Source organism: Brevibacterium litoralis, from assembly GCF_040212315.1.
GTDB lineage: Bacteria > Actinomycetota > Actinomycetes > Actinomycetales > Brevibacteriaceae > Brevibacterium > Brevibacterium litoralis.
Genome location: NZ_JBDIUY010000012.1, coordinates 57672 through 113280 on the forward strand (window position 1 = coordinate 57672; position 55609 = coordinate 113280).

Sequence of the window (55609 nt, forward strand, 5' to 3'; positions counted from 1 at the left end):
GGCATTCGAAGACAAGGTCGCACTCGTCACCGGCGGCGGTTCTGGACTGGGCGAGGCCATCGCCAAGGATCTCGCGTCGAAGGGCGTGAAGGTCGTCGTCTCCGACATCAACACCGAAGGAGCCCAGCGGGTGGTCGACGAGATCGTCGCCGCCGGGGGCGAAGCCGCACCCTTCACCGCGAACACCGCCGTCGCCGAGGACAGCAAGAAGGCCGTCGACTTCGCCGTCGAGACCTACGGCAAGCTCAACTACGCCGTGAACAACGCCGGCATCGGTGGCGCCCAGGCCCCCGCGGGTGAGATCGACCTGGAGGACTGGGACCGCGTCATCGACATCAACCTCAACGGTGTGCTCTACGGGATGCGCTACCAGATCCCGGCCATGCTCGAGGCCGGGGCGGGGGAGTCGTCCATCGTCAACATGGCCTCGATCCACGGCACCGTCGCCGCTCCTCTCAACGCCGCCTACACCGCCGCCAAGCACGGCGTCGTCGGCGTCACCAAGAACGCCGCGGCGGAGTACGGGGCCGCGGGCCTGCGGATCAACGCGGTGGGTCCGGCCTACATCGAGACCCCGCTCCTGGCGAACCTGCCCCAGGAGGCCTACGACGCCCTGGCCGCCAAGCACCCGCTCGGTCGCCTGGGCCGCCCGGAGGAGGTCGCCGCTCTCGTGCGGTTCCTGCTCTCGGAGGAGGCCAGCTTCATCACCGGCTCCTACCACCTGGTCGACGGCGGCTACACCGCGGTCTGACCGGCGGCCCCACAGACGAAATCACGGCCGTATGTTGTCATCCCGGTGATCGAACACCGTGACGACGACATACGGCCGTGATCTCGTGTGCGGGGCACCCGGGCACCCGGGCACCCGGGCACCCGGGCACCCGGGCACGTTCCGCATCAGCCGAGGGCACGCTCGGTCAGCACGGCGATCGGGACCTGGTTGCTGCTGTCCAGGCCGTACTTGATGCCGATCGAGCGGAGATGCGTCTTCACGGTGGATTGTGAGATGTGCATTCCCCGCGCGATGTCCGGGCCCGACTCCCCGTCCCGGACTCGGCGGGCCACCTGCGCCTCCGTCTCCGTGAGGAGCGCGAACTTCTCCCTCGCCACACGGCGGTGGTCCTCACCGGACGACTGCCCCACGAGGGCGATCATCCCGCGGGCCGCCTCCGGGGAGAAGAAGGAGTGGTCCTGCGCGGCCTCCCGCACGGCCCGGGCGTAGTCGCCCATCTCGCCACCCTTGAGCAGGAATCCCACCACGCCCGCCTCGATGGCGCGGGACAGGAGTTCGGGGTCGTGATCGAGGGACGTCATGAGCACGACCTTGGGCGGCCGGAGTCCGCTCGTCATCCGGGCGGCCGCCTCGATCCCGGTCATCCTCGGCATGCGGATGTCCATGAGGGCGACATCGGGGTAGTGCCGAGCCGCGGAATCCACCGCAGCGGCACCGTCGGTGGCCGTCGCGACGATCTCGATCCCCTCCTCGGAACCGACCGTCCCGGCGAGTGCACCGACGACGATGGGATCGTCGTCGACGAGGAGGACGCGGATCGCGGAATGCGATATGACGTCGGACGGCGATGGTGCGCCGGCTGGCAATGGTGCGCCGGCCGCGGAGCGGGAGACGGGGGAGCGCGAGGTTCTCATCGCTCCTCACCCTAGGCAGGGGCACGGACACACATCCTGTGCGCAAGTCTCACCAGCGGATCCGTTGTCGGACCGAGACCCGACGGGCCACCCGGAGGGCCACCCTGCCTGCAGGTCGGGCCACCCTCCCAGCAGGTCGTGCCGCCCTCCCCGGTGACCGGAGGCGACGACACCTCAGACCAGCGGACGGTCTGCGGGCGCCTCCGCGGGCAGCCGGACGTCGACGATGAACGTCCCCTCGTGCGCACCCACCCAGGCGGTCCCGCCCAGGAAGTCGGCACGTTGCCGGATCCCGATGAGACCGGACCCCGACCCGAGCGCCGACTCGGGACTCGCCTCAATCGACACGGGGCCGACGGGGTTCGACACCCGCAGCGCGACACCGGTGAGCGGGCCGCCCTCGACGTAGACGCTCACCGGCAGTCCCGGTGCGTGCTTGAGCGCGTTCGTGAGCGACTCCTGGAGGATCCGGTAAACACACTGTCCGAAGGACGTCGACCCGTGCTGCGCGTCCTGTACCAGGAGAACGGCTTCGACCGGCGTTCCCGCACTCCGGGCGTGGGCCACCAGGTCACCGAGTGTGTGCAGGCCCGGGGTCCCGACCTGGGCCGGGTCATGCCGCGCCGTCGAGGCGCCCTCCACACCCCTTCCCGGGTGCCCGCTCGCGTCCGGCCACGGACCACCCGTCTCCCGCCGTGGGTCACCCGACTCCGTCCGTAGGCGACGGACGAGGACCCGGAGATCGGCCATGGCGCGTTGGGCCTGGCCCCGCATCACCGCGACCTCGTCCCGCAACGGCGTGCCGGCACCACCCTCGACACCCCCGGCGTCCCCGGCCGAATCCAAGCGCGCCACCAGGTGACCGGCCTGGACGGACAGTGAGGACAGCCGGTTCCCGAGGGAATCGTGGAGATCGGTGGCGAGCAACACCCGCTCCCGCTCGTGGGCCAGCCGTTCGTCGAGTTCCTGCCGGCGGGCGTGTTCCCGGGCCAGTGCGTCCTGGGCCCGGCGCCCCGACCTGCGCACCAGCAGCCACGACCCGACCCCGTAGACGACGGCCAGGGCGATGAGGGAGACGAACAGCGGTACTAGCCGGAACCCGAAGGAATTCTCCGCTCCGGGTGGGACCTCGAACGCCCAGCCGACCACCGTCGTGTGCACCGGCTGGACCATGACCCGCACGGTCTGCTGGACGACGAGCAGCACACCGCAGACGGTCCAGACGATCCGCGCCGCGCCACCCCGGCGGAGGAACAGGTGGAACATCGCCACGAGCACCAGTGTCGTGTCCGAGCCCAGGAGAGCGAGCACGGCGCCGGCACCGAAGGTGATCTCCGGCAACCGGCGCCGGAAGTACACCGCCACCCACAACAGCGTCGCGAACATGAAGTGGAGGATCACGAGGTCGGAAGGCCCGGCTCCGGCCGACATCGACCGCAGGCCGGGGATGTTCTCCTCCCACACCACCGTCATGCACACCCCGACGAACCAGAGCACCGTGTCCCACACGAGGAGACCGGCACGGGTAGCGAGGGTCCGGACCCGGCGCCAGGAGGGGTCGAGTGGCTGCTGCAAGGAGGTATCGCGCATGACTCGGAGCCTAGGGGGCGCCTCGGACACACTTCATCGTCCGATCGGACGGGCAGGTCGGTCCGATCGGACGATGTGCCCGTCCCCGCCCCACCGGGAGTCTGGTTCCCGTCGTCCGGCAGCAGCCGGACAGCGATCACGGATCCGGCGGCAGCCGGACGCGAACCCACGGAAGGACTCGACGATGTCGAACCCCCAGCCGCCGCAGGGCGGACAGATGCCGGGCGGACCGATGCCCGTCCCCGGCCAGGACCCCGCCGGCCACGGCACTCCGCCGCCGGCCCCGCACGGTTACCAGCAGATGCCGCAGGGCCAGCCCCTGCCGCCGGCCAAGCCCAAGAAGCCCTTCTTCAAGCGGGTCTGGTTCTGGATCCTCGTGGTCCTCGTCGTCGTCATCGGCGGCTGCTCCGCCGCTCTGGCCGGTGGCGGTGACACCGACACCGGATCCGCCGCCGAGGCGCCCGCCGAGGACGGCACGGACGCGCAGGCCGCTGCCGCCGAGGACGGGGACGCGGCCCCCGCGGAGGGCGCGGCTGCAGACGACGGGGCCGCAGCGGAGGAGGACGCGGACTCCGCGGAGGCGGCCGAGGACGAAAGCGCCTCGTCGGCGGTGGTCGGCGATCCGGTCGAGGTCGGTGACTGGACCATCACGGTGACCGGGATCGAGGACGGGATCTCCTCGGTCGGGAACGAGTACTTCGGTGAGGAGGCCCAGGGTCAGTACGTGAAGGTCGGCCTGGAGGTGACGAACAACGGGTCGAGCGCGGAGTACTTCTCCGACAGTGCCGTGACCCTGCTCGACGCCGACGGGAACGAGTACAGCTCTAGCACCGACTCCATGTACCTGGAGGAGGGCGCGGTGATCTTCGACGAGATCAACCCGGGCAACACGCTCGATGGCACCGCTCTCTACGACGTCCCCGAGGGCGTGGAGATCACGACGATCAGCATCTCCGACGGGTTCTTCGGCAGCCCGGTCGAGGTCGCGGTGGGCTGATCGACGCCCGGTCGGGCCGCCTGCACGAACGAAATCACGGGGTCTGTCGCGGATACCGGGGAACATCCCTCGGCATCTGCGACAGACCCCGTGATTTCACGTGGGACTGAAGTGATCAGCCCGGCTCAGCCGGACTCAGGCAGGCTCAGCGCTTGAGGTCGAAGCGATCGGCCTCGACGACCTTGGTCCAGGCGGCGACGAAGTCGTTCACGAACTTCTCCTTCGCGTCGTCCGAACCGTAGACCTCCGCGAGAGCGCGGAGCTCGGAGTTGGCACCGAAGACCAGGTCCACGCGGGAGCCGGTCCACGTGACCTCACCGGTGGCGTCGTCGGCGTACTCGTACTCCGTCGCCGCGTAGCCCTCACCGTCGAGCGGCTTCCAGGTGCCGTCGAGGTCGAGCAGGTTGACGAAGAAATCGTTGGTGAGCGCACCCGGGGTCTCGGTGAAGACACCCTTCGCGGAGTCCTCGAAGTTCGCACCGAGGACACGCAGGCCACCGACGAGCACGGTCATCTCCGGGGCGGAGAGTCCGAGCAGGTTCGCCTTGTCGACGAGCAGGTACTCGGCGGGGATGCCGAAGTCCTTCTGCACGTAGTTCCGGAAGCCGTCGAAGCGGGGCTCCAGCCAGGCGACGGACTCGACGTCCGTCTGCTCCTGGGTGGCGTCGCCGCGGCCGGTGGAGACCGGGACGGTCACCTCGACGCCGGCGGCCTTCGCACCCTGCTCGACACCGACGGCGCCGGCGATGGCGACGACGTCCGCGAACGAGGCGCCCGTCGACTCCGCAATCTCCTCGAGCTTCGCGATGACCGGGGCGAGCTTGGCCGGCTCGTTGACCTCCCAGGACTTCTGAGGCTCCAGGCGCAGGCGACCCCCGTTGACACCACCGCGCTTGTCGGAGGTGCGGTGCGAGGACGCTGCGGCCCAGGTGGTGGAGACCAGCTGGGAGACGGTGAGACCCGACTCCGCGACGGCCTTCTTCACCGCGGCGACACCGGCCTCGTCGAGCGGGGTGCCCGCCGGGATCGGATCCTGCCAGAGCAGGTCCTCCTCTGGCGCCTCGGCGCCGGCGTAGAGCACCTTCGGGCCGAGATCACGGTGGGTGAGCTTGAACCACCCACGGGCGAAGGCGTCCGTGAAGGCGGCCTGGTCGTCCTTGAACTTCCGCGAGATCTTCTCGTACTCGGGGTCGAAGCGCAGGGCCAGGTCGGTGGTGAGCATGCGGGGCTCACGGCGGGTGGCCGAGTGGGCACCGGGGACCATGTCGGAGCCGGCACCGTCCTTCGGCTTCCACTGCCAGGCGCCGCCGTCGGACTTCATGAGCTCCCACTCGTACGCGAAGAGGATGTGGAAGAACTCGTTGTCCCAGCGGGTCGGGTGGTAGGTCCAGGTGACCTCCAGACCCGAGGTGATGGCGTCGTCGCCGGCGCCGGTGCCGTGGTTGTTCTTCCAGCCCAGGCCCATGCGCTCCAGGCCGGCGGTCTCCGGGTCGCCCTCGAGGTTCGAGTCCGGGGCGGCACCGTGGGTCTTGCCGAAGGTGTGACCACCGGCGATGAGGGCGACGGTCTCCTCGTCGTTCATCGCCATGCGGCCGAAGGTGGTGCGGATGTCGTGGGCGGCGGCGACCGGGTCGGGCTCGCCACCCGGGCCCTCCGGGTTCACGTAGATGAGGCCCATGTGGGTGGCACCCAGGCGCTCGTCGAGCTGACGGTCGCCGTGGAAGCGCTTGTCGTCACCGAGCCACTCGGTCTCCGCCCCCCAGTAGACGTCGTCGTCGGCCTCCCACACGTCGGCACGACCACCGGCGAAGCCGAAGGTCGGGAAGCCCATCTCCTCGAGGGCCACGTTGCCGGTGAGGATTATGAGGTCGGCCCAGGACAGCGACTTGCCGTATTTCTTCTTCACCGGCCACAGCAGACGGCGTGCCTTGTCGAGCGAGACGTTGTCCGGCCAGGAGTTCAGCGGGGCGAACCGCTGCTGACCCTCGTGGGCGCCACCACGGCCGTCGGACACGCGGTAGGTACCGGCGGAGTGCCAGGCCATGCGGATCATGAGCGGGCCGTAGTTGTCGAAGTCGGCCGGCCACCACGGCTTGGAGTCGGTGAGGACGTGAGCGATGTCCTTCTTCACCTCGGCGAGGTCGAGGGCCTCGAACTCCTTGACGTAGTCGAAGTCGGGGTCCATCGGATCCGCGACCTCGGGGTTCTTGGCGAGGATCTTGAGGTTGAGCTTGTGCGGCCACCACTCACCGTTGGGCGAACCCTGGGTGGGGTGCACGCGCACGCCCGCGGTGTCGCCGTCCGTGACAGCGCGACCGGGGGTGACGGTGTCCGGTCCGTCGTGCATGACCGGGCACTTGCCGGCCGGGGTGTTCTCCGACATGGGATTCCTTCCGTTGTCGTCGGGCCCCGCGGGTGCGGGACCCCTCCTTCTCGCGGTTCGCTGGGAGGTTCTCGGGTTGCGGGGACGCCTTACGGCGTTCCCGGTCCGCTCACGAGGCGCCCTGGAGCCCCTGCGTGTCCGTGCCCTTCCCGGCGGGGGAGGGGGTGGCCGGTTCCGTGGGGTCCGGGGACCCTCCGGTGGACCGGGCGGCGCAGTCGGGGCACAGGCCCCAGTAGATGACCTCGGCCTCGTCGACGACGAAGTCGTGCGAGTGCGACGGGGTCAGGCATGCGGCCTCGCCCACGGCACAGTCGACGTCGACGATGACGTTGCAGACGCGGCAGACGAGGTGATGGTGGTTGTCCCCGACCCGTGTCTCGTAGCGAGCGACGGTGCCGGAGGGTTGGATGCAGCGCAACAGGCCGGACTCCGTGAGGACGCGCAGGGAGTCGTAGACGGCCTGGTGGGAGACGTCGGGCAGGTGGTGTCGGACGTGTTCGATGACGCCGGAGGTCTCCGTGTGCGGGTGCTCGCGCACCGCGGCGAGGACCTCGACGCGGGGGCGCGTGACGCGCAGGGACACACGGCGCAGGGAATCCTCCTGCGCCTTCCGGTCCGGGGTGCTCGCCCCCTGCGTCGGTGCCGTGTTCGAAGCCATGCCCCCATCCAAACGTCTATTTTTGAGTGAGTCAAGAAAAGATTGGGAATCCGTCCGGTGAATCCCGGATGACGGGCAATCATGACCGCATCGTGGGCCTCGTCGGGGGATGCTGACGGGTGCGCGGAACCGGGGACGTGACCTACGTCGCGGAGTTTTGACCACGCCCCCGGCCGGGTCTACGCTTGAGCCTGTCTGATCTAGTATCAGCATGTCCGCGTGCGCGCAGACGGGCCATGGTTCTCCGGCCGTACGGAGTCCCTGATCCGGTCCCCTGCTGGCACGACGGCAACGGGCAGCTCATGCAACTCACGGGGTCGAACGTGTCCGTGGTGCCGGTTCGTCGGCATTGCGACACACCCGACATCGGGATGTGTGCAGCCGCGCGAACACTGGGAACGGGCAGGTCGCTTCACCCGTTCGCAGGAGGACATGTCCGGGGGGTACGGACCACGCCGATCGGTTCTGCCGAGCGTCGTGCGCCTTCGGGATTAGGAACAGCGAGAAGCATATGGAGAACATCTAAGTGCCTACCATCCAGCAGCTCGTCCGTAAGGGACGGCACGACAAGGTCTCGAAGAACAAGACCCCTGCCCTCAAGGGCAGTCCTCAGCGTCGTGGCGTGTGCACCCGCGTGTACACGACCACCCCGAAGAAGCCGAACTCGGCGCTCCGCAAGGTCGCCCGTGTGAAGCTGTCCTCGCAGATCGAGGTCTCCGCCTACATCCCGGGCGAGGGCCACAACCTGCAGGAGCACTCCATCGTGCTGGTGCGCGGTGGTCGTGTGAAGGACCTCCCCGGTGTCCGCTACAAGATCGTGCGCGGCACGCTCGACACCCAGGGAGTCAAGGGCCGTGGCCAGGGCCGCAGCCACTACGGCGCGAAGAAGGAGAAGAAGTAATGCCGCGTAAGGGACCCGCACCCAAGCGTCCGGTCGTCATCGACCCGGTCTACAACTCCCCGGTGGTCACCCAGCTCATCAACAAGGTGCTGCTGGACGGTAAGCGTTCGACTGCCGAGCGGATCGTCTACGGCGCCCTCGAGGCCGCCGGACAGAAGACCAGCGAGGACCCCGTCGCCCTTCTCAAGAAGGCTCTCGACAACATCCGTCCCTCGCTCGAGGTCCGTTCCCGTCGTGTCGGTGGCGCCACCTACCAGGTGCCCGTCGACGTCAAGCCGCACCGTGCGAACACCCTCGCCCTGCGCTGGCTTGTGGACTTCGCCCGTCAGCGTCGCGAGAAGACGATGACCGAGCGTCTCCTCAACGAGATCCTCGACGCCGGCAACGGCCTCGGCGCCGCGGTCAAGCGCCGTGAGGACACCCACAAGATGGCCGAGTCCAACAAGGCCTTCGCCCACTACCGTTGGTAATCGGGTGATCGGAGCGGGTGCCGGACGTCCCGGCGTCCGGCACCCGCTCCGCCCGATCAGTCATCGACACGAGAGAGAGACGACACCGTGGCACTCGACGTGCTTACCGACCTCAAGAAGGTCCGGAACATCGGCATCATGGCCCACATCGACGCCGGTAAGACCACCACGACCGAACGCATCCTGTTCTACACCGGTGTGAACTACAAGATCGGCGAGACGCACGACGGTGCCTCGACGATGGACTGGATGGAGCAGGAGCAGGAACGCGGCATCACGATCACCTCGGCTGCCACGACCTGCTACTGGGAGGGCAACCAGATCAACATCATCGACACCCCGGGGCACGTCGACTTCACCGTCGAGGTGGAGCGGTCTCTGCGTGTGCTCGACGGTGCTGTCGCCGTGTTCGACGGCAAGGAGGGTGTCGAGCCCCAGTCGGAGACGGTGTGGCGTCAGGCGGACAAGTACAACGTCCCCCGCATCTGCTTCGTCAACAAGATGGACAAGCTGGGCGCGGACTTCTACTACACCGTCCAGACCATCAAGGACCGTCTCGGTGCCAAGCCGCTCGTCATGCAGCTGCCCATCGGTGCCGAGAACGACTTCGAGGGTGTCGTCGACCTCCTCCAGATGAAGGCTTACGTCTGGCCCGACGTGAACATGAAGGGCCAGGACATGACCGAGGTGGAGATCCCCGCGGATCTCCAGGACAAGGCCGAGGAGTACCGGTCCCAGCTCATGGAGGACGTCGCCGAGGCGTCCGAGGAGCTCATGGACAAGTACCTCGAGGAAGGCGAGCTCACTCTCGACGAGCTCAAGGCCGGCATCCGCCAGCTCACCATCTCCTCGGAGGCCTACCCGGTCTACTGCGGTTCGGCGTTCAAGAACAAGGGCGTCCAGCCCATGCTCAATGCCGTCATCGACTACCTGCCGACCCCGCTCGACGTGGAGTCCGTGCAGGGCCACAAGCTCGGTGACGAGGACACGGAGATGGTCCGTCACGCCGACATGAAGGAGCCCTTCTCGGCTCTCGCCTTCAAGGTCGCGACGCACCCCTTCTTCGGTTCGCTCACCTACGTGCGTGTCTACTCCGGCAAGGTGAACCAGGGCGATCAGGTCCTCAACACCACGACCGGCAAGAAGGAGCGCATCGGCAAGCTCTTCCAGATGCACTCCAACAAGGAGAACCCGGTGGAGGAGGCTGTCGCCGGCCACATCTACGCCTTCATCGGCCTCAAGGACACCACCACCGGTGACACCCTGTGCGACCCGAACGAGCCCATCGTCCTCGAGTCGATGTCCTTCCCGGCACCCGTGATCTTCGTGGCCATCGAGCCCAAGACCAAGGGTGACCAGGAGAAGCTCTCCACGGCCATCCAGAAGCTGGCCAAGGAGGACCCGACCTTCACCGTCAACCTCAACGAGGAGACGGGCCAGACCGAGATCGGCGGCATGGGCGAGCTCCACCTGGACATCCTGGTGGACCGCATGAAGCGCGAGTTCAAGGTCGAGGCGAACGTCGGCAAGCCCCAGGTCGCTTACCGTGAGACCATCCGCCGCAAGGTGGAGAAGGTCGACTACACGCACAAGAAGCAGACCGGTGGCTCCGGCCAGTTCGCGAAGGTCCAGGTCACGTTCGAGCCCCTCGAGGTCACGGACGAGACCAGCTACGAGTTCGAGAACGCCATCACCGGCGGTCGCGTGCCCCGTGAGTACATCCCGTCGGTCGACGCCGGTATCCAGGACGCCATGAACATGGGTGTCCTCGCCGGTTACCCGGTCGTGGGCGTCAAGGCCACCCTCGTGGACGGCCAGTACCACGACGTCGACTCCTCGGAGATGGCGTTCAAGATCGCCGGCTCGATGGTCTTCAAGGAAGGCATCAAGAAGGCGAACCCGGTTCTGCTCGAACCCCTCATGGCCGTCGAGGTCCGTACGCCCGAGGAGTACATGGGCGACGTCATCGGCGACCTCAACTCCCGCCGCGGCATGGTGCAGTCCATGGAGGACGCACAGGGCGTGAAGATCGTCCGTGCCTCCGTCCCGCTGTCGGAGATGTTCGGGTACATCGGTGACCTGCGTTCCAAGACGCAGGGTCGCGCCGTGTACTCGATGGAGTTCGAGAGCTACTCGGAGGTCCCGAAGGCAGTCGCCGACGAGATCATCCAGAAGACCCGCGGCGGAGAGTAATCTCCTAGCCCGTCGTCCGGGTCGGCGCCTCACCGGTGCCGGCCCGGACACCCCCAAGAAAGAAGGCGCGGGACGCACTCGCGTACCCGCACCGACAACCCAGGAGGAACCCAGTGGCAAAGGCTAGTTTCGATCGGACTAAGCCGCACGTCAACATCGGTACCATTGGTCACGTTGACCACGGTAAGACGACTCTGACCGCGGCCATCACCAAGGTGCTTGCTGACCAGTACCCCGACCTCAACGAGGCTCGCGCCTTCGACCAGGTCGACAACGCTCCGGAGGAGAAGGAGCGTGGCATCACCATCAACGTGTCCCACGTCGAGTACCAGACGGAGACGCGTCACTACGCGCACGTCGATGCTCCGGGTCACGCCGACTACATCAAGAACATGATCACCGGTGCCGCTCAGATGGACGGTGCGATCCTCGTGGTCGCAGCGACCGACGGCCCGATGCCGCAGACGCGTGAGCACGTGCTGCTCGCCCGCCAGGTGGGTGTCCCCTACATCGTCGTCGCCCTCAACAAGGCCGACATGGTGGACGACGAGGATCTCCTCGACCTCGTCGAGATGGAGGTCCGTGAGCTCCTCTCGGACCAGGACTTCCCCGGCGACGACGCTCCCGTCGTCCGCGTGTCCGCTCTCAAGGCTCTCGAGGGCGACGCCGAGTGGGTCAAGTCGGTCCAGGACCTCATGGCCGCCGTCGACGAGTCGGTGCCGGAGCCGGAGCGCGACTCCGACAAGCCGTTCCTCATGCCCGTCGAGGACGTCTTCACGATCACCGGCCGCGGTACCGTGGTCACCGGTCGTGTCGAGGCCGGTGTTCTCCTCCCCAACGAGGAGATCGAGATCGTCGGTATCAAGGACTCCCAGAAGACCACTGTCACCGCCATCGAGATGTTCCGGAAGACCCTTCCGGACGCTCGCGCCGGTGAGAACGTCGGCCTCCTGCTCCGCGGCACCAAGCGCGAGGAGGTGGAGCGCGGCCAGGTCATCGCCAAGCCGGGTTCGATCACCCCGCACACCAAGTTCGAGGGCCAGGTCTACATCCTCTCCAAGGACGAGGGTGGCCGCCACAACCCGTTCTACTCGAACTACCGTCCGCAGTTCTACTTCCGGACCACGGACGTCACCGGCGTCATCACGCTGCCCGAGGGCACCGAGATGGTCATGCCCGGCGACAACACCGACATGTCGGTCGAGCTCATCCAGCCGATCGCCATGGACGAGGGCCTGCGCTTCGCCATCCGTGAGGGTGGCCGCACTGTCGGCGCCGGCCGCGTCACCAAGATCGTCGCCTGATCAGTTCTTCCATGAACTGAGCAGCACGCTCTGAGCAGGAGCCCCGGACACCTCGGTGTCCGGGGCTCCTGTGCGTCCGCAGGTGTGACAGAGGTCGCGCCCGGACCATTTGCGGCCCCTTGCCCGCCTGTGACAAGATGGTCAAGTTGCATTTTGAGCCAGGACCCCTGCACAGGTGGAGGTCGCGGCCGTCGCAGATGCACAGGTGCGCTTCATATAGCGGGGGTGCACGGGTGTGGACACGACGGTCCGGTCGGAAGATGTGGATCGATCAGATTGCGGTTCGATCCCGCCATCACACGACCGGCCTGCGCCGAACGGCTCGGAATATCCGGCGGAGAATCTGGTCATCGGGTTCGATCACGCCGGGCGACCGAATGAAGGAATGCGTGAGACCTTCGTGCGTCAGCACAGGGCGACACGCCCGACCCCGGGGGTCGGTCACCACTCAGCCGGCACAGACCGTGCGATCCGCGAGGACCACGGTTGATGGCCGGGAAGAACGACAGAAAGAGTCACGACGCCATGGCGGGACAGAAGATCCGCATCCGGCTCAAGTCGTACGACCACGCGGTCATTGACAGTGCTGCACGAAAGATCGTGGACACTGTGACGCGCGCGGGCGCTACGGTCGTGGGCCCGGTGCCGCTGCCGACGGAGAAGAACGTGTACTGCGTCATCCGTTCGCCGCACAAGTACAAGGACAGCCGCGAGCACTTCGAGATGCGCACGCACAAGCGCCTCATCGACATCGTGGACCCGACGCCGAAGGCCGTCGATTCGCTCATGCGCCTCGACCTCGCCGACGACGTCAACATCGAGATCAAGCTCTGAGGGGAGAGGTAGCAATGGCCAACACCCGTTCCAAGCCTCGCCCCACCGACCGCGTCGTCAAGGGTCTGATGGGCACCAAGCTCGGCATGACCCAGGTGTGGGACGAGAACAACAACCTCGTGCCCGTCACCGTCGTCGCCACCGGTAACAACGTGGTCACGCAGATCCGCAACGAGGAGACCGACGGCTACTCGGCCGTCCAGATCGCCTTCGGCGAGATCGACCCGCGCAAGGTCAACAAGCCGACCGCCGGTCACTTCGAAAAGGCCGGGGTCGCCCCGCGCCGTCACCTCGTCGAGCTGCGCACCGCCGACGCCTCCGAGTACGAGCTGGGCCAGGAGCTCGGCATCGACACCTTCGAGGCCGGCGTCAAGGTCGACGTGACCGCCAAGACCAAGGGCAAGGGCACCGCCGGTGTGATGAAGCGTCACAACTTCGCCGGTGTCGGTGCCTCGCACGGTCAGCACCGCAACCACCGCAAGCCGGGCTCCATCGGCGGCGCCTCGACCCCCTCGCGTGTCTTCAAGGGCATGCGCATGGCCGGTCGTATGGGCAACGTCAAGCACACCACCCAGAACCTCACGGTCGCCGGTGTGGACCAGGAGAACGGTTTCCTGCTCATCAAGGGTGCCGTTCCCGGCCCCAAGGGTGCCGTCGTGCTCGTCCGCTCCGCAGTGAAGGAGGCCTGAGCATCATGACCGAGACCACCAAGCTCGACGTCCTCGACGCCGCGGGTGCGAAGACCGGTTCCTCCGTGGAGCTCCCGGCCGACGTGTTCGCAGTGCCGACCAACGTCCCGCTCATCCACCAGGTCGTCGTGGCCCAGCTGGCAGCAGCCCGCCAGGGTACGCACAAGACCAAGACCCGTTCCGAGGTCCGCGGTGGCGGCAAGAAGCCGTACAAGCAGAAGGGCACCGGTAATGCCCGTCAGGGCTCCATCCGCGCCCCGCAGTACGCCGGCGGTGGCATCGTCCACGGCCCGACGCCCCGCGACTACTCGCAGCGGACCAACAAGAAGATGAAGGCCGCCGCCCTCCGCGGTGCGCTGTCCGACCGCGCCCGTCTCGGCCAGGTCTTCGTCGTCTCCCACCTCGTCGAGGGGGAGAAGCCGAACACCAAGCAGGCGAAGGCCGCCATCGCCGCTCTATCCGACCGGAAGAACACGCTGGTCGTCATCGAGCGCGGCGACGAGCTGACCGCGCTGAGCGCCCGCAACCTGGAGAACGTGCACGTGCTCGAGCAGGGCATGCTCAACACGTACGACGTCCTCATGGCCGACGACATCGTCTTCACCGAGGCCGCCTTCGCGTCCTTCGTGAACCGTGCTTCCGTCGCCGGGCGTGCAGATTCCCAGGAGGCTGCAGCATGAGCACCGTCACCGTCAAGGACCCGCGCGACATCATCGTCGCGCCGGTCGTCTCGGAGAAGTCCTACAACCTGATGGACGAAGGCAAGTACACCTTCGAAGTCACGACGGACGCCACGAAGCCCGAGATCAAGTACGCCATCGAGCAGATCTTCGGTGTCGAGGTCGCGAAGGTGAACACCCTGAACCGTCAGGGCAAGCGCCGTCGGACCCGGACCGGTTGGGGCAAGCGCAAGGACACCAAGCGCGCCATCGTCGCCCTGAAGGACGGCTCCATCGACATCTTCGGCGGATCGCTCTAAGCGATCCCTTCGAAAGAAGGAACAGGACTCATGGGAATCCGAAAGCACAAGCCGACGACCCCGGGCCGTCGTGGCTCCTCGGGCGCCGACTTCGTCGAAGTGACCCGGTCGACGCCGGAGAAGTCGCTTCTGCGCCCGCTGCCCAAGAAGGGCGGTCGTAACAACCAGGGCCGCGTGACCACCCGCCACCAGGGCGGCGGTCACAAGCGCCAGTACCGTGTCATCGACTTCCGTCGCCATGACAAGGACGGCGTGCCGGCACAGGTCGCACACATCGAGTACGACCCGAACCGCACCGCACGCATCGCACTGCTGCACTACATCGACGGCGAGAAGCGCTACATCATCGCCCCGAACAAGCTCAAGCAGGGTGACGCGATCGAGGCCGGTCCGGACGCGGACATCAAGCCGGGCAACAACCTCGCCCTGCGCAACATCCCCGTCGGTACCGTCGTGCACGCGGTCGAGCTCCGCCCCGGTGGCGGCGCCAAGATCGCCCGCTCCGCAGGCGCCTCGGTGCAGCTCGTCGCCAAGGACGGCCCCTACGCCCAGCTGCGTATGCCGTCCGGCGAGATCCGCAACGTCGACGCCCGCTGCCGCGCCACCATCGGTGAGGTCGGCAACGCCGAGCAGTCGAACATCAACTGGGGCAAGGCGGGCCGCAACCGCTGGAAGGGCATCCGCCCGACCGTCCGCGGTGTCGTCATGAACCCGATCGACCACCCGCACGGTGGTGGCGAGGGACGTACCTCGGGTGGTCGCCACCCGGTGTCGCCGTGGGGCCAGGCCGAGGGCCGGACCCGCAAGCCCAAGAAGGAAAGCGACAAGTACATCGTCCGCCGTCGCCGCACCGGCAAGAAGCGCTGATAGGGAGCCTGACACATGCCTCGTAGCCTCAAGAAGGGCCCCTTCGTCGACGAGCACCTCTACAAGAAGGTCGTCGCTCAGAACGAAAAGGGCACCAAGAACGTCATCAAGACCTGGTCCCGCCGCTCGATGATCGTGCCCGACTTCCTCGGTCACACGATCGCCGTGCACGACGGACGCAAGCACGTTCCCGTGTTCATCACGGAAGCGATGGTCGGGCACAAGCTCGGCGAGTTCGCACTGACGCGTACGTTCCGCGGCCACGAAAAGGACGACCGGAAGGGTCGCCGCCGCTGAGGCGGTCGGCACCCGACGGTCCGATAAGGAAAGAAGGAAACGATGGAAGCCACGGCGAAGGCGCGCTACCTGCGCGTGACGCCTCGTAAGGCTCGGCGCGTCGTTGACCTCATTCGTGGTCAGCAGGCAACCGAAGCCCTTGCGGTGCTGAAGTTCGCGGAGCAGTCCGCATCCGAACCCCTCTTCAAGCTCGTCGCCTCCGGCATCGCCAATGCGCGTGTCAAGGCCGACAAGCTCGGTGAGGCGTTCAACGAAGACGATCTGGTCATCTCGGAAGCGTTCGTCGACGAGGGACCGACCATGAAGCGGTTCCGGCCTCGTGCCCAGGGACGCGCCTACCGCATCAACAAGCGCACCAGCCACATCACCGTGAAGCTCGCGAACGGTGACGACGTGCCGGCACGCTACGCACGGAAGGACTCCTGATGGGCCAGAAGATCAACCCCAACGGGTTCCGCCTCGGCATCACGACCGACCACCGGTCGAAGTGGTACGCGGACTCCCACAAGGAAGGCCAGCGCTACTCGGACTACGTCCTCGAGGACGTCAAGATCCGGCAGATGCTCGCCACCGGCCTCGAGCGGGCCGGCATCTCGCGGGTCAACATCGAGCGCACGCGTGACCGCGTGCGGGTCGACATCCGCACCGCCCGTCCGGGCATCGTCATCGGTCGCCGCGGCGCGGAGGCCGACCGGATCCGCGGTGAGCTCGAGAAGCTCACCGGCAAGCAGATCCAGCTGAACATCCTCGAGGTGAAGAACCCGGAGACCGACGCCCAGCTCGTCGCTCAGGGTGTGGGCGAGCAGCTCGCTTCCCGCGTGGCCTTCCGCCGGGCGATGCGCAAAGCCATCCAGTCCGCCATGCGGGCCGGCGCCAAGGGCATCCGTGTCCAGTGCTCCGGTCGTCTCGGCGGCGCCGAGATGAGCCGCAAGGAGTTCTACCGTGAGGGCCGCGTGCCGCTGCACACCCTCCGCGCGAACATCGACTACGGCTTCTACGAGGCGCACACGACCTTCGGCCGCATCGGCGTGAAGGTGTGGGTCTACAAGGGTGACCTCACCGACCAGGAGCTCGCAGCCCAGGAGGCCGCACAGCCGAACAACCGTGGCGGTGGCCGTGGCGGTGCCGGCGGTCGTGGCCGTGGACGTGGCGGCCGTGGCGGTCGTGGCAACGACCGTCGTGACGCCCAGAAGAACACTGCCGCAGCGGCTCCGGCCGCGGCGGCCGGATCGGAGGCCTGACGCATGCTGATCCCGCGTCGTGTCAAGTACCGCAAGCAGCACCACCCCAAGCGTGGCGGTATGTCCAAGGGCGGCAACTACGTGTCGTTCGGTGAGTGGGGTATCCAGGCTCTCGAGCCCGCATACGTCACCAACCGGCAGATCGAGGCCGCTCGTATCGCGATGACCCGTCACATCAAGCGTGGCGGCAAGGTCTGGATCAACATCTTCCCGGACCGCCCGCTCACCAAGCGCCCCGCCGAGACCCGTATGGGTTCCGGTAAGGGTTCGCCCGAGTGGTGGGTCGCGAACGTCAAGCCGGGTCGAGTGATGTTCGAGCTCGCCGGTGTGTCCGAGGAGGTCGCCAAGGAAGCTCTGCGCCTGGCGATCCACAAGCTCCCTCTCAAGGCCCGCATCGTGCGGCGTGAAGGTGGTGAATGATCATGGCTATCGGTTCCAAGGATCTCTCCATGGACGCCCTCGACGGGTTCGACAACGCTCGTCTGAACGAGGAGCTCAAGAAGGCCAAGGCCGAGCTGTTCAACCTGCGGTTCCAGTCGGCCACCGGTCAGCTGGAGTCCCACGGTCGCCTCAAGGCCGTTCGTCGGGACATCGCCCGGATCTACACCGTGCTCCGTGAGCGCGAGCTGTCCATCCGGACGAACCCGGCCGATGCCAAGGAAGAGGACAAGTGATGGCTGAAGAGACCACGACGGTGGAACGCCCCAACCGTCGCAAGACCGCTCGCGGCTACGTCGTCTCCGACAAGATGGAGAAGACGATCGTCGTCGAGATCGAGGACCGCAAGAAGCACCGCCTCTACGGCAAGGTGATGCGGAAGACCTCGAAGATCAAGGTGCACGACGAGCAGAACACCGCCGGTATCGGCGATCTGGTCCTCGTGGCCGAGACCCGCCCGCTGTCCGCTTCGAAGCGCTGGCGTCTGGTCGACGTCATCGAGCGCGCCAAGTGACGGAGGTCTCGGGCCCGGTGTGACCCGGGCCCGAGACACGCGCACGCGCACTTCGATACCGTTCACCCCCGGGGATCCCACCCGGTCCCGTCTCTCCGACGACGGCCACCGGGTCCCCGGGGGAGGGCATGTCCATATCCGTTCCGTAAGGCTCGCACCCGGTGCGAGAACCGACGTGACGACAGGAGAAAATCTGTGATTCAGAACGAGTCGCGACTCAAGGTCGCTGACAACTCGGGTGCGAAGGAGATCCTGACCATCCGTGTTCTCGGCGGTTCCAGCCGGCGCTACGCCGGCATCGGTGACACCATCGTGGCTACCGTCAAGGACGCCATTCCCGGTGGCAACGTCAAGAAGGGCGATGTGGTCAAGGCCGTCATCGTCCGTACCAAGAAGGAGCGCCGCCGCGCGGACGGCTCCTACATCCGTTTCGACGAGAACGCCGCGGTGATCCTCAAGAACGACGGTGAGCCCCGCGGTACCCGTATCTTCGGACCGGTCGGTCGCGAACTTCGCGACAAGAAGTTCATGAAGATCATCTCGCTCGCACCGGAGGTGTTGTGATCATGCCGAAGATGAAGATCAAGAAGGGTGACCTGGTCCAGGTCATCCGCGGCGCCAAGCAGGATCGCGGCGGCGATCGCGGCAAGCAGGGCAAGGTCCTGGAGGTGTTCCCGGAGGAGAACCGCGTTCTCGTCGAGGGCATCAACCGCGTCACCAAGCACAAGAAGCCCATGCAGACCGCATCGGGCGCCACCGCCGGCGGCATCGAGATCGTCGAGGCCCCCATCCACGCGTCCAAGGTCGCGCTGGTGGATCCGGAAGACGGCAAGCCGACCCGCGTGGGCTACCGCCTCGAGGAGGTCGAGCGCGACGGCAAGACCAAGACCGTCCGCGTCCGCATCTCCCGTCGCTCCGGGAAGGACATCTGATGACCGAAGCAAACGTGCAGGCACGTCCGGTGCCCCGCCTCAAGGGCAAGTACCAGGACGAGATCGTCGCCAAGCTGAAGGATGAGTTCGGTTACTCCAACCCGATGCTCGTGCCGACCGTCACCAAGGTCGTCGTGAACATGGGTGTGGGTGACGCCGCTCGTGACTCGAAGCTGATCGAGGGCGCCATCAACGACCTGACCCTCATCACCGGCCAGAAGCCGGTCGTGACGAAGGCCAAGAAGTCGATCGCCCAGTTCAAGCTCCGTGAGGGCCAGCCCATCGGCGCCCACGTCACGCTCCGCAACGCCCGCATGTGGGAGTTCCTGGACCGTGTCGTGTCGCTCGCTCTGCCCCGTATCCGCGACTTCCGCGGACTCTCGGACCAGCAGTTCGACGGGAACGGCAACTACACCTTCGGTCTGACCGAGCAGTCGATGTTCCACGAGATCGATCAGGACAAGATCGATCGCGTCCGTGGTATGGACATCACCGTGGTCACCACGGCGAAGACCGACGACGAGGGCCGGGCGCTCCTGCGGCACCTGGGCTTCCCGTTCAAGACCAACTGATCCACTACGTCTCAGGTCCGCGCGTACCACGCGAGGAAACCGTGACGAGGAAGGGCATGAGCCCACAATGACAATGACTGATCCCGTCGCAGACATGCTCACGCGTCTGCGCAACGCGAACTCGGCGTATCACGAGGACGTCAGCATGCCGCACAGCAAGCTGAAGGCCAACATCGCCGAGATCCTCAAGACCGAGGGTTACATCTCCGACTACACCGTCGAGGATGCCGAGGTCGGTAAGAAGCTCTCGATCGACCTGAAGTTCGGGCCGAACCGTGAGCGCTCGATCGCCGGCATCAAGCGCGTCTCCAAGCCGGGTCTGCGCGTCTACGCGAAGAGCAACAACCTGCCCAAGGTGCTCGGTGGCCTGGGCATCGCCATCCTGTCGACCTCGTCCGGTCTGCTGACCGACAAGACGGCAGCCAAGAAGGGCGTGGGCGGCGAAGTCCTCGCATACGTCTGGTAAAGGAAAGGGGACAAGCACAATGTCACGTATTGGCAAGAGGCCGATCTCCGTTCCTGCCGGCGTCGACGTCACCGTCGACGGCCAGGACGTCACCGTCAAGGGCCCCAAGGGCGAGCTGTCGCTCACCGTTGCCGAGCCCATCACCGTCGCCCTGGAGGACGGGACCATCACGGTCTCGCGTCCGGACGACGAGCGCGAGTCCCGTGCACTGCACGGTCTCACCCGCACTCTGATCAACAACAAGATCATCGGTGTGACCGAGGGCTTCGAGAAGAAGCTCGAGATCGTGGGCACCGGTTTCCGTGTGCAGGCCAAGGGCAATAACCTCGAGTTCGCCCTCGGTTACAGCCACTCCATCACCGTCGAGCCGCCGGAGGGCATCACCTTCGCCGTCGACGGCCAGACCAAGCTGTCGGTCAGCGGTATCGACAAGCAGCTGGTCGGTGAGGTGGCAGCCAACATCCGGAAGCTCCGGAAGCCCGAGCCCTACAAGGGCAAGGGTGTCCGTTACGCCGGCGAGAACGTCCGTCGCAAGGTCGGAAAGGCTGGTAAGTGATCATGGCCTTCGGTAAGAAGATCACCCGCGGGAAGACTCGTGCGGACGCTCGTGCGCGCCGTCATGCCCGTCTGCGTAAGCACATCTCCGGGACCACCGAGCGGCCGCGTCTCAACGTGACGCGTTCCGCCCGGCACATGTTCCTCCAGGTCATCGACGACACCGAGGGCAAGACCCTCGTCTCGGCCTCCACCATGGAAGCCGACATGCGTGGACTCGATGGCGACAAGACCGCCAAGGCACGCAAGGCAGGCGAGCTCGTCGCCGAGCGCGCCAAGGCAGCCGGCATCGAGAAGGTCGTCTTCGACCGCGGGGGCAACGCCTACCACGGTCGTGTGAAGGCCGTCGCCGAGGGTGCCCGTGAAGGAGGACTGGACCTGTGAGCAACGAAGAGATCAAGGACCAGAACGTGTCCGACGACAACAAGGGCAACGGCGCGCAGGACAACCAGTCCGGCGACCGCCGCGGCCGGGGTCGCGGTAACCGCGACGACCGCCGTGGCAACCGCGGCGACCGTGACCAGAAGAACGAGTTCATCGAGCACGTCGTCACGATCAACCGCGTGTCCAAGGTGGTCAAGGGTGGACGTCGGTTCTCCTTCACCGCCCTGGTCGTCGTGGGTGACGGCAACGGCATGGTGGGCGTCGGCTACGGCAAGGCCAAGGAAGTTCCCTCGGCCATCGCCAAGGGTGTCGAGGAGGCGAAGAAGAACTTCTTCCGCGTCCCGCGCATCGGCAAGACCATCCCGCACACCGTGCAGGGTGAGGACGCTGCCGGCGTCGTCCTGCTCCGTCCGGCCGCTCCGGGTACCGGTGTGATCGCCGGTGGTCCGGTCCGCGCCGTCCTCGACTGTGCAGGCATCCACGACATCCTGTCGAAGTCGCTCGGTTCCTCGAACGCGATCAACATCGTGCACGCCACGATCGCCGCGCTCAAGGGTCTCGAGCGTCCGGAGCAGGTCGCGGCTCGCCGTGGCCTCCCCGTGGACGAGGTGGCACCGCACGCCCTGCTGCGTGCCGCGGAGGGAGCGAAGGCCTGATGGCGAAGCTGAAGATCACGCAGATCAAGTCCAAGATCGGCGGCAAGCAGAACCAGCGCGAGACCCTGCGTACGCTCGGCCTCAAGCGGATCAACGACGTCGTCATCAAGGAAGACCGTCCGGAAATCCGTGGCATGGTGAACACCGTTCGCCATCTCGTCACGTGCGAAGAGGTGGACTGACATGGCAGAAGAGAGCGCACTGAAGCTCCACGACCTGCGTCCGGCCCCCGGCTCCAACACCAAGAAGACCCGTGTGGGTCGTGGTGAGGCGTCGAAGGGCAAGACGGCCGGTCGCGGTACCAAGGGCACCAAGGCCCGTTACCAGGTGCCGCACGGCTTCGAGGGTGGTCAGACCCCGCTGCACATGCGCCTTCCCAAGCTGCGCGGCTTCAAGAACCCGAACAAGGTGACCTTCCAGGTCGTCAACCTCGACAAGCTGTCGACCCTCTTCCCCGAGGGTGGCACCGTCACGGTCGAGGACCTGGTCGCCAAGGGCGCGGTTCGTGCGAAGCAGCCGGTCAAGGTGCTGGGCACCGGTGAGATCACCGTGAAGCTCGACATCACCGCGGACAAGTTCTCCGCATCCGCGATCGAGAAGATCGAGGCTGCGGGCGGCACGGCCACCGCGGCCTGATGTCCCGCTCCTGCGGGGACCGACAGGCTGCGGCCGGCCGGTCCGTGCAGGACGACCTCGGAGGGCGATCACCCGTCATGGGTGGTCGCCCTCCGGCGTGTCCGGACGTCCCTGCGCGTCCGGAAGGGTCGGGTCCGTACCCGTCCCGCTCTCCCTGGACGTCCCCTGTGTCCTGGGACCGTTCGAACCCCTGATAAAGTGCATCAGGTATTTCCACTCCCGCTGTGCACCGTCGTGTCCACATCCCGGCATGACCCGCACCACACCGACTCCAGGAGGACGCTTGCTCGGCGCTATTGGGCGGGCCTTCAAGACGCCTGACCTGAGGAACAAACTCCTCTTCACCCTGGCGATGATCGTGCTGTACCGCATGGGGTCCTACATCCCGGCGCCGGGCGTCGACTACGTCGCTGTCCAGGAATGCGTGGCATCGCCGCAGCTGCAGCAGGGCGCCTTCGGGCTCATCAACCTGTTCTCCGGCGGGGCGCTGCTCCAGCTGTCGATCTTCGCGCTGGGCATCATGCCCTACATCACCGCGAGCATCATCGTGCAGCTCCTGCGCGTCGTCATCCCGCGCTTCGAGGCGCTCCACAAGGAGGGCGCCTCCGGCCAGGCGAAGCTCACGCAGTACACCCGGTACCTCACCATCGGTCTGGGCCTGCTCAACGCGACGACGCTCGTCTCCACGGTCCGCACCGGCGCCCTGTTCGGCAACGTCGCGGGCTGCAACGACCTGCTCGTCAACGACACCTGGTGGGGTGTGGGCATCATCGTCCTCACGCTCACCGCGGGCACCGGCCTCATCATGTGGATGGGTGAGCAGGTCACCGAGCGCGGCGTCGGCAACGGCATGTCGATCCTCATCTTCACCGCCGTCGTCTCCGCCTTCCCGGCGGCCTTCGCCTCGATCTTCCAGACGCAGGGCGTCGACATCTTCGCGATCGTCCTCATCGTGGGCCTGGCCCTCGTCGTGCTCGTCGTCTTCGTCGAGCAGTCGCAGCGCCGGATCCCCGTCCAGTACGCCAAGCGCATGGTGGGCCGTCGCATGTTCGGCGGCACCTCGACCTACATCCCGATCAAGGTGAACCAGGCGGGCATCATCCCCGTCATCTTCGCTTCCTCGGTGCTGTACCTGCCGGCCCTCATCGCCCAGTTCGGCGATCCCGAGGCGGCCTGGGTCCTGTGGATCAACGAGAACCTGGCCACCGGCGACAGCTGGATCTACATGGTCGTGTACTTCCTCATGACCATCTTCTTCGCGTACTTCTACGTGGCGATCACCTTCAACCCGGAGGAGGTCGCGGACAACATGAAGAAGTACGGCGGCTTCATCCCGGGCATCCGGGCCGGTCGTCCCACGGAGCAGTACCTGTCGTTCGTGCTCACGCGCATCACGTTCCCCGGCTCGCTGTACCTGGCCTTCATCGCCATGCTGCCGCTCGTGGCGCTCGTGCTCATCAACGCCAACCAGAACTTCCCGTTCGGCGGGACCTCGCTGCTCATCGTCGTGGGTGTCGGTCTGGAGACTGTCAAGCAGATCGACTCCCAGCTGCAGCAGCGCCACTACGAGGGCCTGCTCCGCTGACCCCACCGCCTGCTCCGGTGTGGTCGGGTCCGCCCGGGCCACACCGGAGCAGGCACATCCCCGGCGGTCCCACTGCGCGGGCGGTGACGACGACGTGACCCACCGCACGGCTAGACTGGCCGCCACCGTCCCAACCAGGAAGGACACGCATGTCCGCACGCATCATCCTCATCGGCCCTCCCGGCGCCGGCAAGGGAACGCAGGCCACCCGCCTCACGGAGCGCCTCGGCGTCCCGGCGATCTCCACCGGCGACATCTTCCGCGCCAACGTCGCGGAGATGACGGAACTGGGGAAGACCGCCAAGTCGTACATGGACAAGGGCGAGTACGTGCCGGACTCCGTCACGAACGCGATGGTGCGTGACCGCCTGGCCCAGGAGGACGCCGCCGAGGGCTTCATGCTCGACGGCTACCCCCGCACGCAGGCCCAGGTCGAGGAGCTCGACTCCATGCTCTCGGGCCTCGGCACCGAGCTCGACGCCGTCGTCGAGATCACCGCCGACACCGACGAGGTCGTCTCCCGCCTCCTCGAGCGCGCCAAGATCCAGGGCCGCGCCGACGACACGGAGGACGTCATCCGTCACCGCCTCGAGGTCTACGCCGAGCAGACCCAGCCACTCACCTCGGTCTACGCCGAGCGCGGCCTGCTCAAGCAGGTCGACGGCCTGGGCGAGGTCGAGGACGTCACCGCCCGGATCCTCGCCGCCCTCGGCAAGTGATCCCCGCGGGCGGTCGGCTTCCCACCGACCACTGACCCGCACAGCGTCCTTCCGACGACCCCGGCCCACCCACCGTGGACCGGGGTCGTCGCTCGTTTCCCACCGATCTCACCATTGGAGTCACCGCCATGTTCGGCACCCGCGTCCAGCTCAAGACCGACAACCAGATCCGCACCATGCGCAAGGCCGGTCTCGTGACCCGGGCCGTTCTGGACGCCGCACGTGCCGCCTGTGTGCCGGGTGCCACGACCCTCGACGTCGACGCCGCCGGTGCCGAGGCGATCCGGGCCGCAGGCGCCCGCTCGAACTTCAAGGGCTACCACGGCTTCCCGGGCACCCTGTGCGTCTCCCCGAACGAGGTGATCGTCCACGGCATCCCGGACGACACCGTCCTGGAGGCCGGTGACCTCGTCTCCATCGACGGCGGTGCGATCGTCGGCGGGTACCACGGGGACTCCGCCTTCACGATGGTGTGCGGTGGCCCGGAGGTCGCTCGCCCCGAGGACCAGCGCCTCTCCGACGTCACCGAGGAGGCCATGTGGGCGGGCATCGCGGCCTTCGCACGGGCCACCAAGGTCGGCGAGATCGGCATGGCGATCGAGGACCACGTCATGGAGACGGCACCGGACCTGGGGCTCGTCGAGGACTTCACCGGTCACGGGATCGGCACCGAGATGCACATGGAGCCCGAGGTCCTCAACTACGCCGCCCGCAACCTCGGTCCCAAGGTGAAGCCGGGCATGGTGCTGTGCATCGAACCGATGCTCACCCTCGGCGAGCCCGCCTCGGAGACCCTGCCCGACGACTGGACAGTCGTGACGAAGGACGGTTCCCGCGCCAGCCACTGGGAGCTCACCGTCGCCCGCCACTCGAAGGGGATCTGGGTGCTCACCGAACCCGACGGTGGCGAGGAACGCCTGGCGAAGTACGGCGTCACCCCCGTCGCGCTGGACTGAACGCCGCCCGTACCCCGGCACCCCGTCGTCGGCCACGTCTGCCACGGACCGAGACGCCGGTGATCTGCAGAGAGTTACCTCTGTCGGAGCACGTCGTCCCTGCCTAGCCTGGACGGGTACACATCCACGCCTCTCCACGGAAGCCGGTGCACGTCGTGGCCCTCGCGTCGACCCCCTCGTCCTCTCCCAACTCCCACTCCACCGCTCCCGGGGCGCCCCGGCCCGCGGTCGAGGCGCCTTGGAGCCTCCCTCCCACCGACGTCCTCGCGCACCTCGGGGTGGGGGAGTCCGGCCTCGACGAGTCGGAAGCGGCCACGCGCCTGGCCGCGCACGGTCCCAACCGGTTGGAGACCGCCACGCGGACGCCGTGGTGGCGTCGCGTCCTCGCACAGTTCCAGGACGTCCTGGTCTACATCCTTCTCGCGAGCGCCCTGGCCAAGCTCGTACTCCGTGACTGGGTGGACCTCGCCGTGATCGTGGCGGTCGTGCTCGTCAACGCGGCCGTCGGGCTCGTCCAGGAGGGCCGGGCACAGAAGGCGCTCGACGCGATCTCCCGCATGCTCACGTCCCACGCCGACACGCGCCGCGACGGGCAGTGGCGGGACCTCCCCGCCGAGGTGCTCGTCCCCGGTGACATCGTCCGGGTGTCGGCCGGACACCGGGTGCCCGCCGACATCCGGCTGCTGGAGGCCCACGACCTGCAGGTCGAGGAGTCGGCGCTCACCGGGGAATCGACCGCCGCGCAGAAGGACGTCGCACCGGTCGCGGCCGAGGCGGGGACGGGCGACCGGTCCTCCATGCTGTTCTCCGGCACTCTCGTGTTCGTCGGCTCCGGTCTCGGTGTGGTCACCGCGACGGGCACGGCCACGGAGATCGGACGGATCCAGTCGATGATCGCCGAGGTCGAGTCGCTGCAGACACCGCTGTCGAAGGCACTCGGACGGTTCGGCACCCGGTTGGCGCTGGCGATCGTCGGCCTGGCCGTCGGCATCCTGCTCGTCGGCACCTTCGTCCACGACTGGCCGGCCGGTGAGCTGGTGTCCGCGGCGATCGGGTTCGCCGTGGCCGCCGTGCCGGAGGGGCTGCCCGCGCTCGTCACCATCACGCTCGCACTCGGGGTCCAGCAGATGGCCCGGCGGCGGGCGATCACCCGGAAGCTGCCGGCGGTCGAGACCCTCGGGTCGGTGACGACGATCTGTTCGGACAAGACGGGCACCCTCACGAAGAACGAGATGACCGCCCGGACCATCCGGACCACGGCGGCCGAGTTCGTGGTCCGCGGCCTGGGGTACGCACCCGAGGGCGAGGTCGAACTCGCCGGTGACCACGTCGACGCCTCCGACCGGCCCGACCTCGCGGCACTCGCCCAGGTGATGGTGCTGTGCAACGACGCCCAGGTGACCCGGGACGGCGCGGACTGGCAACTCGTCGGGTCGCCGACCGACGGGGCACTGGCGGTGCTCGGGCCCAAGTTGTGGTTCGACCCGGCAGGCCAGCGCCGGTCCTCCGTCCTGCCCTTCTCCTCCGCGACCAAGTACCAGGCGGTGCTCGTCGAACCGGGACCCCGCGTGGATCCGGGCGACCCGCAGGGCTCCCGGGAGGTCCGACCGAACTCCGGTGCCGACCGGTGGGTGCTGCTCAAGGGAGCCCCCGACCGGGTGCTCGCCCGGTGCACGTGGCAGGTGGACGGGCAGGGCGCCTCGGCGGCGGTGGACCGCGACATGTGGACGGCGTGGATCGACGAGCTGGGCGGCCGGGGCCTGCGGGTGCTCGCCGCCGCGCGCAGGCGGGCGCGGCACGACGAGGAGGTGCTCACGGACACCGGACTCGGCGACGACCTGGAGATGGTGGGGCTCGTGGGGATCGTCGATCCGCCGCGGCCCGAGGCGATCCGCGCGATCGACGACTGCCGGCGGGCCGGGATCGCGGTGAAGATGATCACCGGGGACCACGCCGGGACCGCGCTGGCGATCGGGCGGGAGATGGGACTCGTGCGGGGCGCGGGCACGCCGGTGCTCACGGGCGCGGACCTGGAGGAGATGGACGACGTGGAGCTGCAGGGCGTCGTCCGGGAGGTCGACGTGTACGCGCGCACGAGCCCCGAGCACAAGGTGCGGATCGTCCGGGCGCTGCAGCACCACGGCGAGGTCGTCGCGATGACCGGCGACGGTGTCAACGACGCACCGGCGCTCACGCAGGCCGACGTCGGCGTGGCGATGGGCGTCAAGGGGACGGAGGTGACGAAGGAGGCGGCCGACGTGGTGCTCGGCGACGACAACTTCGCGACGATCCGGGCGGCCGTCGAGGAGGGGCGGCGGATCTACGACAACGTGCGGAAGTCGGTCCTGTTCCTGTTGCCGACGAACGGGGCGCAGTCGCTCGTCGTGCTGTTCGCCGTCGTCTGCGGGCTGACCCTGCCCCTGGAGCCGGTACAGGTGCTGTGGATCAACATGGTGACCGCGGTGACGCTGTCCCTGGCGCTGGCGAACGAACGGGCGGAGCGTGGGATCATGGACCGGGCGCCTCGCGATCCCGAGGCGCCCCTCCTGTCGGCGGCCTTCCTGGGGCGGGTGCTCGCGGTGTCGGCGCTCATCGGCGGGGTGACGGTGGCGCTGTTCTACTGGGAGCTCGGCCGCGGGGTGGAACTCGCCGAGGCACGCACGACCGCCGTGAACATGCTGGGGATCGGGCAGATGGCGTACCTATTCAACTGCCGGTTCATGGACGCCAGTTCCTTCACTCGGCGGGTGTTCACCGGCAACCGGGTGCTGTGGGTCTCGTGCGCGGCGATGCTCGTGCTGCAGCTGGTGTTCGTCCACGCGCCCTTCATGCACGCGCTGTTCGGCACCACGGTGCTGCCGTTGCGGTCCTGGCTGCTCACGGGCGTGCTGGCGCTGGGCGTCTTCGTCGTGGCCGAGGGGATCAAGTGGGTCGGGGGATCGAGAGTACGGTCGATGGCGGATTCGGGGGAGGAATTGCACCGCTGAGCGTACGCTCGACGGGAGTGGCTTCAGCGGCGGGTGCCGAAGCCCGCGTGGACACCGGCCGCGATGAGGAGGACGAGCACCGCGGCTGCCATGAGGTTGATCCAGAGGAATCCGCCGGCTGCGAGCAGCGGCCCGCCGGCGGCCGTGACGATCGCGGCGCCGTAGTTCATGCTCGCGTCGGTGACGCCCTGGACGGTGGTGCGGTGGGAGTCGGGCACGCCCTGTGACGTGAGAGTCGAACCCGCCAACAGCGTGCACGACCAGGCGAGGCCGAGCAGGAACAAGGACGCGGAGATCCGGGGCAGCGACGAGGCGTGCGCGAGGGAGTCCCACAGTCCCAGACCGATCGCGGCGACGAAGACCAGGCACCCGAGTCCCACGACCCTGCCGGGACCCCACCGGTCGGCCAGCCAGCCGACGAGGGGTGAGAACGCGTACATGCCGAGGGTGTGGACGCTGATGACGATCCCGACGAGGCCGATGGTGTGACCGGAGTGGTGCATGTGGAGCGGCGTCATCACCATGACCGACGCCATGATCATGTGCCCCGTGACGACCGCGGTGAACCCGAGCAGCGCGGTCGGTGAGGCGAAAACGGTCCGGATTGCCTCGCCGATGCCCACGCCCCGACCGGCGGTGGGCGTCGGCTGTGCGGCGGGGGAGGGGAGCGCGCGGCGACCGGGGAGAACAGCGGTGCACAGGACGGCGAGGCCGAAGGCCGCGGTCGTGACGACGAATGGGCCGACGAGGGGATGGACGCCGAGCAGGTGACCGAGTGCGGCGCCGGGTTCGGAGAGCATGGGGCCCAGGACGGAGCCGACGGTCTGTGCCCACACCACGAAGGACATGAGCCGACCCTGGGTGACGGTCGGGGCACCGTCGGTGGCGGCGAAGCGGGCCTGGAGGCCGGTGGCGGTGCCGACCCCGACGAGCGCCATGCCGAGGAAGTATCCCGGCCAGAGGTGTGCGGTCGAGGAGCCGACGACGACAGCGGCGCCGAGCGCGGCGAGTGCGAACCCGAGGGTGAGGGATGCCCGCCTGCCGCGACGGGCGGCCAACCGGGCGAGGGGGACCGCCGCGAGCCCGGCGCCGAGCACGGAGGCGGTCTGGGCGAATCCGGCGAACCGGGTGCTGCCGGTGAGGTCCTCGGCGAGGAGGGCACCGACCGCGAAGCCGACGGCCGTCCCGATCCCGGCGAACATCTGGGCGGCGGCGAGCAGCCAGTGACGGCGTTCGAGACGCAGCGGTGGCCGGGAGGTCGTCATGAGGGGACTGTATACGACGGTCAGATCACGGAGGAGACGGTCAGATCACGGAGGAGGAGGAGGCGGCGGTCGTATGTGCTGGGGATGTCACGCGTCCCGAGGGGTACTGCTCATGCGGGGAATCCGGGACTCGAGGGGGTGTATACAACCGCCGCCTGAGATAGAGTTCACCATGTTTTCACCGGGAACGCCAGGGCTGCACCCACAAACGTCCGCATCGTGGACGATTCTTACGAGGTGGGAACGATCCGGGGCCGCCGTGGTGCCGTGAGGCGGTAGCCTCCGTGGCGAACGCACCCCGGACCCCCTCGTTCCCCATACCGAAAGGTCCCGTATGTCCTCTCCGACAGGTTCCTCCCATCCCTTCGACGCCCTCACCGCCGACGAACTCCGGGCCAAGGGGTCGAACAAGTGGTCGACGTACCCGGACACCATCGGCGCGCACATCGCGGAGATGGACTTCGGCGTCGCCGATCCCGTGCGGAAGTCCTTCGACATCCTCGACGCCCGCGACCTCTACGGGTACGCGCCCGAATCTCTCTACGCCGACATGCGTGCGGCCACGCGTGATTTTTACGCCGACTACTCCGGCTTCCGGGTGCCGACCACGCACATCGACTCCCTGCCCGACGTCCTCACCGCCTTCGAGATGGCGATCCGGTTCTACAGCGCCCCGGGCTCGAAGATCGTCCTCATGACGCCGGCCTACATGCCCTTCTTCATCACACCGGGCCTCCACGACCGGGAGATCGTCGAGGTGCCGATGCTTCGGGACGAGCCGGGTGAGGGTGCGGCGCAGGACGGAACACAGGGCGCCTCGGCGGTCTGGCGGGTCGACTACGAGGGCCTCGATCGTGCCTTCGCCGACGGTGGGGGACTCCTCGTCCTCGTGAACCCGCACAACCCGATCGGCAAGGTCTACACGGCCGAGGAACTCGAGCGGATCGGCCGGATCGTCCAGGCGCACGGCGCCCGGGTGTTCTCCGACGAGATCCACGGACCGCTCGTGTACGCCGGCGGGCGGCACGTCCCCTACGCCTCTGTGAATGAGGTGAACGCCGGGCACACCGTCACCGCGACCGCCGCGAGCAAGGCCTTCAACCTCCCGGGGCTCAAGTGCGCGCAGATCCTCTTCCACACGGACGACGACCTGGCCGTGTGGAAGCAGAAGGGCACCTTCTACGCGCACATGGCGGCGAACCCCGGACTGCTCGCGACGATCGCCGCCTACCGCGAGGGTGGCGCGTGGCTCGACGACGTGCGGGGTTACCTGGACGGGAACCGGCGGCGGATCGCCGAGCTCGTCGCCTCACACCTGCCCGGCGTGCGCTACGACGTGCCGGACGGGACGTACATCGGGTGGCTGGATCTGCGCGGAGCGGAGATCACCGGGCCCGCTGCCGAGTTCGACCTGTCGACCAAGGACGGGACGCGGTCGCTCCACCAGTTCCTCATGACGGAGGCGAAGGTCTCCTACACGAACGGTGGGCTCTGCGGCGCCGACGTCACCGGGTGCATGCGCCTGAACTTCGCCCTACCTCGCCCGATCCTGGAGGAAGCGCTCCTGAACACGGGAAAGTCCCTGGGCCTGTCGAGCTGAGGTCCCACGCGCCGGGGCCCGGGAATCCACTGTGCGGAGTTTGGCGTTTTCCCGTGGGTCGGACGCCAATCTGCGCACAGTGGAATAGGGAGCTACCTCAGGGAGTGAGCCGGGGGCCGATGTCGACGCTGAGGAAGGCGCGACGGAACTGGCGGGCGGAGAGATAGAGGTCCGTCCGGCGCGGGTTCCCCGGTCTCCCGGTCCCTTCCTTCCCGCCGAGCGGATTGCGCAAGTGCACCCGCGTCGTCACGACCCCCGCCGTCCCCGGGCCTGACCGCCGGGGGCGCGTGCGTCCGTCCTCGTCGCACCGCAGCACACGGCGGGCGACGTAGACGTGCCCGTCCATCACCGCGTGCGCACCTGCCGGGTCGTCTTCACGGGGGACGAGGAAGGAGCCGCCGGGACGCACGAGGGTCGAGGCGAGCACCGGCCTGCCCTCCTCCAGTGCACGCGCGATCACGTCGAGTGAGCGGGGTACCGGCCGGGTGAGGACGGCCCGACCGGTGAGCACCCACAGGGCCACCGCGGCGAAGTTCCCCTGCGTGTTGCGGTAGTCGCCGCCCATCGCAACGGCCAGGGCCTTCTCCACCAGGCTCGCGGCGTTCGGGCGGAGCGCCCGGTCGCCCGCACGGTGGCGACGTGGCACCCGGTCGGAGACGGTGATCGTGCGTGTCGCCGGGGTGTGGAGGCGGACGTCGACCAGCCCGTCGTCCCGCCGGGTCACGAGCGAGGCGACGAATCCCGGTGCCGCGTGTTCGCAGGCGGCGAGCGTCGCGACGAACCAGCAGTCGCCCAGTCGACCCTGCCGCACCCAGGTCCGCCGAGGCGCCCTGGCCTTCCCCTCGGCCTGACCGTTCGGCCGGGCCGGGTGGCGGCGGTCGGGCACGGGGACCGTGGGGCGACCGCCGCGGCCGCGTGGTTCGAGCGAGGGGACCCGGGCGAGGAGCGTGGACCAGGTCGCGGGAGAGACGTGGACCTCCGCGTCGTCGGCCAGGAGGTCGAGGAGCGTGGGGCCGGCCCCCGGGTCGGAGCGGAGGAGGAGATCGACCGCGCCGAGATCCGCGCGGTACGGCGTGAGGTCCCGGGGCGCCTCGGCGGCGTGGGTGAGGAGCGCCGTGAGCGCGGAGTGCGCGGCGCGGACCCGGCGACGGCGACCGGGGCGGTGGCGGAGTGCACGGAGGGCGGGGAGGAGGGGCACGCTGCCACCGTACGCGGTGCGACGGACACCGAAGCGGGACGGACACCGGAGTGCGGGGCCGGGTGCGCGGATGTGATGCAGCGGATCCGGCAGAATACACCATCGGGTGGAAGACGGGGCGGAAGACGTGTACAGTGGATGATTGGCTTGTGACCAGTGGGCGCCCCGTGTGGGTGTCGATCGGTGACGGGCCGCCGGTACGTACGCGCGACCGATCATCGGGACCCCGGTGATGCCTCACGGTCGGGCGTGACACACGATTCGCGGCCACGTGCTGCGGGAAAACGGGGTAAACGAACGATATGGCCAAAAAAGAAGGGGTCATTGAGATCGAGGGGACCGTCGTGGAGGCCCTCCCGAACGCTTCGTTCCGGGTGGAGCTGACCAACGGTCACAAGGTGCTCGCGCACATCTCCGGAAAGATGCGGCAGCACTACATCCGCATCCTGCCCGAGGACCGTGTCGTCGTGGAGCTGTCTCCCTACGACCTGTCCCGTGGACGCATCGTCTACCGGTACAAGTAATTCGTAAAGATCTTTTCGACATCTCACGCAGTCGTACGCCCTCCGGGTCATCCGCATCCGGTGGGCGTCTCCTGGTGAGAAGAAGGAATAACGATGAAGGTTAAGCCCAGCGTCAAGAAGATCTGCGACAAGTGCAAGGTCATCCGCCGCAAGTCGCGCGTGATGGTCATCTGCGACAACCCGCGCCACAAGCAGGCACAGGGCTGATCGGCCACTTGAGGCAGATCCGTTCGCACGGGTGAGAGGCCGGCACGTCACCCACGGGGAACCGTGGACACGACGCGCCGGGTTCACGTCGGTGTGAGCACCACACCCAAGCAGACCTCGCCCCCTGACGGCCCACCACGTCACCGGTCCTCGTGATCGGGATGCGGACCGGGTGAACGCCAGGATGACACCCTCGGCTCGGAGGCCGGGGACCCGACGGAGAAGCAGTACCGCCGGGAACAGGTCTGAGCAAGTACCTCCGATACACAACACATGGAGAATCACCAATGGCACGTCTTGCCGGAGTAGATCTCCCGCGTGAGAAGCGCGTGGAAATCGCCCTGACATACATCTATGGTGTGGGCCGCACTCGTGCGAGCCAGACCCTGACCGAGACCGGGATCGACCCGAACACCCGCGTGAAGAACCTGAGTGACGACGAGCTCGTCCAGCTGCGCGACTACATCGAGGGCACCTTCCAGGTCGAGGGTGACCTCCGCCGTGAGGTCGCCGCCGACATCCGCCGCAAGGTCGAGATCGGGTCCTACGAGGGCATGCGTCACCGGCGCGGCCTCCCCGTCCGCGGCCAGCGGACGAAGACGAACGCTCGCACCCGCAAGGGTCCGAAGCGGACCGTCGCCGGTAAGAAGAAGTAATCCTCGGGTTTCAGGAGTAGAGACACAGTATGCCTCCCAAGTCACGCGCAGCTGCGCGCACCGGACGTCGCAAGGCCAAGAAGAATATCGTCGCAGGCCAGGCGCACATCAAGTCCACCTTCAACAACACCATCGTTTCCATCACGGACCCCACGGGTGCCGTCATCTCCTGGGCTTCCTCGGGTGAGGTCGGATTCAAGGGTTCGCGTAAGTCGACGCCCTACGCCGCACAGATGGCTGCCGAGTCGGCAGCACGTCGTGCGCAGGAGCACGGCCTCAAGAAGGTCGACGTCTTCGTGAAGGGCCCGGGTTCCGGTCGTGAGACCGCGATCCGTTCGCTCCAGGCCACCGGCCTCGAGCTGGGCACCATCCAGGACGTGACGCCGCAGGCCCACAACGGCTGCCGTCCGCCCAAGCGTCGCCGCGGCTGACGAATCGACCGTCGGAGCCATGGTCCCCGCACGGGGGTCGTGGCCCGTCGGCCTCACATCCACCGCAAGCGTTTACGAGTAGTCGTACTCACCTATTGCATGCGAGCGTCATATAGCGGATGCTCGCCGAAAGGAAGCCCACGTGCTCATCGCACAGCGCCCCACGCTCACGGAAGAGGTCGTCTCCGAAAACCGCTCACGGTTCGTTCTCGAGCCGCTGGAGCCCGGCTTCGGTTACACCCTCGGCAACTCGCTGCGTCGCACCCTGCTGTCCTCGATCCCCGGTGCTGCTGTCACCAGCATCCGCGTGGACGGCGTCCTCCACGAGTTCACCACCGTTCCCGGTGTGAAGGAGGACGTCACCGAGTTCATGCTGAACCTCAAGTCCCTGGTCGTCACCTCGGACTTCGACGAGCCCGTCGTCGCGTACCTGCGCAAGCAGGGACCCGGTGAGGTCACCGCCGCGGACATCTCCGCGCCGGCCGGTGTGGAGATCCGTAACCCGGAGCTGCACATCGCGACGCTCAACGAGACCGGACGCCTTGACATGGAGCTCACCATCGAGCGCGGTCGTGGCTACGTTTCCGCCGAGCAGAACAAGAACGCCGACGCGGAGATCGGCCGGATCCCGGTCGACTCCATCTACTCGCCGGTGCTCAAGGTGACCTACAAGGTCGAGGCCACCCGTGTGGAACAGCGCACGGACTTCGACCGACTCATCGTCGACGTGGAGACCAAGCCGTCCATCGCCCCGCGCGATGCGATCGCCTCCGCCGGCGGCACCCTCGTCGAGCTGTTCGGACTGGTCCGGGACCTCAACCCGGAGTCCGAGGGCATCGAGGTGGGCCCGTCGCCGGTCGACGCCGCGCTTGCTGCGGATCTGGCTCTCGCCATCGAAGACCTGGATCTCACTGTTCGTTCCTACAACTGCCTCAAGCGCGAGGGCATCCACACCGTGGGTGAGCTCGTGGCACGCTCCGAGGCCGACCTCATGGACATCCGTAACTTCGGATCGAAGTCGATCGACGAGGTGAAGCTGAAGCTCAACGAACTGGGCCTCACGCTCAAGGACTCCGTCGCCCTGTACGACTCCGCCGAGGACGACATGTCCTTCGTCGAGGACGAGCAGCTCTAAGAAACGTCAAGGAGAAAAGACATGCCTACGCCTACCAAGGGCGCCCGCCTGGGTGGTTCCCCGGCGCACGAGCGGCTGATGCTCAACAACATGGCCTCGCAGCTGTTCGAGCACAAGTCGATCAAGACCACCGTCGCCAAGGCCAAGCGCCTGCGCCCGGTCGCCGAGCGTCTCATCACCTTCGCCAAGAAGGGTGACCTCGCCGCCCGCCGTCGCGTGCTCCAGCAGATCACCGACAAGGGGATCGTGCACGAGCTGTTCACCTCTATCGCTCCGGTCATGGCCGAGCGTCCGGGTGGCTACACGCGCATCACGAAGATCGGCCCCCGCAAGGGTGACAACGCGCCGATGGCCGTGATCGAGCTCGTGCTCGAGCCCTACTCGCCCAAGCAGGCCACCGTCAAGGAGGCCGAGAAGGTCGCCGAGGTCGCCGCCACGGAGGCCGACGAGGCCCCCGTCGTCGAGGCGGACGTCGAGTCCGGTGCGCAGGAGGATGAGGCCCAGGCCGCGGCCGACGCCACCGGCGGCACCGTCGCGGACGAGGCTGCTGCCGACACCGCCGAGGAGAAGACCGAGGACAAGTGATCCTCGCTTCCCGCTGACTGATCGGCGGTCGCGCCGGTCCAAGGCCGGTCCTGGCCCCGTGAATCGGTTTGGCCCCCTGAGATGCCCATCTCAGGGGGCCAAACCGATTCACGGGGCCGGAACTGTCTCCGCGCTCCGGGCACCGCGTCCCGTCCACGGCGATCTGAGAGACTCGACGCATGACGACCGCCACCGTGATCGGCAGCGGCCCCAACGGGCTGGCCGCCGCCGTGACACTCGCCTCCGCCGGGGTCGACGTGACCGTTCTCGAAGCGGCCGACGTCCCCGGCGGGGGCACCCGCAGTTCCGAGCTCACCGTGCCGGGGTTGCTGCACGACGAATGCTCGAGCGCCCACCCGCTCGCCCTGGACACCCCGTTCTCCCGCCTCGTCGACCTGGGTGCCCACGGCCTCGAATGGGCGTTCCCCGAGGTGCAGTACGCCCACCCGCTCGACGGCGACAGCCCGGACTCGGGGGCTGCGGTGTGGCGTTCCGTCGACACCACCGCGCGGTACCTCCACGACGATTCCGACACGTGGCGGCGGGTCTATGCGCCCCTGTCCCGGTCGCTCCCGGCCTTCGCGGAGGACTTCCTGCGGCCCATGGTCCACGTGCCCACGAATCCGGTGGAGTTCGTCCACTTCGGCGTCTTCGCCGGACTGCCGGCCGCCGCCGTCGCCCGGCTCTTCCGCACCCCGGAGGCCCGCGCGCTCTTCGCCGGGATGGCCGCCCACACGTGGCGGCCTTTCGACTCCCTGTTCTCCGCGGCGATCGGCATGGTGCTCGGCACCGCCGCGCACACCTACGGCTGGCCGGTCGCCGTCGGCGGTTCCCGGGCGATCAGCCGGGCGATGGTCTCCGCCCTCGAACAGCGGGGAGGGCGGGTCGTCACCGGCGTCCACGTCGACTCCCTCGACCAGGTGACGACGGCCGACGGGACACGACCGGATCTGCTCTTCTTCGACACCTCCCCGGGCACCGCCCTCCGGGTGCTCGGCGACCGGGTGCCCACCCGGATCCGGTCCGCCCTCGGGAAGTTCCTTCAGGGCCCCGGTGCGTACAGCGTCCACCTCGCCGTCGAGGGCGGGATCCCGTGGACCTACGCACCGGCCCGCCGTGCGGGTTCCCTGCACCTGTGCGGTGCCTACGAGGAGACGGCCGCGGCCGAGGCGCTCGTGTCCCGGGGCAGGATGCCGGAGCGTCCCTTCGTCCTCCTCGGGCAGCAGTACCTGGCCGACCCCTCGCGGGTGTCGGGTGGTGCCGACGCGTCCGGTCCCGTCCCGATCGACGCCTATGCCCACGTGCCCGCCGGGTACACCGGGGACGCGACCGAGGCGGTCCTCGCCCAGATCGAACGTTTCGCCCCCGGCTTCCGGGACCGGGTGGTCGCGACCCACGTGCGGACCCCGGCCGAGCACGCGGCGCACAACCCCAACTACGTCGGCGGGGACATCACGACGGGCGCGAACGACGCCCTCCAGCTCCTGTTCCGTCCCCGCCCGGCACTCGATCCCTACGCGCTCGGCGTCCCGGGGGCGTATCTGTGCTCGGCGGCGACCGCACCGGGGGCCGGGGCCCACGGGATGTGCGGGTACAACGCGGCGCTCTCCGCACTCCGGTCGAGGGGGATCCCGGCACCCGTGCCCGCGGCGAACAGCGGTATCGGATCCGTCGAACCGAGCTGACCCGCTCAGTTCTCCTACAAGCTCAGTCCTCCTGGGCGGGGACCCGCCGCCGAGGCGCCCTCGGCACCGCCTGCGACACAGTCCTCCCGGCGGAGAAGGCGAGCAGTGGCGTGCGTTCCTGCCCGGTCCGCACCCGGACGTGACGGGCGAGCAGGGCCGCTGCGGCCGGTGCCCGGGTGATGCCCGAGTCGGGGTGTACCCGGACGTCCTCCCGCGACAGCCGCAGCCACAGGCGGAGGAGGGCCCGGCCGTACTGCAGCTGTGTGGCGGGGTCGAGGGGCGCCTCGGGAGCGGGGGAGTGGAACACGAGGCGATGAGGGATCGCCCGGTGGTTCCGCGTGGAACGGGGATCGCGCAGGGACTCGACCTTCGACCAGGCGCGGGGGTCGACGCCGCGGGCGGTGCGGGCACGGAGGGCGGCACCCAGGCGTCCGGTCGCCGACCGGACCGGTCCGAGGACCTCGGCCAGGCCCGTCCGGATGTCCCGGGAATCGCGCGCGGAGGCGAGGAGCGGCGCCAGCCGGCGGGCCACGAGGGGCGGGATGCGAAGGCACTCGGCGGTGAGGCCGTCCTCGGAGTATGCGGGGTCGGACGGGTCGAGACGGAGCCAGTCGAGGGTCTCGGCGAGGGCGGCTCCTGCGGGGTCGTCAGGGACCACCGGGCCGTTGGAGGAAGCAGGCGACGGGACCGGCGCCTCGGCGGGCTCGGCGGAGGTGGCCGCTCCCGATGCACGGGCCCAGAGCGGCTCCGGTACGAGGGTGACCCCGAGGTCGAGGGGACTGGATGGCTTGGCGCCGAGCGCGGCCAGGTCCTCCTCCCAGTCCTCCAGTGCGGCGGAGAGACGGCGTTCGTCCGGGGCGAGCGGGCCGCGGTCGACCTGCCGGTGGTGGAGGTCGTGCGGGGTGAAGGGGTGCCGGCGGACGCCGGTGTCGCGAATGTCCAGCCGCACGAGGAGGTCGGCGCCGGATCCGGTGACCGCGGTGATCTCCGGCCGCAGGCGTTCGGCGGCGAGACCGATCGCGCAGGACTCGATCCACGCCCCGAGGCCCAGGTGGAGGTCGCGGTGGTCGGGGTCGGAGACCGGCAGGGTGCGGGAGGCATCGACGCCCAGGTCGATCGCGGTGCCGTCGGCGGTGAACCGGGGGACCCACGGCTGGGTGTTGCGGGCGGACGGCGCGAGGGCCGCGGTGCGCAGGACACGGGTGCGGGTTGTGGTGCCGAGCATCGAGCGACCTCCTGGTCGGGACCGGGCGGGTGGGGTCCGGCGACCTCGGTGGACACCCGCGGTGCGGACCTCGTTCAGTTCACGATCGTATCGTCCGGGGGAAGGTGGGGTGATCGTCGCGGACTCCACCCTTGACACCACCGCGACGTGACAGGACTGCGACACGGGTCCGGGGTCGGAGTGGTTCCGTGAACGGGCCCGATGCGACACCATGACGGCATGCGACGCGAACGCACCACGACGGCACCGGTAGCAGGCGCGGACCCCGCCATGAGGTCACACGCGATGCGGACGGCGGGGCGCCTCGGCGGCGGGATGGCGGCACTGACCGTGCTCGTCGGCTGTGCCGTCCCGGGTGGCGGCTCCGGCGGTGGCGGCGCGCCGACGGGCAACCTGGGCGAGGCGCTCGCCACCGTGCCCGCCGGTCACGGCGCGGAGGAGTCCCTGTACTTCTCCGACCTGGCCCTCGGCGAGTACCTGGGCGAGGGGCTCACGAAGGCCCAGCTCCTCGACATGACCGCGGCCTCGGCTCTGGGCCTGGGACGGTTCGCCACCTTCTCGCAGGTGGATCCGGAAGCGGTCCCCGCCGCCGGATCCGACCCCGCCACCGCGATCACGATCGGCTTTCCCCCGGACGAGTCCTACCGATTCACCGGCATGGACCCGGACGCGGTGTATGAGCGGTTCGCCCACTACGACTCCGGACGGAGCACACTCGGTGACGGCGAACTGCTCGTCCGGCGCGAGGACCACGGCCACGACCTCACCGACCCGCTCGGACAGCCCGCGGCGCTGGGCATGTACAACACCGTGTGGTGGGACGAGGACGTCCTGGTCGGGGCCACCGCCGAGGCGCCCGTCCGCGCCTGGGTCGAACCGGAGTCCACGCTGGCCGCCGAGGGCACCTACGACGCCGTGACCGAGTGCCTGGGCGAGGAGGTCGTCGGCGCCTGGCTCGGGACCGAGGGCCTCGACGGCGGCCCGTTCGACACCGCCGACCGGATAGACACTCTCGCCATCGGACACCGTCCCGGTCGCGAGGCGACGAGCAGCGAGGAGGGGGAGCGGGACACCGCCGGTCTCGAGAACGTCCTGTGCCTGGAGGCCGCGGACGCCACCTCGGCGCAGGAGATCGCCGACGGAATCCGGACGGACCTCGAGGACGGTGGCACCAGCTCGGTCCACGGGCAACCGTGGACCGACATCCTCGTCGGCCCGGTGATCGAGGTCGAGGGGAGGGTCGTCGAACTCGCGGTCGGCGGGCACACGGCCACCCTCCACGACCTCGTGCTCCAGGGTGACCTCCCCGCCCTCACCGACGGCGAGGTGGGCTGATGACGACGCTCCGCCTGCTCGCCGCCGTGCTCCTGGCGCCGGGTGGCTCGTGGTGGAGGCGCCTGGTCGCGGCCGGCCTCGTGGTCCCCAGCGCCCTCGTCTCGCTCCTGTGGTCGAAATGGATCATCGGCCACTACCGGATCACCTTCATGGCGCCCGAACCCCTCGACCCGCTCATCGGCTGGGTGTTCCGCAACGACCTGTGGGTGTGGTTGGTCGCACAGGCGGTCCTCGCCGCGCTCACCCTCGGAGCCGTGGTCGTCGCCTGGCAGCTGGCCCGCGGGCGCCCCTGGATAGCGCGTCCAGGTTAGACCTCGCGACCCCTCGGGGAGTGCAGTGCCGCCGGAAGTGCGGGGCGCCTCGGCGGCGGTTCAGCGGAAGACGACCGTGCGGTGGTCGTCGAGGATGACGCGGCCCTGGGCGTGCCAGCGGACGGCGCGGGCCAGGACGGAGGCCTCGATCTCCTGGCCCTTGTGGACGAAGTCGGTGACGGACTCGCCGTGGTGCACGCGCTCGACGTCCTGCTCGATGATCGGGCCCTCGTCGAGGTCGCTCGTCACGTAGTGGGCCGTCGCGCCGATGATCTTCACGCCGCGGGCGTGGGCCTGGTGGTAGGGCTTCGCGCCCTTGAAGCTCGGCAGGAAGGAGTGGTGGATGTTGATGACCCGTCCCTCCATGCGCGCGCACAGCTCCGGCGAGAGGATCTGCATGTAGCGGGCCAGGACGACGAGTTCGACGTCGAGCTCGTCGACGAGGGCGAGCAACTGCGCCTCCGCCTCGGCCTTCGTGTCCGGGGTGACGGGCACGTGGTGGAAGGGCACACCGTAGAAGCCCGCGAGGTCGGCCAGCGTGTCGTGGTTGCCGACCACTCCGACCACCTCGACGGGAAGCTGCCCGGTGTGTTGCTGGAAGAGCAGGGTGTTGAGGCAGTGACCGGCCTTGGACACGAGGATGAGGGTACGGATCCGGCGTTCGGCCGGGCGCAGGGACAGGTGCGCACCGAGGCGGCGGACGACCGGGGCCAGGGCCTCGCGGACGACCTCCTCCGTGGCGGCCTCGTCGTCGCCGACCACGCGGTCGCCCTCGAGGCGGAACTGCAGGCGCAGGAAGAAGGACTCCGTGTCCTCCGAACCGAACTGCTGGGACTCCGTGATCGAGGCGTCGATCCCCACGAGCGCCCCGGAGACCGCGTGGACGATCCCGGCCCGGTCGGGGCAGGACAGGGAGAGGACCCACTCGCGGGCGGGCGCCTCGGCGGAGGGCGCTGCTGGAGCGGTCGGTGAGGGGGTCGATGCAGGCGTGGCGGAGGCCGGGTTCACGGTCATCCCAGCATGGTAATCGGAACGCTGGAACCCGCGCGGACGTGCCCGTCCACCGGTCGGTTTCGTTGGTAGGATTCCCGTGGTCGCGACTGGCGAGTACGAGGTGGTTCACCACCGGGGGAGCGGCCGACGGAGGGATACGGCGGTCGATCGCCTGGGCCGCGCCTCGTCCACTGCCACCGGACAAGGGAGCACACCACCATGACCGATTCCATCGATCCGATGAACTCCTCACTGGGAGTCGTCGATCCGGAGATCGCCGCCGTCCTCGACCAGGAGCTCGCTCGCCAGCGCGGCACCCTGGAGATGATCGCCTCGGAGAACTTCGTGCCGCGCGCGGTGCTGGAGACCCAGGGGTCCGTCCTCACGAACAAGTACGCCGAGGGCTACCCCGGCCGCCGCTACTACGGGGGCTGCGAGTACGTCGACGTGGCCGAGAACCTGGCGATCGAGCGGGCCAAGTCCCTGTTCGGTGCCGCGGTCGCCAACGTCCAGCCGCACTCCGGCGCCCAGGCCAACGCCGCCGTCATGCACGCCTTCGCCCGTGCCGGTGACACCATGCTCGGTCTCGAACTCGCCCACGGCGGCCACCTCACGCACGGAATGAAGATCAACTTCTCCGGCCGTCTGTACGACGTCGCCTCCTACGGCGTCGACCCCGCGACCAACCGCATCGACATGGACGTCGTCGCCAAGGCCGCCAAGGAGTCGCAGCCCAAGGTGATCGTCGCCGGCTGGTCCGCCTACCCGCGTCAGCTCGACTTCGACGCCTTCCGCGAGATCGCCGACGAGGTGGGCGCCACCCTGTGGGTCGACATGGCGCACTTCGCCGGGCTCGTCGCCGCCGGTCTGCACCCCAACCCCGTGCCGATCGCCGATGTCGTGTCCTCCACCGTGCACAAGACCATCGGTGGTCCCCGCTCCGGCTTCATCCTCTCGAAGGACGAGGCGAACGCGAAGAAGATCAACTCCGCCGTCTTCCCCGGTCAGCAGGGCGGCCCGCTCATGCACGTGATCGCCGGCAAGGCCGTGGCGTTCAAGCTCGCCGGCACCGAGGACTTCCGCGCCAGGCAGGAGCGCACCCTCGAAGGTGCGAAGATCCTGGCCGAGCGCCTCACCAGCGCCGATGTCAAGGAACACGGTGTCGACGTCCTCACCGGTGGCACCGACGTCCACCTGGTGCTCGTCGACCTGCGCAACTCGCCGCTCGACGGCAAGCAGGCCGAGGACCTCCTCCACGAGGTGGGCATCACCGTCAACCGCAATGCGGTGCCCTTCGACCCGCGCCCGCCGATGACCACCTCCGGTCTGCGCATCGGCACCCCGGCGCTCGCCTCCCGCGGGTTCGGCGCGGCCGAGTTCACCGAGGTCGCCGACATCATCGCCGCCGCCCTCAAGCCCGGCCCCGACGTCGAGGCGCTCCGGGCCCGGGTGCAGAAGCTCACCGACGGCTACCCGCTCTACGACGGTCTGGAGCAGTACTGATGACGGTGGAGACGCAGACGGCGACGACCGCGGTGAAGCTCGACGGCAAGGCGACCTCGGCGGCCATCAAGGCCGAGCTCACCGAACGTGTCGCCGCACTCAAGGAGCAGGGCGTGACCCCGGGCATCGCGACGGTGCTCGTCGGTGCCGATCCCGCCTCGCAGTTGTACGTGGGCATGAAGCACAAGCAGTCCGAGGCGATCGGGATGAACTCGATCCAGCGTGAACTGCCGGCCGATGCCACGCAGCAGCAGGTCGAGGACCTCATCGACGAGCTCAACACGGACCCGACCTGCCACGGGTACATCGTGCAGCTGCCGCTGCCGGGGCACATCGACACCGATGCGGTGCTGGAACGGATCGACCCGGCCAAGGACGCCGACGGCCTGCACCCCACGAACCTGGGGCGCCTGGTGCTCAACGTCAACGCGCCGATCGACACCCCGCTGCCGTGCACGCCGCGGGGCGTCATCGAGCTGCTCCTGCGCAACGACTACGACCTCAAGGGCAAGCACGTGGTCGTCGTGGGCCGCGGTGTGACGATCGGCCGGTCCATCGGCCTCATCCTCACCCGGCGGGAGATCAACGCGACGGTCACGCAGGTGCACACCGGCACCGTCGACATGGGGCAGTACCTGCGCCAGGCCGACGTCATCGTCGCCTCCGCGGGTGTCAAGCACCTGGTCGAGCCGGAGGACGTGAAGCCGGGCGCGGCCGTGCTCGACGTCGGCGTCACCCGCGAGACCGACCCGGAGACGGGCAAGAACAAGGTCTTCGGCGACGTCCACCCGGGTGTGGCCGAGGTCGCCGGTTTCCTCTCGCCCAACCCCGGTGGCGTGGGCCCCATGACCGTCGCCCTCCTCATGACGAACGTCGTCGAGGCGGCCGAGCGCCAGGTGGCCGCCCGAGCGACCGCCTGAGACACCCGATTCGGGGGCAACCGCCCGGCTGTGCCCGACGCCGCCCCGATATGTTCGACGGCCCTCGATATGTGCTGAAATATCGAGGGCCGTTGAAGATATCGGGGCGGAACCGATCCCCGGACCACGCCCGAGGCTCCCTGCACTTCCATCGGAAGTGCAGGGAGCCTCGGGCATGTGTGAGAGGGGGAGCGCTCGTCAGGTGGTGATCTTCTCGGGGTCGACGTGCGTGGCGGTGCTCGGGTCGGCCGGCTCCTCGTAGTCCTCGTCGCGGGTGTAGGCGGTCTCCGCGTGGAGGCTGCGGTCGAGGCCGAGCTTCTCGATGCGGGGGTCGACGCGGATGGGATGGATCATGTCCATGACCTTCGCGATGAGGTAAGTGACGACGAAGGGGTAGGCGACCGAGACGAGGATCGCCACGATCTCGCGCCACACCAGGCTCCAGTCCCCACCGAGGAGGACCCCGGAGACACCGGCGGGAGCGGACTCGACGCCGAGCAGGATGACGTAGAGGGACCCCGCGATGCCACCGATGCCGTGGACGGCGAAGGCGTCGAGCGAGTCGTCGATCTTGTGCTTGTTCTTCCAGGTGATCGCCCAGGCGACGGCGGCCGAGGCGAGGAAGCCGACGGCGACGGCACCGACCGGGTTGACGGCATCGGCGACAGGGGTGATGCCGACGAGGCCGGCGATCATGCCGGTGCACATACCCAGGGCGGTGACGCGCTTGTCCCGCAGGCGTTCGACGACGAGGAAGCCGAGGATGCCGCCGAGGCCGGCGAGCAGGGTGGTGAGGAAGACGAACTCGGCGAGGAACCCGGCCGTCGCGGCGGTACCGCCGTTGAAGCCGAACCAGCCGAAGAACAGGATGCCGGCACCGAGGAAGGCGAGCGGCAGGTTGTGCGGCTTCTCGTCGGTCTTGAGGCGCGGGCCGAGCACGAGGGCCAGGGCGAGCGAGGAGACACCGGCATTCATGTGGACGGCGGTACCACCGGCGAAGTCGTGGAGGCCCATGACGTTGCGCAGCCAGCCGCCGACGTAGCCGGCCTCCGGGTCGCTGAAGGTGAAGACCCAGTGGGCCATCGGGGAGTAGACGAGCAGCATCCACACCACGGCGAAGACGAGCCAGGAGCCGAACTTCATCCTGCCCATCGCGCCGGAGGCGAGGATCGCGATCGAGATGGTGGCGAAGAGCAGGTAGAATCCGGCCCAGTAGGTGCCGTTGGCGCCGTCATCGGTGAGGAACTGGTTGCCGCCCAGGTATTCCAGAGGGTTGCCGATGAGGCCCAGTCCGCCCCAGGAGTTGCCGACCACGAGACTGTGGCCGACGAGGATGTAGGCGAGGCCACCGACGGCCATGGAGCCCATGACCATCATGGCGATGTTGAGGATGTTCCGGCCGGATGCCATTCCCCCGTAGAACAGGGCGAGGCCCGGGAACATGAGCAGCACGAGTGCCATCGCGCTGAGGAGCCACGCGAGGTCGGCTGCGGCGAGTGCTTCTTCCATGATGATGTCCCATCGGTGCGGGTGGTGAGCGTGAGGAACCCGGTGGTGGGCCGCGCGGTGTCGTACGTTGCGCGATTATTTCCTGTGGTTCACCAGTATTCACTGACGGGAGACCGGCGCGGTTTCGCCCCCGTGAAATCCATGTATCGGTCCCGGAGTGGGACGGGTGCCGGGGTTCGGGCGGCGATGGGCTCAGCCGGTGGAGTGCACGTTGAGGAAGACGACCGGGAGTTCGAGCATGCGGGCGGGGCCGTGGGGTGCGTCGCCGTCGAAGGTGAGCGAGTCGCCGGGCCCGAGTTCGTACTCGTAGCTGCCGTGGCCGTAGACGACCCGGCCGGAGAGCACGTGGATGAACTCGGTGCCCGAGTGCTCGAAGCGTGGGAACACATCGGACTCGTTCGTGAGCGTCACGAGGGCCGGTTCGATGGGGTTCGGGTGCCGCTTGAGCTGCCCGAGCAGTCGGTACTCGTGCCCGTGCCGGGTGCCCGAGCGGACGGTGACGCTGCCGCCGCCGGCCGGGGTGTGGATCGCCTCGGACTCGGTGTCGATCCCCTGGAAGAGGGAGGTGACGGGGACGTCGAGTCCGTCGGACAACCGCTGGAGCGTGGTGAGGGAACACGAGGTCGAGGCGGACTCCACCTTCGAGATCATCGCCTTCGACAGACCGGTGCGTTCGGCCAGCTCGGCCGCGGTGAGTCCGGCGGAGGTCCGGGCGGCCCGGACCTGATCGGCAATGATCCGTTCCAGTGGCAGTCGTGCGGGAGGGTCGAGGTGCTCCATCTCGTCAGGGTAGCCTGCCGTTCCCGCGCTCGGGCCCGGTTCCGGACCCGGGGGAAGTCCGGGAAGCCCGGCGGTCGATCGCATGTCCGGTTCCTCTCGTCGAATGAGTGCGAGCCCGATGGCACGTCCCATGCCGGGATCCGCCATCGAGCTCGCACTCGACGAATCGTCGTCAGTGGAGTGCGCCGGTGCGGGTGGGGCCGCCGCGCGTGGGGTCCCACTGGGCGGGACCGAGCGCTGTGCCGGTCACGTGGTCGGCGGCGATCGACCCGAGCAGCGGCCCGAACTTCGCCCCGTGACCCGAACACGGCGAGAACACCGTGATCCCGCCGCAGGTCGTCAGCACGAAGTCCTCCGTCGGCGTGTTCGTGAACAGGCAAGTCGTCTCCGCGTAGGGCTCCGGCACCAGGCCCGGCACGTAGGTCTTCACGTACTCGACGGCGGCGGCCCGCTGCTCCTCGGTGATCGTCCCCGACTGCGCCGAGGCGTCGTCGATCCGCGTCCCACCGTTGAAGATCGCGAGCTTCTGCCCGCGGTGCTCGGCGTCCCGTCCGCCCGGCAGGCTGTAGACGTGCACGTCGGCACCGTTGTGGATGAAGGTCGGCCACTCCTCGGGCGCCATCACCGGCGCGCCGTCGGCCGTCGTCTCCCGGTAGGGGAAGTGGAAGGCCGCCTCCTGCATGATCTCGAACTCCGGCAGCGCGTCCCGGAACCCCTGCGGCAGGTCGAGCTTCTCCAACAGGAAGGGCAGGAATCCGCCGGCCGCCACCGTCACGTGGGCGCCCTCGACGGTCCTGCCGTCGGCGGCGGTCACCGTGAACGGCCCCTGTGGGCCCTCCACCCCCGCTCCCGAGGCGCCCTCTCCTTCCGAAGAACGCTGTCCTCCGGCCGATCCCGTCACCGACTCGACCGCGAAGTCGGTGAACAGCGCGGCCCCGTGGGACTGCGCGGCGGCCACCATCGCGAGCACGGTCGACTGGGCGTCGAGGACACCGGCGGTGGGCTGCCAGACCGCCTCGGAGTCGTAGGCGATGCCCGGCCAGCGTTCGCCGGCGGCGTCCTTCTCGGCCAGTTCGTTCTCGATGCCGAGGTCTGTGAGGATGTCCGCCTGGTGTTGCGGCTTCTTGACCGGTCCGAAGGTGAGTGACCCGCAGCGGCGGATCAGCTGCTGACCGCTGAGCTCCTCGAGTTCGGCCCAGCCCGCCTCGGCGTCGCGGACGAACCCGGCGTAGAGCGCGTCCTCGTAGGCGAACCGGAAGATGCGTGCCGAACCGTGGCTGGAACCGTGCTCGCTCGCGGGTTCGTCCCGGTCGACGAGGGCAACGGACAGGCCGCGCTGGGCCAGGCGCCAGGCGGTGGACGCGCCGGCGAATCCGGCTCCGATGATGACGTGGTCGTACACTGCGGGTTCCTGTTCTCGGGGAAGTACGTGGTGGGGTAACGGTCGCAGGGTGTCACATGCCCGCGGTCACGCCCGGGATCCACGAGGTCCCGGCGAGCGGCACCCGGGCCATCGCGGAGGCCTCGAGAGTGAGCGCGACGAGGTCCTCGGGTTCGAGGTTGCGCACGTGGCCCTTGCCGCAGGCCCGGGCGATCGTCTGGGCCTCCATCGTGAGGACGCGCAGGAAGTTGGCGATCCGGCGGCCACCGACCTCGGGGTCGAGGCGCGCGGAGAGCTCCGGGTCCTGCGTCGAGATCCCGGCGGGGTCCCGGCCGTCCTGGAAGTCGTCGTAGTACCCGGCGGCGGATCCGAGCGCGGCGTACTCCGCGGCGTACCGGGGGTCGTTGTCACCGAGGGCGATGAGTGCGGCGGTCCCGATCGACACGGCGTCCGCGCCGAGCGCCATGGCCTTGGCGACGTCGGCCCCGTTGCGGATGCCACCGGAGACGATGAGCTGGACCTTCCGGTGCAGCCCGAGTTCCTGGAGCGCGCGGACGGCCTCCGGGATCGCAGCGATCGTCGGGATGCCGACGTTCTCGATGAACACCTCCTGCGTGGCGGCGGTACCACCCTGCATGCCGTCGAGGACGATGACGTCCGCCCCGGCCTTCACGGCCAGCTGCGTGTCGTAGTAGGGGCGCGAGGCACCGACCTTGATGAAGATCGGCTTCTCCCAGTCGGTGATCTCCCGCAGTTCCTGGATCTTGATCTCCAGGTCGTCCGGGCCCGTCCAGTCGGGGTGGCGGCAGGCCGAACGCTGGTCGACGCCGATGGGCAGGGTGCGCATGCCGGCCACGCGTTCGGTGACCTTCTGGCCGAGCAGCATGCCACCGCCGCCCGGCTTGGCGCCCTGACCGAGGACGACCTCGATCGCATCGGCGGCCCGCAGGTGGTCGGGGTTCATGCCGTAGCGGCTGGGCAGGTACTGGTAGACGAGCGTCTTCGAGTGGCCGCGCTCCTCGTCGGTCATGCCGCCGTCACCGGTCGTCGTCGAGGTGCCCACGGCCGACGCCCCGCGTCCCAGCGACTCCTTCGCGTTGGCCGAGAGCGCACCGAAGCTCATCCCGGCGATCGCGACGGGGATGTCGAGGTGCAGCGGCTTGGAGGCGTTGCGGTCACCGAGCACCACGTCGGTCCCGCACTTCTCGCGATACCCCTCCAGCGGGTACCGCGACATCGAGGCACCGAGGAACAGCAAGTCGTCGAAATGGGGCAGCGCCTTCTTCGCGCCCCACCCGCGGATGTCGTAGATGCCGGTCGTCGCGGCGCGCTGGATGCCGTGGATCGCGGCACGGTCGAAGGTCGCGGATTCCCGCAGCCCGAGTTCGGACGGTGCGGGTGGAGCCGCCGCAGAAGGCCCGGTGTGCACGGTGGGCGTTTCCGGGGAGAGGGCTTCCGGAGCGAGAGTCATGAGGTGTCCTTCCGAAGACGGATCCGGCGTCAGTACGCCGCGGAGTTGTCGACGTCGAAGTGGTAGAGGTTCCGGGCGGAGCCGTAGCGGGTGAAGTCGGCCGGGTCGTCGTCGCGGCCCGCGGCGGCGAGCAGCTCGGCGAGTTCCGCCCGGTGCTCGTCCCGCATCTCCTTGGCCACGCAGTCGGAGCCGAGGGAGGCGACGGAGCCCAACACATAGATCCGGGCCTCGTAGATCGAGTCACCGAGGTCGGCCCCGGCGTCCCCGCACACCACCAGGCGCCCGGCCTGGGCCATGAAGGCCGACATGTGTCCGATGTTCCCGCCGACAACGATGTCGATCCCCTTCATGGAGATCCCGCAGCGGGCCGAGGCGTTCCCGTCGATCACCAGCAGCCCGCCGTGCGCCGTCGCGCCGGCCGACTGGCTGGCGTCCCCGGTCACGTGCACGCGCCCGGACATCATGTTCTCGGCCACGCCGGTGCCGGCGTTGCCGTGGACGGTGATCGTCCCGCCCTGGTTCATGCCGGCGGCGTAGTACCCGGCGTGTCCGTGCACGTCCACGCGCACGTCGCCGTTCACGCCGACGGCCAGGGCGTGCTTGCCGAGCGGGTTCGCCACGGAGAAGGCCTCGCCGTCGGCGGCCGAGTGGAGAGCCGCGTTGAGGTCGCGGACCGTGTCCGTCTCAAGGTCGAACTCCCGCGCCGCCGAGGCGCCCTGCCCCTCGGTGCCACCCGTGACCGCGGCGGCCGCAGCGGCGGCGGGGGAGAACGTGATGGTGTCGTCGGCGGGGGTCGCCGGAGTTCCGAGTGTCGTCGTCATCGTCGGGTCCTCTCAGATCTTCCAGGTGTAGACGCGGCCGGGTTCGGGCTCGAACAGGCGGGCGTCGTCGATGCCGGGCAGGTGGGCGAGTGCGCGGAACTCGCTGGCGACGGCCACGTAGTCGTCCGTCTCGGCGATGATCGCGGGCTTGCAGGCGATGGGGTCGCGCACGACGGCCATCGAGTCGGCGGTCGTGACGACGAGGGTGTAGAAGCCGTCGAGCGTCTCACCCAGGTGTTCGAGTGCGGACTCCAGGGTGTCGCCCTGCTGCAGGCGGTGGGCGATGAACCGGGCGCCGACCTCCGTGTCGTTCTCCGAGTCGAACTCCACGCCCAGACGCTTGAGTTCACGGCGGACCGAGGCGTGGTTGGAGAACGAGCCGTTGTGGACGAGGCAGAGGTCCTCGGACACCGCGAAGGGGTGGGACCCGGTCGCGGTGACGGCGGACTCGGTGGCCATGCGGGTGTGACTCACCGCCTGACTGCCGGTCATCGTCGACAGTCCGTGGTCGGTGGAGACGTCGCGCGGATTGCCGACGGCCTTCATGACGGTCACGTGTTCACCGCGGCCGGTGATCGTGAGTGCGGGGTAGGACTGGTGGAGCGTGGTGGCGAGCAGGTCGACGGGGATCGGGGCCGAGACGAGGGTCGTCGAGCCGAGTTCGTGCACGGTGGCGGCAGTGCCCTCCGGCAGCGCCTCGCCGAGCAGCGTGTCGATCGCGGTGGGCTCCAGACCCAGGTCCGTACCGAGCAGGCTGAGGGTCGCCACGCCCGCGGAGTTGAGCTCCGGGTTGTCGTAGACGGCCACACCCGCGGCGTCGGGGCCGCGTTCGATGACCTCGCAGAGCATGCCGTCGAGCAGGGTGCCCAGTTGTGGGCGCAGGGCGTCGTTGCGCACCTGGAGGGCGGCGATACCGCACATGGTGGTGGTCTCCGTTCGTGAGGGCGGGAGGGAGGGAAGAGGGGTGGACGCCGGGAGGGCGGGGCGCCTCGGCGGCGGGATCCGGGCGGGGTGGGACTCAGATGGCGGTGAGGTAGTGCTCGATCTCCCAGTCGGAGACGCGGGAGTGCCAGTCGAAGAACTCCTTCTCCTTCGCGTCGGCGAAGTAGGTGCCGACCGCGGTGTCGCCGGAGAGGGCCGCGAGCATGACGGGGTCGTCGCGGAGCGCCTCGACGGCGTGGAGGAGGGTGGCGGGCATCTTCTTGGCGTCCGGCTTCTTCTCGCCGGGCCCGCAGGGGGCACCCGGGTGGTTGTTCGTGTCGATCCCGTGGAGGCCGGCGGCCAGCGCCGCGGTGAGGGCGACATAGGGGTTGGCGGCGCCGTCGGCGGTGCGCAGTTCCACCCGCTTGTCGTCGGGCACGCGGATCATGTGGGTGCGGTCGTTGCCGCCGAAGGAGGCGTGGTTGGTCGACCAGGTGGCGCCGGACTCCGTGTTCGCCGCGCCCGTGCGCTTGTAGGCGTTGACGGTCGGGGCCAGGTAGGTCTGGAGCGCCGGGGCGTGGTCGAGCATGCCGCCGATGAACTGGTAGGCGGTCTCCGAGAGGCCCAGGCCGTGGGGGTCGGGGCCGGCCATGAGGGAGCGCTCGCCCGCCTCGTCCCACAGGGAGATGTGGAAGTGGAGCCCGGTGCCGGTGCGGTCGCTGAAGGGCTTGCCCATGAAGGTCGCGATCATGTCGCGCTTGTCGGCGATCATCGCGTGGATGTAGCGGAGGGTGACGACCCGGTCGGCGGTGACGAGGATGTCGTCGTAGTCGAAGTTCTGCTCGAACTGACCGGCGCCGTCCTCGTGGTCGTTCGCGTAGTTGCCCCAGCCCAGGGAGTTCATGGCGTCGGCGACCTCGGTGAGGTGGTCGTACATCCGGGTGACGCCGCGGGCGTCGTAGCAGGGGCGGGGGTGGTCGTCCTTGGCGTCGGCGGTCGTGAGCTTCCCCTCGGCGTCCCTGCACAGGAGGAAGAACTCGACCTCGGCGCCGGCCTTCGCGCTCATGCCGCGGGCCTTGAGATCGGCGATCACCTTCTTGAGCGCGACGCGGGGTGCGTACGGCCAGGGCTCGCCGCCGACGTAGGGGTCGCAGTGGATCATCGCCAGGCCCTCGCGGATGAAGGGCATGGGGGTGAAGGAGGAGACGTCCGGGACGGCGGAGAGCTCACCGTCCTGCGGCTTCTGACCGATGAGCCCGGCGGCGAACCCGGCGAACCCCATGGCGCCGTCGGCCAGTTCCTCGAGGGCCGCGGTCGGCACGAGCTTGGCGCAGGGCTTGCCGTTGAGGTCGACGAAGGTGGCCAGCAGGTAGGTGATGTCGTGCGCCGCGACGAGATCGCTGAGCGCGGAGTGGCAGGCTCGGGCGTCGTTCGGCGCGAGCGCGGGGCCGGAGGAGGTCTCGGTGCTGGTGGTCGCAAGAGCGGGAACCGTGGCGGTCATGAGAGGGTTCTTCCTGTCGCGGTCGTTGCCTATGAGGAAACGAAGTTGACCCACAGTAGTCAGTCGCGTGGGTCACCGACAGGTCGGCGGTGTTAAAACCGTGTGACAGCTGAACCGAGCCGTGGACTGGGCGCTCCCTCCCGTCGACCGGGCAGTTGCTCAGTACTCGAAGTATCGACGCAGTGCCGGCTCGAACCGCGTGACACCCTTGTCGACCTTGACGTCCGCGGGCATCGTCGCGAAGAAGGTCCGCATGTTCTCCCGCCACTCGGGCACACTCGCGAGGTCGACGATCCGCTCCATCTGCGTCCGCACCGTCATCATGATCGCGTGCGAGTGGGGCAGGCGCACGAACTGCTGGTACTCGACCCGGCCGAGCAGGTGTTCGATGACGGTGTCCGCGTCTGCCGCCCGCGCCTCCTCCCGGGCGGGCAGCCACACGTGCGAGGTCTCCATCGAGATGTCGATCTCCAGTTCGGGGTGGGACGCCTCGGCGGCGGGGGCGGTGTCCGTGGGGAGCGCGCGGGAGACGCAGGGGGTGAAGCAGGTGGGGCGTTCGACCGGGGTGAGGACGATGTCGCGGTGGTCGGGGCGGCCGACGAGGACGGGGAGGACGCATTCGCCGCACACGCCCTGGCGGCACATGGCGGGGACGGTGCGGCCGGTGGACTCCAACGCTTCGAGGGCGGTGACGTCGGCGGGGACAGGGACGCGCTCGCCACTGCGGGCGAGGCGCAGGGTGAAGGGGGCACCCGCGTCGAGGTCCGTGAGTCCGAAGGCCTCGGAGTGGAGGCGTCCGGCCGGCCAGCCGGCGGCGCGGGCGCGGGCGAACAGGTCGTCCATGAAGTCGGCGGGCCCGCACGTGTAGAGGTGGGTGCCGAGTGGCTGGTCGGTGAGGACGGCGTCGAGTGCGGCGGCCCAGTCGGCCCGGGTGCCGGTCGAGGTGAGGAGGTCGACGTGCGGGTGTGCGTCCGCGAGCTCCTGCAGGTCGGCCAGGTGGGAGCCTGCGTCCGGCCGGAACCTGTAGAGGACCTGGACGGGTCGGCCTGCCCGGGCGGCGGCACGGGCGTGGGAGAGGACGGGTGTGACGCCGATGCCGCCGGCGACGAGCAGGTGCTTGCGGGACGTGGCGACCGGCGGGAACGCGCCGCGCGGTCGCGAGGTCCGGACCCGGTCGCCCGGGCGGAGGGTGTGGACCCAGCGGCTGCCGCCGCGACCGGTGTCCTGGCGGAGCATGGCGATCGTGTAGGAGGTCGGGAACAGCCCGTCGCGCAGTGCCGGAGGGAGGTTCTGCCCGGTGGACGGGAGGGACTGCCCAGTTGACGGGGCCGTGTCGGTGGTCCTCATGCGAGGGCTCCCGGGTCGGTGACGAGGGCCGAACTCATCCACGCGGCGTGGACGCGGGAGAAGTGCCGGTGGACGCCCAGTTCCCTGGCGCAACCGGCGCAGGTGAGCGTGTCACCCGGGGTGTGACGCCCGGAGCTCGTGGTGTCGCAGTGGACGCACAGGACGGTCAGTGGTGGTTCGGAGGTCGACGGGGAGGGCACCTCGGGGAAGAGCACCATCTCCTCGTCGAGCATCCCCTCCTCGCGGGCCACCCGGGCGGTGGCCGTGTCGTGGGCCGGGGGAAGGGCCCAGTGGGTCATGGCTCCATGGGAAATGCCCGCGATTGCGTCGGCGCATCGCGGGCATTTCGGGTCGGTGAACGGGTGGGGTGGGGCGGCGTCGAACTCAGCCCCGCCGGCGGGGTGCCGGGGGTGGGGCGGCGTTCTGGTCAGTACTTCTTGCGGGTGCGCGTGAAGAGTACCTTGTCGCGGCCCGGACCGTCGTAGTCCTGGATCCGCTCGCCCTCGAAGCCGAGGGACGAGTGGAAGCTGATGGCGCCCGCGTTGTCGGGTTCGGTGGTCGCGTGGACCTCCTCGGCGCCCAGGTCGGAGGCCCGGGTGAGGAAGGTCTCGTAGAGCTCACGGCCGATGCCCTGACCGCGGAAGTCGTTGCGCGCGGCGACGAGGTGGATGAAGGCCGGTCCCGATTTCGGGACGACGCCCAGCAGATAGCCGACGATCTCGTTCTTGTAGCGGGCGACCAGGCCCCCGGATGCGAGCTGGTGGAACCAGAACGCGTCGTGTTCCTGGCTGAGGTCGCGCTCGCCCCAGAACTGCTGCTGCTGGTCGACGAGGAAGTGGCGGAGCTCGGAATCGGCCACCTCGTCGAGCGGACTGATGACGAGGTGGGTGCGGTCGATCGGCGTCGATGCGACGGTTTCCATGTTTCCTCCTTTGAAACCGGTTGGCGTGGATCCGGTGGCATTCCTCCAGGTAGGGGTCGGTTGCCGCGGGCCCGGTGCGGGCGATCCGGGCTCCGTCGCCCGGGTCGCCCGACGTCCTGTCGGGGATCGACAGGGTTCACGCCGGGGGATACCGAATGTAGCACCCACGTGATATGTGGCACATGCCCCGATGGGTGAAATCGTCACATTCGCGGGGAGTGCGGAGGTTGGGGAGCGGGGGCGACGGAAGCCGGTACGGCGGGGATCCGGGAAGGGTGGGGCGCCTCGGCGGCGGGAGTCGGCGGCGGGTGCGGTTCCGGGGGTGGGTGGCGTGGGAGAATCGGGGGCATGCTTCGTATCGCCACAGTGAACGTGAACGGTATCCGCGCCGCCTGGCGCAAGGGGATGGGCCCGTGGATCGAGGAGGCCGACGCGGACGTCGTCACCCTCCAGGAGGTCCGGGCCGCCAACGACATCGCGCTGACGATGTTCGGTGACATCGAGGGGTACGCGGCGTACTCCGCGGACTCGACCGAGGCGAAGGGGCGGGCCGGTGTGGCCGTGCTGGCCCGGGGCGCCTCGGGTGCGGGTGCGGCGGGTGCCGGCGAGGGTGCCGTCCCCGCGGGTGCGCAGGCCGTCGCGACCCGGGTGGGGATCGGCGACGAGTACTTCGACGCGGCCGGCCGGTGGATCGAGACGGACTTCGAACTGGCCGACGGTTCGCTGCTCACGGTCGTCTCCGCCTATGTGCACTCGGGGGACATGAAGCGGGCGAGCGACCCGATCTCCGAGAAGCAGGCGGACAAGTACCGGTTCCTCGACCGGATGGTCGAGCGGCTGCCGGAGATCCGCGCGCACGCCGACCACGCGGTCGTCACCGGCGACATGAACGTGTGCCACACCGAGCGCGACATCAAGAACGCCAAGAGCAAC

At 68.6% G+C, this 55609-nt stretch carries 61 protein-coding genes and 1 riboswitch (2 of these 62 only partly in view); of the genes, 43 read left to right on the forward strand and 18 right to left on the reverse strand.

Annotated features, from left to right (window positions below):
* Positions 1-751: the 3' portion of an SDR family NAD(P)-dependent oxidoreductase gene (locus AAD496_RS03915; protein ID WP_349827333.1), read on the forward strand. It extends 2 nt beyond the left edge of the window; only the last 751 of its 753 coding nucleotides appear in the window; the start codon is cut by the window's left edge — 1 of its three bases falls inside, at position 1; it ends in the stop codon at positions 749-751.
* Between the two features lie 146 nt (positions 752-897).
* Here the strand turns inward: AAD496_RS03915 and AAD496_RS03920 are convergent, their stop codons facing one another.
* Both AAD496_RS03920 and AAD496_RS03925 read right to left on the reverse strand, forming a co-directional pair.
* The gene (locus AAD496_RS03920; RefSeq protein WP_349827334.1) at positions 898-1647 is read right to left on the reverse strand and encodes a response regulator; all 750 of its coding nucleotides are present in this window, start codon (positions 1645-1647) and stop codon (positions 898-900) included.
* Positions 1648-1821: 174 nt separating this feature from the next.
* Positions 1822-3237, reverse strand: a complete 1416-nt coding sequence (locus tag AAD496_RS03925; protein WP_349827335.1) for a sensor histidine kinase — start codon at positions 3235-3237, stop codon at positions 1822-1824.
* Positions 3238-3421: 184 nt separating this feature from the next.
* Here AAD496_RS03925 and AAD496_RS03930 point away from each other — a divergent pair, with 184 nt between their 5' ends.
* On the forward strand, positions 3422-4234 hold the full coding sequence (locus AAD496_RS03930; RefSeq protein WP_349827336.1) for a DUF4352 domain-containing protein: 813 nt from the start codon (positions 3422-3424) through the stop codon (positions 4232-4234).
* Positions 4235-4379: 145 nt separating this feature from the next.
* Here the strand turns inward: AAD496_RS03930 and katG are convergent, their stop codons facing one another.
* Positions 4380-6617 (reverse strand): catalase/peroxidase HPI, encoded by a 2238-nt coding sequence (gene katG, locus AAD496_RS03935; RefSeq protein WP_349827337.1) that lies wholly within the window; start codon positions 6615-6617, stop codon positions 4380-4382.
* A 109-nt stretch (positions 6618-6726) separates the two neighbouring features.
* Positions 6727-7275 (reverse strand): Fur family transcriptional regulator, encoded by a 549-nt coding sequence (locus AAD496_RS03940; RefSeq protein WP_349827338.1) that lies wholly within the window; start codon positions 7273-7275, stop codon positions 6727-6729.
* A 526-nt stretch (positions 7276-7801) separates the two neighbouring features.
* Between AAD496_RS03940 and rpsL the strand changes: the two genes are divergently transcribed.
* The 28 genes from rpsL (at position 7802) to AAD496_RS04080 (ending at position 28450) form a co-directional block, all read left to right on the forward strand.
* A complete protein-coding gene (rpsL, locus tag AAD496_RS03945) occupies positions 7802-8176 on the forward strand; it encodes a 30S ribosomal protein S12 (protein ID WP_349827339.1) in 375 nt (124 codons plus the stop codon).
* Complete coding sequence (gene rpsG / locus AAD496_RS03950; protein WP_349827340.1) at positions 8176-8646, forward strand: 30S ribosomal protein S7; 471 nt, start codon at positions 8176-8178, stop codon at positions 8644-8646. Before rpsL ends, rpsG begins: the two co-directional genes overlap by 1 nt.
* Before the next feature lie 87 nt (positions 8647-8733).
* Entirely contained in the window at positions 8734-10839 is a 2106-nt protein-coding gene (fusA, locus tag AAD496_RS03955) for an elongation factor G (RefSeq protein WP_349827341.1), read from the forward strand.
* Between the two features lie 113 nt (positions 10840-10952).
* A complete protein-coding gene (gene tuf / locus AAD496_RS03960; protein ID WP_349827342.1) occupies positions 10953-12143 on the forward strand; it encodes an elongation factor Tu in 1191 nt (396 codons plus the stop codon).
* 525 nt (positions 12144-12668) lie between these two features.
* A complete protein-coding gene (gene rpsJ, locus AAD496_RS03965; RefSeq protein ID WP_009379191.1) occupies positions 12669-12977 on the forward strand; it encodes a 30S ribosomal protein S10 in 309 nt (102 codons plus the stop codon).
* Between the two features lie 14 nt (positions 12978-12991).
* Positions 12992-13666, forward strand: coding sequence for a 50S ribosomal protein L3 (gene rplC / locus AAD496_RS03970; protein WP_349827343.1), 675 nt, complete (start codon positions 12992-12994; stop codon positions 13664-13666).
* Positions 13667-13671: 5 nt separating this feature from the next.
* A complete protein-coding gene (gene rplD / locus AAD496_RS03975) occupies positions 13672-14346 on the forward strand; it encodes a 50S ribosomal protein L4 (protein WP_349827344.1) in 675 nt (224 codons plus the stop codon).
* The gene (gene rplW, locus AAD496_RS03980; RefSeq protein ID WP_349827345.1) at positions 14343-14645 is read left to right on the forward strand and encodes a 50S ribosomal protein L23; all 303 of its coding nucleotides are present in this window, start codon (positions 14343-14345) and stop codon (positions 14643-14645) included. Before rplD ends, rplW begins: the two co-directional genes overlap by 4 nt.
* A 30-nt stretch (positions 14646-14675) precedes the next feature.
* On the forward strand, positions 14676-15512 hold the full coding sequence (gene rplB / locus AAD496_RS03985; RefSeq protein ID WP_349827346.1) for a 50S ribosomal protein L2: 837 nt from the start codon (positions 14676-14678) through the stop codon (positions 15510-15512).
* A 15-nt stretch (positions 15513-15527) separates the two neighbouring features.
* Entirely contained in the window at positions 15528-15809 is a 282-nt protein-coding gene (gene rpsS / locus AAD496_RS03990; RefSeq protein WP_349827347.1) for a 30S ribosomal protein S19, read from the forward strand.
* A gap of 42 nt (positions 15810-15851) precedes the next feature.
* Positions 15852-16235 (forward strand): 50S ribosomal protein L22, encoded by a 384-nt coding sequence (gene rplV / locus AAD496_RS03995; RefSeq protein WP_349827348.1) that lies wholly within the window; start codon positions 15852-15854, stop codon positions 16233-16235.
* Entirely contained in the window at positions 16235-17050 is an 816-nt protein-coding gene (gene rpsC / locus AAD496_RS04000) for a 30S ribosomal protein S3 (protein ID WP_349827349.1), read from the forward strand. The genes rplV and rpsC overlap by 1 nt, the downstream gene beginning before the upstream one ends.
* Before the next feature lie 3 nt (positions 17051-17053).
* Complete coding sequence (gene rplP, locus AAD496_RS04005) at positions 17054-17470, forward strand: 50S ribosomal protein L16 (RefSeq protein ID WP_349827350.1); 417 nt, start codon at positions 17054-17056, stop codon at positions 17468-17470.
* A 2-nt stretch (positions 17471-17472) separates the two neighbouring features.
* Complete coding sequence (gene rpmC / locus AAD496_RS04010; RefSeq protein ID WP_349827351.1) at positions 17473-17724, forward strand: 50S ribosomal protein L29; 252 nt, start codon at positions 17473-17475, stop codon at positions 17722-17724.
* Positions 17724-18002 carry a 30S ribosomal protein S17 gene (gene rpsQ / locus AAD496_RS04015; RefSeq protein ID WP_349827352.1) on the forward strand — a complete coding sequence of 93 codons (279 nt, stop codon included), beginning with the start codon at positions 17724-17726 and terminating at the stop codon, positions 18000-18002. The genes rpmC and rpsQ overlap by 1 nt, the downstream gene beginning before the upstream one ends.
* Positions 18003-18197: 195 nt before the next feature.
* Positions 18198-18566, forward strand: a complete 369-nt coding sequence (rplN, locus tag AAD496_RS04020; protein ID WP_349827353.1) for a 50S ribosomal protein L14 — start codon at positions 18198-18200, stop codon at positions 18564-18566.
* A gap of 2 nt (positions 18567-18568) precedes the next feature.
* Positions 18569-18934 (forward strand): 50S ribosomal protein L24, encoded by a 366-nt coding sequence (rplX, locus tag AAD496_RS04025; RefSeq protein ID WP_349827354.1) that lies wholly within the window; start codon positions 18569-18571, stop codon positions 18932-18934.
* Complete coding sequence (gene rplE, locus AAD496_RS04030) at positions 18934-19506, forward strand: 50S ribosomal protein L5 (protein ID WP_349827355.1); 573 nt, start codon at positions 18934-18936, stop codon at positions 19504-19506. The genes rplX and rplE overlap by 1 nt, the downstream gene beginning before the upstream one ends.
* Positions 19507-19573: 67 nt before the next feature.
* A complete protein-coding gene (gene rpsH / locus AAD496_RS04035; protein WP_349827356.1) occupies positions 19574-19972 on the forward strand; it encodes a 30S ribosomal protein S8 in 399 nt (132 codons plus the stop codon).
* Between the two features lie 19 nt (positions 19973-19991).
* Positions 19992-20528 (forward strand): 50S ribosomal protein L6, encoded by a 537-nt coding sequence (gene rplF, locus AAD496_RS04040; RefSeq protein WP_349827357.1) that lies wholly within the window; start codon positions 19992-19994, stop codon positions 20526-20528.
* Positions 20529-20530: 2 nt separating this feature from the next.
* Positions 20531-20911, forward strand: coding sequence for a 50S ribosomal protein L18 (gene rplR / locus AAD496_RS04045; RefSeq protein WP_349827358.1), 381 nt, complete (start codon positions 20531-20533; stop codon positions 20909-20911).
* A gap of 26 nt (positions 20912-20937) precedes the next feature.
* Positions 20938-21567 carry a 30S ribosomal protein S5 gene (gene rpsE / locus AAD496_RS04050; RefSeq protein WP_433913718.1) on the forward strand — a complete coding sequence of 210 codons (630 nt, stop codon included), beginning with the start codon at positions 20938-20940 and terminating at the stop codon, positions 21565-21567.
* Positions 21567-21749, forward strand: a complete 183-nt coding sequence (gene rpmD, locus AAD496_RS04055; protein ID WP_349827360.1) for a 50S ribosomal protein L30 — start codon at positions 21567-21569, stop codon at positions 21747-21749. The genes rpsE and rpmD overlap by 1 nt, the downstream gene beginning before the upstream one ends.
* Position 21750: 1 nt before the next feature.
* Positions 21751-22203, forward strand: coding sequence for a 50S ribosomal protein L15 (gene rplO / locus AAD496_RS04060; RefSeq protein WP_349827361.1), 453 nt, complete (start codon positions 21751-21753; stop codon positions 22201-22203).
* Between the two features lie 283 nt (positions 22204-22486).
* Entirely contained in the window at positions 22487-23788 is a 1302-nt protein-coding gene (secY, locus tag AAD496_RS04065; protein WP_349827392.1) for a preprotein translocase subunit SecY, read from the forward strand.
* A gap of 149 nt (positions 23789-23937) precedes the next feature.
* Complete coding sequence (locus AAD496_RS04070; RefSeq protein WP_349827362.1) at positions 23938-24507, forward strand: adenylate kinase; 570 nt, start codon at positions 23938-23940, stop codon at positions 24505-24507.
* A gap of 128 nt (positions 24508-24635) precedes the next feature.
* Positions 24636-25463, forward strand: a complete 828-nt coding sequence (gene map / locus AAD496_RS04075) for a type I methionyl aminopeptidase (protein WP_349827363.1) — start codon at positions 24636-24638, stop codon at positions 25461-25463.
* A 146-nt stretch (positions 25464-25609) separates the two neighbouring features.
* Complete coding sequence (locus AAD496_RS04080; RefSeq protein ID WP_349827364.1) at positions 25610-28450, forward strand: cation-translocating P-type ATPase; 2841 nt, start codon at positions 25610-25612, stop codon at positions 28448-28450.
* 23 nt (positions 28451-28473) lie between these two features.
* On the opposite strand, the gene AAD496_RS04085 is transcribed toward AAD496_RS04080, so the two are convergent.
* On the reverse strand, positions 28474-29715 hold the full coding sequence (locus AAD496_RS04085; protein WP_349827365.1) for an MFS transporter: 1242 nt from the start codon (positions 29713-29715) through the stop codon (positions 28474-28476).
* A 334-nt stretch (positions 29716-30049) separates the two neighbouring features.
* On the opposite strand from AAD496_RS04085, the gene AAD496_RS04090 reads away from it, so the two are divergent.
* On the forward strand, positions 30050-31315 hold the full coding sequence (locus tag AAD496_RS04090; RefSeq protein WP_349827366.1) for a MalY/PatB family protein: 1266 nt from the start codon (positions 30050-30052) through the stop codon (positions 31313-31315).
* A gap of 97 nt (positions 31316-31412) precedes the next feature.
* Here AAD496_RS04090 and AAD496_RS04095 read toward each other — a convergent pair whose 3' ends face one another.
* Positions 31413-32513 (reverse strand): C2 family cysteine protease, encoded by a 1101-nt coding sequence (locus AAD496_RS04095; protein ID WP_349827367.1) that lies wholly within the window; start codon positions 32511-32513, stop codon positions 31413-31415.
* Positions 32514-32815: 302 nt separating this feature from the next.
* On the opposite strand from AAD496_RS04095, the gene infA reads away from it, so the two are divergent.
* The 7 genes from infA (at position 32816) to AAD496_RS04130 (ending at position 37736) form a co-directional block, all read left to right on the forward strand.
* Complete coding sequence (gene infA, locus AAD496_RS04100; protein WP_019159374.1) at positions 32816-33037, forward strand: translation initiation factor IF-1; 222 nt, start codon at positions 32816-32818, stop codon at positions 33035-33037.
* Positions 33038-33130: 93 nt separating this feature from the next.
* Entirely contained in the window at positions 33131-33244 is a 114-nt protein-coding gene (rpmJ, locus tag AAD496_RS04105; protein ID WP_349827368.1) for a 50S ribosomal protein L36, read from the forward strand.
* A gap of 287 nt (positions 33245-33531) precedes the next feature.
* A complete protein-coding gene (gene rpsM, locus AAD496_RS04110; protein ID WP_349827369.1) occupies positions 33532-33900 on the forward strand; it encodes a 30S ribosomal protein S13 in 369 nt (122 codons plus the stop codon).
* A 29-nt stretch (positions 33901-33929) separates the two neighbouring features.
* The gene (rpsK, locus tag AAD496_RS04115; RefSeq protein WP_349827370.1) at positions 33930-34331 is read left to right on the forward strand and encodes a 30S ribosomal protein S11; all 402 of its coding nucleotides are present in this window, start codon (positions 33930-33932) and stop codon (positions 34329-34331) included.
* 142 nt (positions 34332-34473) lie between these two features.
* The gene (locus AAD496_RS04120) at positions 34474-35466 is read left to right on the forward strand and encodes a DNA-directed RNA polymerase subunit alpha (RefSeq protein WP_349827371.1); all 993 of its coding nucleotides are present in this window, start codon (positions 34474-34476) and stop codon (positions 35464-35466) included.
* A 21-nt stretch (positions 35467-35487) separates the two neighbouring features.
* Positions 35488-36051, forward strand: coding sequence for a 50S ribosomal protein L17 (gene rplQ, locus AAD496_RS04125; protein ID WP_349827372.1), 564 nt, complete (start codon positions 35488-35490; stop codon positions 36049-36051).
* Positions 36052-36230: 179 nt separating this feature from the next.
* Positions 36231-37736, forward strand: coding sequence for a phytoene desaturase family protein (locus tag AAD496_RS04130; protein WP_349827373.1), 1506 nt, complete (start codon positions 36231-36233; stop codon positions 37734-37736).
* A 22-nt stretch (positions 37737-37758) separates the two neighbouring features.
* On the opposite strand, the gene AAD496_RS04135 is transcribed toward AAD496_RS04130, so the two are convergent.
* Positions 37759-38961: a hypothetical protein gene (locus tag AAD496_RS04135; RefSeq protein ID WP_349827374.1), complete on the reverse strand. Its 1203-nt coding sequence runs from the start codon at positions 38959-38961 to the stop codon at positions 37759-37761.
* Between the two features lie 270 nt (positions 38962-39231).
* Here AAD496_RS04135 and AAD496_RS04140 point away from each other — a divergent pair, with 270 nt between their 5' ends.
* The gene (locus AAD496_RS04140) at positions 39232-40296 is read left to right on the forward strand and encodes a hypothetical protein (protein WP_349827375.1); all 1065 of its coding nucleotides are present in this window, start codon (positions 39232-39234) and stop codon (positions 40294-40296) included.
* Positions 40296-40607 (forward strand): hypothetical protein, encoded by a 312-nt coding sequence (locus AAD496_RS04145; RefSeq protein ID WP_349827376.1) that lies wholly within the window; start codon positions 40296-40298, stop codon positions 40605-40607. Before AAD496_RS04140 ends, AAD496_RS04145 begins: the two co-directional genes overlap by 1 nt.
* A 60-nt stretch (positions 40608-40667) precedes the next feature.
* Here AAD496_RS04145 and purU read toward each other — a convergent pair whose 3' ends face one another.
* On the reverse strand, positions 40668-41621 hold the full coding sequence (purU, locus tag AAD496_RS04150; RefSeq protein ID WP_349827377.1) for a formyltetrahydrofolate deformylase: 954 nt from the start codon (positions 41619-41621) through the stop codon (positions 40668-40670).
* A 72-nt stretch (positions 41622-41693) separates the two neighbouring features.
* Positions 41694-41785, forward strand: a riboswitch (ZMP/ZTP riboswitch).
* A gap of 34 nt (positions 41786-41819) precedes the next feature.
* On the opposite strand from purU, the gene glyA reads away from it, so the two are divergent.
* Positions 41820-43103, forward strand: coding sequence for a serine hydroxymethyltransferase (gene glyA, locus AAD496_RS04155; RefSeq protein WP_349827378.1), 1284 nt, complete (start codon positions 41820-41822; stop codon positions 43101-43103).
* The gene (locus AAD496_RS04160; RefSeq protein ID WP_349827379.1) at positions 43103-44023 is read left to right on the forward strand and encodes a bifunctional methylenetetrahydrofolate dehydrogenase/methenyltetrahydrofolate cyclohydrolase; all 921 of its coding nucleotides are present in this window, start codon (positions 43103-43105) and stop codon (positions 44021-44023) included. Before glyA ends, AAD496_RS04160 begins: the two co-directional genes overlap by 1 nt.
* A gap of 198 nt (positions 44024-44221) precedes the next feature.
* Here AAD496_RS04160 and AAD496_RS04165 read toward each other — a convergent pair whose 3' ends face one another.
* The 10 genes from AAD496_RS04165 to AAD496_RS04210 all read right to left on the reverse strand — a co-directional run bounded on the left by AAD496_RS04165 (position 44222) and on the right by AAD496_RS04210 (position 54676).
* Positions 44222-45532: an ammonium transporter gene (locus AAD496_RS04165; RefSeq protein WP_349827380.1), complete on the reverse strand. Its 1311-nt coding sequence runs from the start codon at positions 45530-45532 to the stop codon at positions 44222-44224.
* A gap of 192 nt (positions 45533-45724) precedes the next feature.
* Positions 45725-46312 (reverse strand): helix-turn-helix domain-containing protein, encoded by a 588-nt coding sequence (locus AAD496_RS04170; RefSeq protein ID WP_349827381.1) that lies wholly within the window; start codon positions 46310-46312, stop codon positions 45725-45727.
* Positions 46313-46484: 172 nt separating this feature from the next.
* On the reverse strand, positions 46485-47714 hold the full coding sequence (locus tag AAD496_RS04175; protein WP_349827382.1) for an FAD-dependent oxidoreductase: 1230 nt from the start codon (positions 47712-47714) through the stop codon (positions 46485-46487).
* Positions 47715-47766: 52 nt separating this feature from the next.
* On the reverse strand, positions 47767-49164 hold the full coding sequence (locus AAD496_RS04180) for an FMN-binding glutamate synthase family protein (protein WP_349827383.1): 1398 nt from the start codon (positions 49162-49164) through the stop codon (positions 47767-47769).
* Between the two features lie 29 nt (positions 49165-49193).
* Positions 49194-49985, reverse strand: coding sequence for a GltB/FmdC/FwdC-like GXGXG domain-containing protein (locus AAD496_RS04185; protein WP_349827384.1), 792 nt, complete (start codon positions 49983-49985; stop codon positions 49194-49196).
* 12 nt (positions 49986-49997) lie between these two features.
* The gene (locus AAD496_RS04190) at positions 49998-50906 is read right to left on the reverse strand and encodes a class II glutamine amidotransferase domain-containing protein (protein ID WP_349827385.1); all 909 of its coding nucleotides are present in this window, start codon (positions 50904-50906) and stop codon (positions 49998-50000) included.
* 97 nt (positions 50907-51003) lie between these two features.
* Positions 51004-52407: a type III glutamate--ammonia ligase gene (gene glnT / locus AAD496_RS04195; RefSeq protein ID WP_349827386.1), complete on the reverse strand. Its 1404-nt coding sequence runs from the start codon at positions 52405-52407 to the stop codon at positions 51004-51006.
* Positions 52408-52566: 159 nt separating this feature from the next.
* Complete coding sequence (locus AAD496_RS04200; protein ID WP_349827387.1) at positions 52567-53754, reverse strand: PDR/VanB family oxidoreductase; 1188 nt, start codon at positions 53752-53754, stop codon at positions 52567-52569.
* Entirely contained in the window at positions 53751-54053 is a 303-nt protein-coding gene (locus tag AAD496_RS04205) for a hypothetical protein (RefSeq protein WP_349827388.1), read from the reverse strand. The genes AAD496_RS04200 and AAD496_RS04205 overlap by 4 nt, the downstream gene beginning before the upstream one ends.
* Positions 54054-54181: 128 nt before the next feature.
* Positions 54182-54676, reverse strand: a complete 495-nt coding sequence (locus AAD496_RS04210) for a GNAT family N-acetyltransferase (RefSeq protein ID WP_349827389.1) — start codon at positions 54674-54676, stop codon at positions 54182-54184.
* 348 nt (positions 54677-55024) lie between these two features.
* On the opposite strand from AAD496_RS04210, the gene AAD496_RS04215 reads away from it, so the two are divergent.
* On the forward strand, positions 55025-55609 hold the 5' portion of the coding sequence (locus AAD496_RS04215) for an exodeoxyribonuclease III (protein ID WP_349827390.1). It continues 303 nt past the right edge of the window; 585 of the gene's 888 nt are visible here — the first part of the coding sequence; it begins with the start codon at positions 55025-55027; its stop codon lies beyond the right edge, outside the window.

Coding starts and splice junctions, on each gene's coding strand:
- AAD496_RS03920 (WP_349827334.1), bottom strand. CDS start 1,647: ATGAGAACCTCGCGCTCCCCCGTCTCCCGCTCCGCGGCCGGCGCACCA.
- AAD496_RS03925 (WP_349827335.1), bottom strand. CDS start 3,237: ATGCGCGATACCTCCTTGCAGCAGCCACTCGACCCCTCCTGGCGCCGG.
- AAD496_RS03930 (WP_349827336.1), top strand. CDS start 3,422: ATGTCGAACCCCCAGCCGCCGCAGGGCGGACAGATGCCGGGCGGACCG.
- katG (WP_349827337.1), bottom strand. CDS start 6,617: ATGTCGGAGAACACCCCGGCCGGCAAGTGCCCGGTCATGCACGACGGA.
- AAD496_RS03940 (WP_349827338.1), bottom strand. CDS start 7,275: ATGGCTTCGAACACGGCACCGACGCAGGGGGCGAGCACCCCGGACCGG.
- rpsG (WP_349827340.1), top strand. CDS start 8,176: ATGCCGCGTAAGGGACCCGCACCCAAGCGTCCGGTCGTCATCGACCCG.
- rpsJ (WP_009379191.1), top strand. CDS start 12,669: ATGGCGGGACAGAAGATCCGCATCCGGCTCAAGTCGTACGACCACGCG.
- rplC (WP_349827343.1), top strand. CDS start 12,992: ATGGCCAACACCCGTTCCAAGCCTCGCCCCACCGACCGCGTCGTCAAG.
- rplD (WP_349827344.1), top strand. CDS start 13,672: ATGACCGAGACCACCAAGCTCGACGTCCTCGACGCCGCGGGTGCGAAG.
- rplW (WP_349827345.1), top strand. CDS start 14,343: ATGAGCACCGTCACCGTCAAGGACCCGCGCGACATCATCGTCGCGCCG.
- rplB (WP_349827346.1), top strand. CDS start 14,676: ATGGGAATCCGAAAGCACAAGCCGACGACCCCGGGCCGTCGTGGCTCC.
- rpsS (WP_349827347.1), top strand. CDS start 15,528: ATGCCTCGTAGCCTCAAGAAGGGCCCCTTCGTCGACGAGCACCTCTAC.
- rplV (WP_349827348.1), top strand. CDS start 15,852: ATGGAAGCCACGGCGAAGGCGCGCTACCTGCGCGTGACGCCTCGTAAG.
- rpsC (WP_349827349.1), top strand. CDS start 16,235: ATGGGCCAGAAGATCAACCCCAACGGGTTCCGCCTCGGCATCACGACC.
- rplP (WP_349827350.1), top strand. CDS start 17,054: ATGCTGATCCCGCGTCGTGTCAAGTACCGCAAGCAGCACCACCCCAAG.
- rpmC (WP_349827351.1), top strand. CDS start 17,473: ATGGCTATCGGTTCCAAGGATCTCTCCATGGACGCCCTCGACGGGTTC.
- rpsQ (WP_349827352.1), top strand. CDS start 17,724: ATGGCTGAAGAGACCACGACGGTGGAACGCCCCAACCGTCGCAAGACC.
- rplX (WP_349827354.1), top strand. CDS start 18,569: ATGCCGAAGATGAAGATCAAGAAGGGTGACCTGGTCCAGGTCATCCGC.
- rplE (WP_349827355.1), top strand. CDS start 18,934: ATGACCGAAGCAAACGTGCAGGCACGTCCGGTGCCCCGCCTCAAGGGC.
- rpsH (WP_349827356.1), top strand. CDS start 19,574: ATGACAATGACTGATCCCGTCGCAGACATGCTCACGCGTCTGCGCAAC.
- rplF (WP_349827357.1), top strand. CDS start 19,992: ATGTCACGTATTGGCAAGAGGCCGATCTCCGTTCCTGCCGGCGTCGAC.
- rplR (WP_349827358.1), top strand. CDS start 20,531: ATGGCCTTCGGTAAGAAGATCACCCGCGGGAAGACTCGTGCGGACGCT.
- rpmD (WP_349827360.1), top strand. CDS start 21,567: ATGGCGAAGCTGAAGATCACGCAGATCAAGTCCAAGATCGGCGGCAAG.
- rplO (WP_349827361.1), top strand. CDS start 21,751: ATGGCAGAAGAGAGCGCACTGAAGCTCCACGACCTGCGTCCGGCCCCC.
- AAD496_RS04070 (WP_349827362.1), top strand. CDS start 23,938: ATGTCCGCACGCATCATCCTCATCGGCCCTCCCGGCGCCGGCAAGGGA.
- map (WP_349827363.1), top strand. CDS start 24,636: ATGTTCGGCACCCGCGTCCAGCTCAAGACCGACAACCAGATCCGCACC.
- AAD496_RS04085 (WP_349827365.1), bottom strand. CDS start 29,715: ATGACGACCTCCCGGCCACCGCTGCGTCTCGAACGCCGTCACTGGCTG.
- AAD496_RS04090 (WP_349827366.1), top strand. CDS start 30,050: ATGTCCTCTCCGACAGGTTCCTCCCATCCCTTCGACGCCCTCACCGCC.
- infA (WP_019159374.1), top strand. CDS start 32,816: ATGGCCAAAAAAGAAGGGGTCATTGAGATCGAGGGGACCGTCGTGGAG.
- rpmJ (WP_349827368.1), top strand. CDS start 33,131: ATGAAGGTTAAGCCCAGCGTCAAGAAGATCTGCGACAAGTGCAAGGTC.
- rpsM (WP_349827369.1), top strand. CDS start 33,532: ATGGCACGTCTTGCCGGAGTAGATCTCCCGCGTGAGAAGCGCGTGGAA.
- rpsK (WP_349827370.1), top strand. CDS start 33,930: ATGCCTCCCAAGTCACGCGCAGCTGCGCGCACCGGACGTCGCAAGGCC.
- rplQ (WP_349827372.1), top strand. CDS start 35,488: ATGCCTACGCCTACCAAGGGCGCCCGCCTGGGTGGTTCCCCGGCGCAC.
- AAD496_RS04130 (WP_349827373.1), top strand. CDS start 36,231: ATGACGACCGCCACCGTGATCGGCAGCGGCCCCAACGGGCTGGCCGCC.
- AAD496_RS04135 (WP_349827374.1), bottom strand. CDS start 38,961: ATGCTCGGCACCACAACCCGCACCCGTGTCCTGCGCACCGCGGCCCTC.
- AAD496_RS04140 (WP_349827375.1), top strand. CDS start 39,232: ATGAGGTCACACGCGATGCGGACGGCGGGGCGCCTCGGCGGCGGGATG.
- AAD496_RS04145 (WP_349827376.1), top strand. CDS start 40,296: ATGACGACGCTCCGCCTGCTCGCCGCCGTGCTCCTGGCGCCGGGTGGC.
- purU (WP_349827377.1), bottom strand. CDS start 41,621: ATGACCGTGAACCCGGCCTCCGCCACGCCTGCATCGACCCCCTCACCG.
- glyA (WP_349827378.1), top strand. CDS start 41,820: ATGACCGATTCCATCGATCCGATGAACTCCTCACTGGGAGTCGTCGAT.
- AAD496_RS04160 (WP_349827379.1), top strand. CDS start 43,103: ATGACGGTGGAGACGCAGACGGCGACGACCGCGGTGAAGCTCGACGGC.
- AAD496_RS04165 (WP_349827380.1), bottom strand. CDS start 45,532: ATGGAAGAAGCACTCGCCGCAGCCGACCTCGCGTGGCTCCTCAGCGCG.
- AAD496_RS04170 (WP_349827381.1), bottom strand. CDS start 46,312: ATGGAGCACCTCGACCCTCCCGCACGACTGCCACTGGAACGGATCATT.
- AAD496_RS04180 (WP_349827383.1), bottom strand. CDS start 49,164: ATGACTCTCGCTCCGGAAGCCCTCTCCCCGGAAACGCCCACCGTGCAC.
- AAD496_RS04185 (WP_349827384.1), bottom strand. CDS start 49,985: ATGACGACGACACTCGGAACTCCGGCGACCCCCGCCGACGACACCATC.
- AAD496_RS04190 (WP_349827385.1), bottom strand. CDS start 50,906: ATGTGCGGTATCGCCGCCCTCCAGGTGCGCAACGACGCCCTGCGCCCA.
- glnT (WP_349827386.1), bottom strand. CDS start 52,407: ATGACCGCCACGGTTCCCGCTCTTGCGACCACCAGCACCGAGACCTCC.
- AAD496_RS04200 (WP_349827387.1), bottom strand. CDS start 53,754: ATGAGGACCACCGACACGGCCCCGTCAACTGGGCAGTCCCTCCCGTCC.
- AAD496_RS04205 (WP_349827388.1), bottom strand. CDS start 54,053: ATGACCCACTGGGCCCTTCCCCCGGCCCACGACACGGCCACCGCCCGG.
- AAD496_RS04210 (WP_349827389.1), bottom strand. CDS start 54,676: ATGGAAACCGTCGCATCGACGCCGATCGACCGCACCCACCTCGTCATC.